Here is a 57671-nt window from a genome sequence, read left to right on the forward strand (position 1 = left end):
ATGTCCGACCGCTCCGACCCGACGCACGCGATCTGGCAGAAGGTGCTGTCCGCCCTCACCGCGGACGACCGCATCACGCCGCAGCTGCACGGCTTCATCAGCCTGGTCGAGCCGAAGGGCGTGATGACCGGCACCCTCTACCTCGAGGTGCCCAACGACCTGACCCGCGGGATGCTCGAGCAGCGCATCCGCGTCCCCCTCCTCAACGCCATCGGCTCGCTCGACGAGGCGGCCGGCGTGAGCAACTTCGCCATCGTGGTCAACCCCGAGATCGCGCAGGACGCCTTCGCCCAGCACCCCGAGCCGGCCGCCGAGCAGCCCTACATCGAGACGCCGACCATCACCGCGCCCACGGACAACCCCGGGCTGCCCGCGTCGCCGTCCCGCGGCGACTCCCGCCTCAACCCGAAGTACGGCTTCGACACCTTCGTCATCGGCGGATCCAACCGCTTCGCCCACGCAGCAGCGGTCGCGGTCGCCGAGGCGCCCGCCAAGGCCTACAACCCCCTCTTCATCTACGGGGACTCCGGGTTGGGCAAGACCCACCTGCTCCACGCGATCGGGCACTACGCCATCAGCCTCTACCCGGGCATCCGCGTGCGGTACGTGAGCTCCGAGGAGTTCACGAACGACTTCATCAACTCGATCGCGAACAACCGCTCATCGCTGTTCCAGTCGCGCTACCGCGACAACGACATCCTCCTGATCGACGACATCCAGTTCCTCCAGGGCAAGGACTCCACCCAGGAGGCCTTCTTCCACACCTTCAACACGCTGCACGACCACAACAAGCAGGTGGTCATCACGAGCGACCTGCCCCCGAAGCACCTCACGGGCTTCGAGGACCGGATGCGCTCGCGCTTCGAGTGGGGCCTGATCACCGACGTGCAGGCGCCGGACCTCGAGACCCGCATCGCGATCCTGCGGAAGAAGGCCCAGAGCGAGAAGCTGCAGGTGCCGGACGACATCCTCGAGTACATGGCCACGAAGGTCACCTCGAACATCCGCGAGCTCGAGGGCACGCTCATCCGCGTCACGGCCTTCGCGAGCCTCAACAAGACGCCGGTCGACCTCGCGCTCGTGCAGACGGTGCTCAAGGACCTCATCACGCTCGACGAGGACAACGTCATCGCGCCGGTCGACATCATCAACCACACCGCTGCCTACTTCAAGCTGACCGTCGACGACCTGTACGGCTCGTCGCGCTCGCAGGCGGTCGCCACGGCCCGGCAGATCGCCATGTACCTGTGCCGGGAGCTGACGAACCTCTCGCTGCCGAAGATCGGCCAGCTGTTCGGCAACCGCGACCACACCACGGTCATGTACGCGAACAAGAAGATCACCGAGCTCATGAAGGAGCGTCGGTCCATCTACAACCAGGTCACGGAGCTCACGAGCCGGATCAAGCAGAACCACCGCTACGGCAAGATGTGACGCCGTGCGCTCGCGCCCCGGGGCTGTGAGCGGAGCACGACGGGGGAGAAGGGGTCGGACCAGGGGTCCGGCCCCTTCTGCTGTCTCCGGTGCCCCAAGTCGGTGCGATGGGCGTCCACCGTGCCGCCGAGGAAGCCTCGACGAGGACGATCCCGACGCTCGGACGCGCTGGCCGGACGCCCGAGGGTCTCCGATGCGGGTCAGAGAGGTCGTTCCCCACAGTGTGCACAGAGTGTGGATAACTGTGGAGAACCGCCGGACGCGATGTGGGTTCGCGGAGGTCGCCTGTGGAACGGGCTCCGTCGCCAGGAGGTCGTTCCGCCGAGTCCCCAGGCCGCTCCACACGCGTCCCACAACTTCCAGACGTGTAGTTCCCCCTCGATGACCGGGACTCCGGGAGTTGTCCACAGATTCCACAGCGGTTAAGACTATTGATCCTTAAACCCTTCATTGGATGTCGCCCAAGAACCTCAGGGTGTGGAGGGATCGACGGTCGTGGAGGCCCCCGTCGGCACGGCTAGCATTGACCGACAAATCTTCCGCTCATCGAGGGGTCCACAACGTGAAGTTCCAAGTCAACAGGGACGTCTTCAGCGAGGCGGTGTCCTTCGCCGTCAAGCTGCTGCCCCAGCGCACGACCCTCCCGATCCTCAGCGGTGTGCTCATCGAGGCGACCGAGGACGGGCTGATGCTGTCGTCGTTCGACTACGAGGTCTCGGCGCGCACGCAGATCCAGGCGGACATCGAGGAGGCCGGTCGCGTGCTCGTCTCCGGTCGCCTGCTGGCCGACATCGCCAACCGGCTGCCGAACGCGCCGGTGCGCTTCACGACCGAGGACTCGAAGATCTCCGTCTCGTGCGGATCCGCCCACTTCACGCTGCTGAGCATGCCCGTCGAGGAGTACCCGACCCTGCCGCAGATCTCCGAGCAGTCCGGCCTCCTGCCGGCCGAGCATTTCGCGGCGGCCGTGTCGCAGGTCGCCGTCGCCGCCTCGCGCGACGACGTGACCCCCGTCATCACCGGCGTGCAGCTCGAGGTGGGGGAGACCAGCCTCGGCCTCATCGCGACCGACCGCTACCGCGTCGCGGTGCGGGAGATCGACTGGGACGGCGGCGACTCCACGACGGACGGCGCCAGCCGGACCGCCCTCGTGCCCGCGCGCACGCTGCAGGAGATCGGCAAGACGTTCGGCCACAGCGGCACGATCTCGGTGGCCATCACCGATACCGACGACCGCCAGCTCATCGCCTTCAGCGCCGACCGGAAGACGGTCACGTCGCTGCTCATCCGCGGCAACTTCCCGCCCGTCAAGCGCCTCTTCCCCGAGACGGTCGACAACTACGCGGTCATCAACACCGCCGACCTCATCGAGGCCACGCGGCGCGTGCAGCTCGTCCTCGAGCGCGAGGCGGCCCTGCGCTTCACCTTCACCATCGACGGCCTCACCCTGGAGGCCATCGGCTCCGAGCACGCGCAGGCATCGGAGAGCATCGACGCCCTCCTCACCGGCGTGGACACCGTGGTCTCGCTCAAGCCGCAGTTCCTGCTGGACGGCCTCGGCGCCGTCCACTCCGAGTTCGTCCGCCTGTCGTTCACGAAGACGGACAACCCCAACAAGCCCGGTCCCGTGCTGATCACCAGTCAGTCGTCGAAGGACCAGGCTGGAGCAGACAACTACCGGTACCTGCTGCAGCCGAACCTGCTGCTGCGCTAGACCGCGATCAAGGAGAGAACATGCACATCGGACTCGTCGGACTCGGCAAGATGGGCGCTCGCATGCGCGCGCGCCTCGAGAAGAACGGCATCGAGGTGACCGGCTACGACACCAACCCGGATGTCTCCGACGTGGCCACGCTCGAGGACCTGGCGGCGGCGCTGCCCACCCCGCGCCTGGTCTGGGTCATGGTGCCCGCGGGCAAGGTGACGCAGAACGTCGTGGGCGACCTCGCTCGCATCCTCGAGCCGGGCGACCTCGTCATCGACGGCGGCAACTCCAAGTTCACCGACGACTTCGCCCACGCGGGCCTGCTCAAGGACAAGGGCATCGATTTCGTCGACGCCGGCGTCTCGGGCGGCGTCTGGGGCCTCGAGAACGGCTACGGCCTCATGGTCGGCGGCCCCGCCGAGCAGGTCCAGCGCGCGATGCCCGTCTTCGACGCGCTGCGTCCCGAGGGTCCTCGCGAGGAGGGCTTCGTCCACGTCGGCGACTCCGGCGCCGGGCACTACGCGAAGATGGTCCACAACGGCATCGAGTACGCGATGATGCAGTCGTTCGCGGAGGGCTACGAGCTCCTCGCTGCTCGCACGGACATCATCAAGGACGTCACCGGCACGTTCGAGGCGTGGCAGCGCGGCACGGTCGTGCGCTCCTGGCTGCTCGAGCTGCTGGTCAAGGCGCTCAAGGAGGACCCGGGCTTCGCCGACATCGAGGGCTTCGTGCAGGACTCGGGCGAGGGCCGCTGGACGATCGAGGAGGCGCTCGACAACGCCGTCCCGATGCCCGCCATCAGCGCGTCGATCTTCGCGCGCTTCTCCTCCCGCCAGGAGGACTCGCCGGCCATGAAGGCCGTCGCGGCGCTGCGCAACCAGTTCGGCGGCCACTCGGTGCAGAAGAAGTCCTGACCACCGGATGATCGTCCGTCACCTCTCCCTGGGTGACTTCCGCAACTACACCCGCGCGGACGTCGAGCTCCTGCCCGGGGCGACCCTCTTCGTGGGGAGCAACGGGCAGGGCAAGACGAACCTGGTGGAGGCGCTGGGCTTCCTGAGCACGCTCGGGTCGCACCGCGTCTCCACCGACCAGGCGCTGATCCGCCAGGGGGCGGAGTCCGCCGTGATCCGGGCGCTGCTGCAGCACGCGGGTCGCGAGCTCCGGGTCGAGGTGCAGATCAACCGCTCGGCGGCGAACCGCGCGCAGGTCAACAGCACGCCGACGAAGCCGCGCGAGCTCCCGCGGTACTTCTCGAGCGTGCTGTTCGCGCCGGAGGACCTCGCGCTCGTGCGCGGCGATCCGTCCGGTCGGCGCCGGCTGCTCGACCAGCTGCTCGTGCTCCGCACCCCGCGCCTGGCGGGCGTCCTCTCGGACTACGAGCGGGCGCTCAAACAGCGCAACACCCTGCTGAAGTCCGCTCGCGCGCGGGGGATGAAGGCCGACTTGCTCGGGACCCTCGACATCTGGGATGAGCGGCTGGTGTCCATCGGCTCGCAGATCATCGCGGCGCGCGGAGCACTCGTGGAAGCCTTGCAGCCGGAGCTGGCGCGCGCCTACCTGGCGGTGGCGGGATCCGACCACGGCCCGTCGGCGCGACCGGAGCTCAGCATCCTCGCCGACGACCCGGGGGAGGACGACGGGGCAGACGAGTCCGGCGCTCGCGACGGCGCGCGGTTCACGCGGACCGAGGACGTGGTCCCGGTGTTCGCCGCCGCCATCGCGCGGATGCGCCCCCGCGAGCTGGAGCGCGGCCTCACCCTGGTGGGCCCCCACCGCGACGACGTGCTGTTCCGCCTCAACGGGTTACCCGCGAAGGGCTACGCCAGCCACGGGGAGTCGTGGTCGTTCGCCCTCGCCATCAAGCTCGCCTCGGCGGAGCTGCTGCGACGCGACTCGCAGACGGGGGACCCGGTCCTCATCCTCGACGACGTGTTCGCCGAGCTCGACCAGGCCCGGCGCGGCCGCCTCGCGGAGGCCGTCACCGGGTTCGAGCAGGTGCTCATCACCGCCGCCGTGTTCGAGGACGTGCCCGCGCACCTGGCGGCGAACGCGGTGCACATCCGGGCAGGCGAGATCGTGGAGGCGCCGAACCCGGTGACGTCAGCCGACGAGGACGGGGGAGGGGCGTGATCCCCCGTGCTCCCGACGGCGGCCCGATGCCGGAGTCCGAGGCGGTCGCCGTCTACCGACGATTCCGCCGGGTGTTCGGCGACGCGTCGGTGCGCTCGCCCTCCGCACGGAAGCGCCGCGAGCAGAAGGCCGGCAGCTCGCCCTTCCAGCCCGGGCGGGATCCGGACTCCCTCGGGAACGTCATGGATTCGCTCACATCGCGGATGGGGTGGACCTCGTCCCTCTCGCAGGCCGAGCTCATGGCCGCGTGGACCACCATCGCCGGCGAGGAGACCGCCGTGCACTCCTCTCCCGTCGGCATCGAGGACGGCCTGCTCACCGTCGAGTGCGAGTCCACGGCGTGGGCGACGCAGCTCCGGTTGATGCGCGTGGAGATCACGACGCGCATCGCCGAGCGCTTCCCCGACGCGGGCATCCGGTCGATCCGCTTCCAGGGGCCCAACGCCCCGTCCTGGAAAAAGGGTCCCAGGTCGATCCCAGGGCGGGGTCCGCGCGATACCTACGGCTAGGGAGGCGAATCACCTCACCCCCGGCGCGAAAACGCGTCAGCGGGCCGGATAGGCGGTGCGGAGCCTACTCCTGCGATAGAATGAGGGGTCGCCCGCAGCCAAGGGACGACGGTCGGCGGATCACCTCGTGATCGGCGCGCGACCGCCGTCGGGCAGGGGCGCGTCGACGCGGCAGGAGCCACCACCCCATGACATCGGATGCCTCTCAGGACCTCCCCGACGACTCCACCCCTGACGAGGTGGAGGTCGAGGAGACGCACAACGACTCCGACCACATCACGCGCCAGCAGGTGAGCAACGACTACGGCGCCAACGAGATCCAGGTGCTCGAGGGCCTGGAGGCCGTGCGCAAGCGGCCCGGCATGTACATCGGGTCCACCGGACCCCGCGGCCTGCACCACCTGGTGAGCGAGATCGTCGACAACTCGGTCGACGAGGCCCTCGCCGGCTACGCCAGCGACATCCAGGTCACCATGCGCCGTGACGGCGGCATCCGCGTCGTCGACGACGGCCGCGGGATCCCGGTCGACATCCACCCCGTCGAGGGCATCTCCACCGTCGAGCTCGTGCTCACGAAGCTGCACGCCGGCGGCAAGTTCGGCGGCGGCGGGTACGCGGTGTCGGGCGGACTGCACGGCGTCGGCAGCTCCGTGGTCAACGCGCTGTCGGAGCGCCTCGACGTCGAGGTGCGTCGCCAGGGCGCCGTCTGGCGCCAGAGCTTCACCATCGGCGTGCCGGACGCGCCGCTGGAGAAGGGCGAGGGATCCACCGAGACCGGCACCACCATCACCTTCTGGCCGAGCCGCGAGATCTTCGAGACCGTCGAGTTCGACTACGACACGCTCCGCGCGCGCTTCCAGCAGATGGCGTTCCTCAACAAGGGCCTCGCGCTCACGCTCCACGACGAGCGCTCGGGCGACCCCGCGGAGCACCGCACCGAGAAGTTCCTCTACGAGCGGGGCCTCGTCGACTACGTCGAGCACCTCGTGAAGGCGAAGAAGACCGAGGTCGTCAACGCCGACGTCATCGCCTTCGAGTCCGAGGACACGGTCAAGAAGATCAGCCTCGAGGTCGCGATGCAGTGGACCACCTCCTACACGGAGAGCGTCCACACCTACGCGAACACCATCAACACGCACGAGGGCGGCACGCACGAGGAGGGGTTCCGCGCGGCGCTCACCACGCTGGTGAACCGCTACGCGCGGGAGAACAAGCTGCTCCGCGAGAAGGACGAGAACCTCACGGGCGACGACGTCCGCGAGGGCCTCACCGCCGTCATCTCCGTGAAGCTCGGCGAGCCGCAGTTCGAGGGCCAGACGAAGACGAAGCTCGGCAACACGGAGGCGAAGGCCTACGTCCAGCGCATCGTCGGCCAGCAGCTCGGCGACTGGCTCGAGAAGAACCCGTCGCAGGCGAAGGACATCATCCGCAAGGGCATGCAGGCGTCCCAGGCGCGGCTCGCCGCGCGCAAGGCGCGCGAGCAGACCCGACGCAAGGGCCTGCTCGAGTCGGGCGGCATGCCCGGCAAGCTCAAGGACTGCCAGAGCAAGGACCCGGCGCTCTCCGAGGTCTTCCTGGTCGAGGGCGACTCGGCCGGCGGATCCGCGGTGCAGGGCCGGAACCCCACGACGCAGGCGATCCTGCCGCTGCGGGGCAAGATCCTCAACGTGGAGAAGGCCCGCCTCGACCGCGCGCTGCAGAACAACGAGGTGCAGTCCATGATCACCGCGTTCGGCGCGGGCATCGGCGAGGACTTCAACGCCGAGAAGGTCAGGTACCACAAGATCGTGCTGATGGCCGACGCGGACGTCGACGGCCAGCACATCACGACCCTGCTGCTCACCCTGCTGTTCCGCTACATGCGGCCGCTCATCGAGCTCGGCTACGTGTACCTCGCGCAGCCGCCGCTGTACCGGCTCAAGTGGTCGAACGCCGACCACCAGTACGTCTACACGGACGCCGAGCGCGACGCGCTGCTGGCGCACGGGCAGGCGAACGGCAAGCGGATCCCGAAGGACAACGGCATCCAGCGCTACAAGGGCCTCGGCGAGATGGACTACAAGGAGCTGTGGGAGACCACCATGGATCCCGCCACGCGCACGCTCATGCAGGTCACCCTCGACGACGCGGCCGGGGCGGACGAGGTCTTCTCGACGCTGATGGGCGAGGACGTCGAGTCGCGACGCAGCTTCATCCAGCGCAACGCCAAGGACGTCCGGTTCCTCGACATCTGATCGGCCGCGCGGCGGCCCGGCCCGATCCCGGCCGCCGCCCCGCATCGACTCCACGCTCCATCGACATCTGAACGGGACCTCCATGGCCGACGACAACACTCCGGACGACGAGCAGGGCACGGGGGCGACCCCGGACGACGAGCAGGCATCGTCCACCGACGACGCGCTCCCCCAGGAGGGCGTGACGCCGGCGTCCTCCGCCGCCGCGGCTTCCGACTCCCTGCCGGGCGCCATCATCGACCCCGACGCCACGGTCGTGGTCACGCACGACCGCATCGAGCAGGTCGACCTCCAGCTCGAGATGCAGCGCTCGTTCCTCGACTACGCCATGAGCGTCATCGTGCAGCGCGCACTCCCCGAGGTGCGGGACGGCTTGAAGCCCGTCCACCGCCGCGTGATCTACGCCATGTACGACGGCGGGTACCGCCCCGACCGCTCGTTCTTCAAGTCGGCCCGCGTGGTCGGCGAGGTCATGGGCCAGTTCCACCCGCACGGCGACTCCTCCATCTACGACGCGCTGGTGCGCCTCGTGCAGCCGTGGAGCCTGCGCTACCCGCTCGCGCTCGGCCAGGGCAACTTCGGCTCCGCCGGCAACGACGGCGCGGCCGCCCCCCGGTACACCGAGACCAAGATGGCCCCGCTCGCCATGGAGATGGTCCGGGACATCACCGAGGACACCGTCGACTTCCAGGACAACTACGACGGTCGCACGCTCGAGCCGAAGATCCTGCCGTCGCGCTTCCCGAACCTGCTGGTCAACGGATCCGTCGGCATCGCGGTCGGCATGGCCACCAACATCCCGCCGCACAACCTCCGCGAGGTCGCCGCCGGCGCCCAGTGGCTGCTCGCGCACCCGGACGCGAACCGGGAGGAGCTGCTCGAGGCGCTCCTCGAGCGGATCAAGGGCCCCGACTTCCCCACGGGCGCGCAGGTGCTCGGCACCAAGGGCATCATCGACGCGTACCGGACGGGCCGCGGGTCCATCACGATGCGCGCCGTGGTCGCGGTCGAGGAGATCCAGGGGCGCGTGTGCCTCGTGGTCACCGAGCTGCCGTACCAGGTCAACCCCGACAACCTGGCCATCAAGATCGCCGAGCTCGTGAAGGACGGCAAGCTCGGCGGCGTCGCCGACATCCGCGACGAGACCTCGGGCCGCACCGGCCAGCGCCTCGTCATCGTGCTGAAGCGCGACGCGGTCGCGAAGGTCGTGCTGAACAACCTCTACAAGCACACGCAGCTGCAGGAGAACTTCGGCGCGAACATGCTCGCGATCGTCGACGGGATCCCGCGCACGCTCGCGCTCGACGGCTTCATCTCCGCGTGGGTCGACCACCAGATCGACGTCATCGTGCGCCGCACGCAGTACCGGCTCAACGAGGCCGAGGCGCGCGCCCACATCCTGCGCGGCTACCTCAAGGCGCTCGACGCCCTCGACGAGGTCATCGCCCTCATCCGCCGGTCTGAGACGGTCGAGGTCGCGCGCAGCGGGCTGATGAAGCTGCTCGACATCGACGAGCTCCAGGCCAACGCCATCCTCGAGATGCAGCTGCGCCGCCTCGCGGCGCTCGAGCGCCAGAAGATCCAGGACCAGGCGGCCGAGCTCGAGGAGCGCATCGCCGAGTACAAGCACATCCTGGCGACGCCGTCCGTGCAGCGCGAGATCATCAGCACCGAGCTGCAGGAGATCACCGACAAGTACGGCGACGACCGGCGCACGGAGATCATGCTCGGCTTCGACGGCGACATGAGCATGGAGGACCTCATCCCCGAGGAGGAGATGGTGGTCACGGTCACGCGCGGCGGGTACATCAAGCGCACGCGCATCGACAACTACCGCAGCCAGCACCGCGGCGGCAAGGGCGTCCGCGGCGCGCAGCTCCGGGCCGACGACGTGGTCGAGCACTTCTTCGTCACCACGACGCACCACTGGCTCCTCTTCCTCACGGACAAGGGCCGCGTCTACCGCGCCAAGGCGTACGAGCTGCAGGAGGCCGGCCGCGACGCCAAGGGCCAGCACGTCGCCAACCTGCTCGCCATGCAGCCCGACGAGGAGATCCAGCAGGTCCTCGACATCCGCGACTACCAGGTGGCGCAGTACCTCGTGCTCGCGACCCGCGACGGTCTGATGAAGAAGACGGCCCTCACGGAGTACGACACGAACCGCACGGGCGGCATCATCGCGATCAACCTCCGCGACGGCGATGCGCTCGTGTCGGCGCTGCTCGTGGACGAGGACGACGACCTGCTGCTCGTGTCGCGCAAGGGCATGTCGCTGCGGTTCTCCGCCGACAACTCCGCCCTCCGGCCCATGGGTCGCTCGACCTCGGGCGTGAAGGGCATGACGTTCCGCGGGGACGACACGCTGCTCAGCGCCTCCGTCGTCGGCGAGCAGGGCTTCGTCTTCGTGGTCACCGAGGGCGGCTTCGCCAAGCGCACCGCGGCGGACCAGTACCGCGTGCAGAACCGCGGCGGCATGGGCATCAAGGTGGCCAAGCTGCAGGATGCCCGCGGCGACCTCGCCGGCGCGCTGATCGTGGGCGAGGACGACGAGATCCTCGTCGTGCTCGCCAGCGGCAAGGTGGTACGCTCTGCGGTGGCCGAGGTCCCGGCGAAGGGCAGAGACACCATGGGTGTCGTGTTCGCCCGTTTCGCGGACGACGACAGGATCATCTCACTGGCCAAGAACTCCGAACGCAACCTGGTGGTCCCCGAAGCTGCGCCCGACGCGTCCGACGGTACCGCTGCTGGGAAGGGAACACCCGATGAGTAGTGTCGCCGAGAAGCTCGCGAAGAAGTCGTCGCGAGCGACAACCACCAAGCAGGTGCGTCTCAAGCTCGTGTACGTCGACTTCTGGTCGGCGCTCAAGCTCGCCTTCCTCTTCTCCGTCGTGCTCGGCGTCATCACGGTCGTGGCCACGTTCCTCATCTACGTCGTGCTGCAGACCACGAACGTGTTCGGCACGGTGGACCAGCTGTTCCAGGAGGTCTCCGGATCCGCGGACTTCTCCCTGCAGGACGTGTTCGGTCTCGGCCAGGTGCTCGGCTTCGCCATCGTGGTGGCCGTGCTCAACATCGTCGTCGGCACCGTCCTCGGTGCCGTCGCCGCGCTGCTGTACAACCTCAGCGTGCGCATCACGGGCGGTGTCCTCGTCGGCTTCACCAACGCGTAGCCGATTGGGAGAAACGGGCAGGCGTACGGTAACGTAGTCCTGCCCGATGGGGATATAGCTCAGTTGGTTAGAGCGCTTCACTGATAATGAAGAGGTCCCAGGTTCAAATCCTGGTATCCCCACCAACACCCCCGGATCCGCGTGATCCGGGGGCCTGGCGGGAATCGAGTCGGCCGATCGCACCGCGTCGCGGGTCTCGCCGTTCGGGGTCATAGCTCAATTGGTAGAGCGCCTGCTTTGCAAGCAGGAGGTCCGGGGTTCGATTCCCCGTGACTCCACATCTCGCCGGGTCCTCTCCGAGCCGGCGCTCCTCGCCGCTGCATCCAGCCTCTCCTCCCTGCGCCGTCACAACCGGCGGACGTCGTCGATGCAGGATGGCGGACAGCCGTCATGGTGCCCGGCGACGACGAAGGCCCGGACACCTCTCGGTGTCCGGGCCTTCCTGCGATCGCGGTCGATCGAGGTGCGGTGATCAGCTCGCGGGCTGGTCCTTCGCGGTCCCGTCGACGGCCTCGGGCTCGTCATCGGCGATCCAGAGGTCGTCGTCGGCGCGGAACGTCTGGTACAGCGCGTAGCCGACGCCGCCGACGACCACGACGCCGAGGGCGATGAGGGCGACTCCGCCGAAGCCGAGCCCCTTCTTCGCCGGCGCGGCCTGGGGGACGTAGCGCCCCACGTAGGAGCGGCCGTTGTCGACGTAGTGCTTGCCGAACTCCTGCGCCTTCGAGGAGACCTGGCCGGCCTTCTTGACGGCGTCCTTGACCTGCTTGCTGTTGCGGATGCCCTCGGTCGCGGCGACGGCGGAACCCGCGGCGCCGGCGACGGCCGGGAGGACCGTGTGGGTGAGGCCCTTGTAGGCGGAGTCCGCGGCGGTGCGCACGCGCTCCGCGCCCGCCTCGTAGCCGGGACGGATGTGGTCGTCGACGCCGCGCTTGACGGCGGGGACGACGTGCTGGTCGGAGAGCTTGCGGGCGGTGTGCGCGGCCTCGGCCACGACGACGTTGGCCCGGTCGAGGACCTCGCGCTGCTCCTTGAGGACGGCGGCCGCGTGGGTGCGGAGCTTCGCCAACTCCTTCTTGTTCTTGCGTGACAGACCCAAGGGGGACCTCCATCGGTGTGATATCGCCAGGATCTTCAGTCTGGCACGGGTGCCACTGCGGGCAAACACGACGAACCCTGTGCGTCCGCCGAGTCCCAGCTCCGCCGTGAGACCATTGCTCCATGTCTGCGCACACTCACGTCGCCACCATGACGACCAACCACGGCACCATCGTCCTCAACCTCTTCGGGTCGCACGCGCCCCAGACCGTCGAGAACTTCGTCGGCCTCGCCACCGGCGAGAAGGAGTGGACCCACCCCCAGACCGGCAAGAAGTCGAACGACCCGCTGTACGACGGCGTCGTCTTCCACCGCATCATCAAGGACTTCATGCTCCAGGGCGGCGACCCGCTCGGCCAGGGCACCGGCGGCCCCGGCTTCCAGTTCGACGACGAGATCAGCCGCGACCTCGACTTCTCGAAGCCCTACATCCTGGCCATGGCGAACGCCGGCACCCAGGGCGGCCGCGGCACGAACGGCTCGCAGTTCTTCATCACCACGGCGCCCACCACCTGGCTCCAGGGCAAGCACACGATCTTCGGCGAGGTGGCCGACGACGCGTCCAAGAAGGTCGTCGACGCGCTCAACGCCGTCCCGACCGACGGCCGCGACCGTCCCCGCGAGGACGTCGTGATCGAGAGCGTCACCGTCGAGAAGGTCTGATGACCGATTCACCCCGTACGGCGGCCGACCGCTGCTACCGGCACCCCGACCGGCAGAGCTTCGTGCTGTGCCAGCGATGCGGGCGGACCATCTGCCCCGAGTGCCAGACGCCGGCCGCCGTCGGGGTGATCTGCCCGGAGGACATGAAGGAGCAGCGCCGCACCGCTCCTCGCACCCGGGCCCCGTTCGTCACGCGGATGACGCGGAGCTCCGCGCCCGTCGTGACCTACGCGATCATGGCCGTCTGCGCCGTGGTCTGGATCCTGCAGGTCTTGCCCCTTGTAGGGGACCTCGTCACCACGTCGCTGTGGTTCGCGCCGGTCTACGGCAGCCTCGCGTCGGGTGACTACGAGCCGTGGCGGATGCTCACGAGCGCCTTCACGCACTCGCCGTCGAGCATCCTCCACATCGTGCTCAACATGCTCTCCGTCTTCGTCTTCGGCCGCGTCCTCGAGCCCATGCTCGGACGCGCCCGCTTCCTCGCCCTCTTCCTGGTCTCCGCGCTCGGCGGCTCGCTCGGCGTGGAGCTCATCGGCGCCGCCATGGGCGAGCCGCTGCAGGCCGTCGTGGGCGCCTCCGGCGCGATCTTCGGGCTGATGGGCGGCTACTTCGTGCTCGCGCGGAAGCTCGGCGGGAACGTCGGACCGCTGCTCGGCGTCATCGTGCTCAACCTCCTCCTCGGCTTCGTCATCCAGGGCGTCTCCTGGCAGGCGCACGTCGGCGGTCTGGTGACGGGCGCCGTCGTCGCCCTCGTGCTCCTGCGCACGCGCGCCGAACGGCAGCGCGGCGCGCAGATCGGCGCGCTCGTCGGGCTCGCGGTCGGGATCCTCGCCGTGGCGGCGTTCGTCCCCGTCACCCTCTAGGCCCTCGGGGCTCCCAGCGCGATCGTCCCGTCCGGGACGTCGTCGTCGTGCCCGCTCGCCCGTCCTGCTGCGGCTCCCCCGTGGGGCGCGGGGTTATCCACAGGCCCCTCCACAGTGGGGATAGTTACACGCGTGTGATTACGGCGGCGACCGTCGCCCGGAGGATCCGGCCCATGTCGCGTGAGTGACGACCGGACGCCCGTGCTGATGCCCATCGGCGTGTAACCCACGCAGCGCCTGCCGGAAGACGATCGCGGCGTCTGTGTTCTCCACATGTGGGGATGCTTCTCCACAGGCCGTCTGTGGACAACGGCTCGCGCGGGGGAGTGGTCGGGGATGCAGAAGAGCCCGCCACCGGTGACGGTGACGGGCTCTCGTGGTCGACACTGGGGTCAGCGCCACCTGGTGGTCATGAGGAAGCCGACCAGGATGAGGCCGAAGCCGATGAGGATGTTGCCGACGCCGAGGTCGGGGATGGGGAACGCGTTGAGGCTGACGTAGTACACGATGAGCCAGGCGAGGCCCACGAGCATGAAGCCGAACATGATGGGCTTGAACCACACGGGGTTCGGGGCGTCCTCGTCGCGCACGCGTTCCTGGCGGGAGGGTCTCGTCGTCTTGTCGCGGGCCATGCGGTGATTCTAGCGGGAGCCTCCTCCACCGGTCCCGGGAGACTGCCCGCATCCACGGGCCCTCGCGCGGGGTGGAGCGTGCATTCGCGCCACCTACAATCGGCACATGACCCCACAGGATCCCGCCCCCTCACGCCGCGCCCTGCGGCGCCGCGGCAGGCGCGACGGACTCCTGCTCGGCGCGGTCGGGGTGCTGGGCGAGCTGCTCCTCACGGCGGGCGTCCTCATCATGCTGTTCCTGGGCTGGCAGCTCTGGTTCAACGACATCGTTGTCAGCAGCGGCCAGCGCGACCAGGCGCTGGAGAACAGCCGCAGCTGGGCCACGGCGGCACCCCAGGTCGAGGCCTCGCCCGACCCGGCGGCCTCGCCGGCGGCTCCGGCGGCGGCGGGCGAGCCCGTCGTCACCGCCGCCCCCGCCTCGAACGCCACCGACTTCGGCAACATCTACATCCCGCGGTTCGGCCCCGACTACGTGGTGCCCGTCGCCACGGGTGTCGGCTTGGGCGACGTGCTCAACCTGGGCAAGATCGGCCACTACCGGGAGACGCAGATGCCCGGCGAGGTGGGGAACTTCGCGGTCGCGGCGCACCGCACGACGTACGGGAAGCCGTTCAACCAGATCACCGATCTGCGCGTCGGGGACGCCATCGTCGTCGAGACGCAGGACGGCTGGTACACGTACCGCTTCCGTACACTCGAGTACGTGAAGCCCACCGGAGTCGACGTGCTCAACGAGGTGCCGCAGGCGCCCGATGCGCAGGCCGGGGATCGGATCCTCACGATGACGAGCTGCAACCCGCTGTTCTCGGCCGCCGAGCGCGTGGTCGCCTACAGCGTCTTCGAGTCGTGGCAGCCGCGGTCGGACGCGTCCACTCCCGCCGCCCTCGCGGGCACGTCGTTCGCGAAGGCGGGCTGACCGTGTACGCGGCGCTCTGGCGCATCCTGCCCGGACCGGCATGGATCCGCCTGCTCATCGTCCTCGTCCTCGTCGCGGTGATCCTCTACTCCCTCGTCACCTGGGTCTTCCCCTGGGTCGACTCCATCGTCAACACCCAGGAAGTCACGGTGCACCAGTGACCCGCGTCCTCGTCATCGACAACTACGACAGCTTCGTCTACACGCTCAACGGGTATCTCCAGCAGCTCGGCGCAGAGACGACCGTGATGCGCAACGACGACCACGCGGATGCCGACATGGCCGGAGTGATCTCGGAGTACGACGCCGTCCTCGTGTCCCCCGGGCCGGGCAAGCCCTCGGAGGCCGGGGTCTCCATACCCACCGTCACGGCGGCGCTCTCGTCCGGCACGCCGCTGCTCGGCGTCTGCCTGGGGCATCAGGCGATCGCCGAGGCCTTCGGCGCCACGGTGACGAACGCCGAGGAGCTGATGCACGGCAAGACGTCGCTGGTCACCCACGACGACGGGGAGTTCTACCTCGGCGTCCCGCAGCCCTTCACGGCCACGCGCTACCACTCGCTCGCCGTCGTGGACGGTACCGTCCCCTCGGACCTCGTGGTCACGTCGCGGACAGAGGGCGGGGTCATCATGGGGCTGCGCCACGAGGCCGCCCCGATCGTCGGCGTGCAGTTCCACCCGGAGTCGGTGCTCACCGAGGGTGGCTACCGCATGCTGGGCAACTGGCTCGAGGGTGCGGGGCTCACGGGGGCTCGCGAGACGTCCTCACGGCTGTCGCCGCTCGTCCGCGTCGCCTGAGTCGGTACGCCCGAGCCTTCCGGCCGGTGACGCGGGCGACCGCGGGTCGCATCGTCGGCCTCGAGCACGAGCGAGCCCGACGTCGAGGGCAGGGCTGCGGATCACGATCCGTCACACGCCGGCGCATCTGGACGCCGCGTCCGGCCTCGCCGTCCCCGGGCGCTCAACGCGTCCTGGGCGGAAGCCGGACCGGGCGCACCGAGATGCCGAGGCCTGCGCTGGATGCGGTGCAGCGGCCCATGACGTCGGCGCGGGCCGCGGGCACGAGCCCTCGTCGCGGAGGGAGCGGAGATGCCCCGAGGGATCAGCCGGCGGTGGGAGACGGCGCGGGGGTCGGGGCGGTGGGCGTGCTGCGCACGGCGCCCGTGCAGTAGGTCAGCGCGACGGTGGAGCGCTGCGCGACGTCGCCCGGGGGCACGGACTGCTGGCTCACCGGGGATCCGTCGGCGCGCGTGCAGGACGGATCGCGACGCGTGGTGACGACGAGCTCGGACGACTCGAGGAGGGTCTGCGCATCGGCCAGCGGCTGGCCGAGCACGTCGGGGAGGGTGACCTTGCCGTTGCTGAGGACGAGCTTCACCGCGGATCCCTCGTCGACGGACGTGGCGGCGGCGGGCTCGGACTGCATGACGACGCCGTCCGGCACCGTCGGGGACGACTGGCGGACGACCTCGCCCACCGCGAGACCCGCGGCCTCCAGGCTCGCCGTGGCGGTGCCCTCGTCCATGTTGGCGATGTTGGGGACCTGCACCTCCGGCGGACCCGAGGAGACGAATACGTCGATCTCGGTCTTCGAGGCGACGTTCTCGCCGGCGTCCGGATCGGTGCGGAGCACGAGGCCCTCCTCGACGGCGGTGCTCGGCTCCATGCGCTCGAGGGGGACGAGGTCCGCCTCCTCGAGGGCCGCCGCGGCGCTCTCGTACGTGCTGCCGGCGACCTCGGGGACCGTGGGGCTGATGTCCGGCGGGCCGATGCTGCTGAGGTTCGTGACCCAGATGACCACGGCGATGAGGATGACGACGACGACGGTGACGCCCGCCCAGATCCAGGGGACCGGCGGGCGGCTCTGCGTGCGGACGGTGCGGTCGTCGTCGACGCCGAGCTGGCGGAGCGCCTGCTGGGAGGAGGACGGGCCGGCCGGGGCGCCGAAGAGCGTGGCGCCGACGTCGTTCGTCGGCGCCTCGCGCACGGCGAGGGTGCCGGCGGCGGCGCTGTCGAGGTCGCCGCGGAAGTCGCCCGCGGTCTGGAAGCGGGCGTAGCGGTCCTTCGCCATGGCGTGGAGGACGACCTGGTCGAGCTGCGGGGACACGTGCTCCTGCACAGAGCTCGGCGCGACCGGGGTCTCGCTGACGTGCTGGTAAGCGACGGCGACGGCGGTGTCGGCGCGGAACGGCGCCTGGCCGGTGAGCATCTCGAAGAGCACGACGCCGGCGGAGTAGAGGTCGGTGCGGGCGTCCACCGACTCGCCCTTGGCCTGCTCGGGGGAGAAGTAGCGGGCGGTGCCGAGGATGGCCGTGGTCTGCGCGATGGTGGCCGAGGTGTCGGAGACCGCGCGCGCGATGCCGAAGTCCATGACCTTCACCTGGCCGGTGGGCGTGACCATGATGTTGCCGGGCTTGATGTCGCGGTGCACGACGCCGGCGCGGTGCGAGTACTCGAGCGCGGTGAGCACGCCGCGCATGATGCGGACCGCCTCGTCGGGATCGAGCGGGCCGTCGACGATGACGTCCTTCAGCAGGCGGCCCTCGACGCGCTCCATGACGATGAACGGCACCGTGTGGGTCGCGCCGTCCTGGTCGGTGACGACGTCCTCGCCGGCGTCGAAGACGCGGACGATGGTGGGGTGCGACATGCGCGCGGCGGCCTGGGCCTCCTGGCGGAAGCGGCTGCGGAAGGCCGGATCCTCGGCGAGGCCGCGGCGGAGAACCTTGACGGCGACCCGGCGGCCGAGGCGGGAGTCGACGCCCTCGAACACGTCCGCCATGCCCCCGCGACCCAGCAGCGCCCCGACCTCGTAGCGGCCGCCCAGCACACGCGCGTCGGTCACGGACAGCCTCTCGTCGGGATCGGGATTCGGACGGGGACGAGCTTACCGGGGCGGCGCTGTGGATCCGGGCGGCCGTCCGACCGCGCCCGCGAGGCGGGTGACGAGCCGCCGCCACCCGCGTCCGGGAGCGTCGTCAGGGCGTGCGGTGCGTGCTGGAGACGAGCGAGCGCTCGTCCGCGCGACCGGGTGCGGGGGACGGCGCCATGCCGGTCGTGCCGCCCTCGCCGCCGCCGCCCGTGCCGCCGCCGTTCCCGCCGCCCGTGCCTCCTCCGGTGCCGCCGCCCGTGCCTCCTCCGGTGCCGGATCCACCGGGCGCGGCCTCGACCGTGACGGTCACCGTGCTGCTGTACGGCGACTCGTTGGTGCCGCAGATGGCGAGGTACTTCACCGTGAACTTGCCGGGGCTCGAGCCCGCGGTGATCTCACCCGAGGTCGTCTGCGCGTTGGTGGGGTTGGTGCTGCCGCCCCACGTGCCCGTCGCGCCGCTGGAGACCGAGTCCGTCTGGATCTGGTACCCGTTGAGGGTCTGCCCGGCCGGGCACGAGTAGGCGGGCCAGGAGATGTCCACGGCCTGGCCGGCGCGCACGGAGGACGGGGTGACCGTGGGCGTGCCGGGAGCGGCGGTGGGGAGCGTGGGCGCGCCGAACGCGGTGATCTGGATGGTGGCGCCCTTGGCGACGCTGCCGGTGGGCGTGATCGCGGTGACGCGGCCCTCCTCCTCGCCGGACGGCGCGGCGCCGCCGGTGACCACGGTGACCTTGAGGCCGAGCGCGGTGAGCTCGGACGAGACGGTCTTCTGGTCGCGGCCGAGGTAGTCGTCGCGGTTGACCTCGACGGTGCTGGCCGTGGGGGTCGGGGTGGGCGTCGGCGTCGGCGTGGAGGTGGGCGTGGGGGACGCGGTGGTCTCGGTCGGAGCCGGAGCCGGGTCCGCATCGTCCCGCCTCTGGGTGGCGGCGAGCACACCGGCGACGATGGCCGCGATGACGAGGACGGCGACGACGACGAAGATCCAGATGGCGCGCTTGCGGGCGCGCGGCTGCTCGGGCTCCTCGTCGTCCTCGTCGTCGTCGAAGACGAGGGGGACGGGCGCGCCCGCGCGGGGTGCGGAGGCCAGGACCGTCGTGGCCCCCGTGTCCGCGGCGCGACGGCCGGAGGGCATGAGCTGCGTGGCCTGGGTGGCGGCCGGGTCGGCCAGCGCCGCGGCGCCCGCGACGGCCGCGACGGCGATGGTCGCGGTGGCGACGTCGCCGCGACGGAGCGCCTGCGCGGCGCGCGCGAGGTGCGCGGCGCTCTGCGGGCGGTCGGCCGGCTTCTTGGCGATGCACGACATGACGAGGTTGCGCACCGGCTCGGCGACCGTGACCGGGAGCTCGGGCGGCTGCTCGTTGATCTGAGCCATCGCGATGGCGACCTGCGACTCGCCCGTGAAGGGGCGGCGGCCGGCCAGGCACTCGTACGCGACGATGCCCATCGAGTAGACGTCGGTGGAGGGCGACGCGGGGTGGCCGCTGGCCTGCTCGGGCGACAGGTACTGGACCGTGCCCATGACCTGGCCGGTGGCGGTGAGCGGCACCTGGTCGGCGATCCGGGCGATGCCGAAGTCGGTGATCTTCACCCGGCCGTCGGGCGTGATGAGCAGGTTGCCCGGCTTGATGTCGCGGTGGACGAGACCCGCCTGGTGCGCGGCGTGGAGCGCCAGCGCGGTCTGGGCGATGATGTCGAGCACCTTGTCGGTGGAGAGCACGCGCTCCCGCTCGAGGATGGTGGAGAGCGCCTCGCCCGGCACCAGCTCCATCACGAGGAAGGCGCTGCCGTCCTCCTCGCCGTAGTCGAAGACGTTGGCGATGCCCTCGTGGTTGACGAGCGCGGCGTGCCGAGCCTCGGCGCGGAAGCGCTCGAGGAACCCGGGGTCGCCGAGGTACTCGTCCTTGAGGATCTTGATGGCGACCTTGCGTCCGATGACGAGGTCGGTCGCCTCCCACACCTCGCCCATGCCGCCGATGGCGATGCGATCGCCCAGCTGGTAACGCCCTCCGAAGGTCAGTCCGCTCGTGGGTCTCATCTGTCCAGCACCGCCTCAATCACTTTCTTCGCCACGGGGGCGGCGAGGGTGTTCCCCGAGCCCGATCGTCCTCGTCCGCCGCCGTCCTCGACCAGGACCGCGACCGCCACCTCCGGTGATGACGCCGGCGCGAAGCCGGTGAACCAGAGCGTGTACGGGTCGTCGGCGCCGTTCTGGGCGGTGCCGGTCTTCCCCGCCACGTCGACGCCACTGATTCTCGCATTCGAGGCGACGCCGGTCTGGACGTCGTCGATCATCATCCGGGTCATGGTGTCGGCGGTCTCCTTCGAGATCGGGTCGGCGAAGCGGGTGGGGGTGAAGCCGGAGAGCTCGCTGAGGTCGGGGTTGAGGACGCTGTCGACGACGCTGGGCTTCATCACCTCGCCTCCGTTCGCGATCCCGGCCGTGACCATGGCGGTCTGCAGCGGCGTGGCGCGGACGTCCAGCTGACCGAAGGCGGACTGCGCGGTCTGCGCGTCGTCGAGGTCGGGGGAGAAGACGCTCTTCGCGCTGGCCATGGGGACGTCGATGGACTTGCCGTAGCCGAACGCCTCCGCCATCTCTGCGATCCGCTCGGAGCCCAGCGCGATGCCGAGCTGCGCGAACGGGATGTTGCAGCTGAGACGGAGGGCCGTCGCGATGCTGACCTCGGGCTCGGAGCCGCACGCGCCCTCGCCCGCGTTCGTGATGACGGTGCCCGTGCCCGGGAGCGTGAAGGTCGCCGGGTTGGGGAGGAGGGAGTCGGGCGTGTACTGGCCGGACTCGATGGCCGCGGCGGCGGTGATGAGCTTGAAGGTGGATCCGGGCGGGTTGAGGCTGTCGACCGCCCGGTCGATGAGCGGGTCCGACGGGTCGGCGAGGAGCGAGGCGTAGCTCTGCTTCACGGCGGCGCGGTCGTGCGAGGCGAGCACGTTGGGGTCGTAGCCAGGCTTGGACACCATGGCGAGGATCCGGCCCGTCTTCGGCTGGATCGCCACGACGGAGCCCTGCAGCGACCCGAGCGCGTCGTACGCGGCCTGCTGCACCTCCGGGTCGATCGTGAGCTCGACCGACGCGCCCTTCGGGTCCTGTCCGGTGAAGGTGCGGGTGAGGCTGTCGAAGAACTGCGTGCCGCTCGTGCCGCTCAGCACGTCGTTCATGGAGGACTCGAGACCCGTGGATCCCTGGCCGAGCGTGTAGTAGCCGGTGACCGCGCTGTAGAGGTCGGGCTGGGCGTACGTGCGGAGGAACTTGTAGCGGTCGTCCACCGGCACGGAGGAGGCGATGGGCGTGCCGTCGACGAGGATCGAGCCGCGCTCCGCGGAGTAGCTGGCGATGATGGTGCGGCTGTTGCGCGGATCCGCCTGGAGCGTGGGCGCCGCGACCACCTGGATGATCGACGCCGCGACGAACAGGGCCACGAACATGGCCAGGACGAACACGGAGACGCGCTTCAGCTCGCGGTTCACGACTCGACCACCAATCGGGGCTGGTTCCGGACGGTGTCGGACAGGCGCAGCAGCAGGGCGGCGATGATCCAGTTCGCGAGGAGCGAGGATCCGCCGGCCGCCATGAACGGCGTCGTGAGGCCCGTGAGCGGGATGACGCGCGTGACGCCGCCGATGACGATGAACACCTGCAGGGCGATGACGAACGAGAGGCCGATGCCGAGCAGCTTGCCGAAGTCGTCCTGGCCCGCGAAGCCGATGCGGAAGCCGCGGGAGACGAGCAGGAGGTAGAGGGCGAGGATCGCGAAGACGCCCGTGAGGCCGAGCTCCTCGCCGAGGCTCGCGAGGATGAAGTCGCTGTTGGCGAGCGGCGTGAGGTTGGGCATGCCGCTGCCGAGCCCCTGCCCGAACAGGCCGCCCGACGCCATGCCGAACAGGCCCGTGACGAGCTGGTAGCTGCCGCCCTGCGCGTCGTACACGGCCGGGTCGAAGGGGCTCAGCCAGGCGTCGACGCGGCCGCCGACGTAGCCGAGCGTGCTCGCGCCGTACGCGCCGCCGAGGAACAGGACGGCGCCGAGGACCACCCAGCCGATGCGGCCGGTGCTCACGTAGGTCATGACGATGAAGAGGCCGAAGTAGAGCAGCGACGTGCCGAGGTCGCGCTGGAACACGAGGACGCTCATCGACACGGCCCAGACCAGGAGGATCGGGCCGAGGTCGCGGACCCGCGGGAAGCGCATCCCGAGGACCTTGACGCCCACCATCGAGAGGCTGTCGCGCGCGGTGACGAGGTAGCCGGCGAAGAAGACGGCGAGGCAGATCTTCGCGATCTCGCCGGGCTGGAACGAGAAGCTGCCGATGTGGATCCAGACGCGGGCGCCGTTGATGTTCTGGCCGATGAACGGGAGCATCGGCAGGAGCAGCAGCACGAGGCCCGTGAACATGGCGATGTAGCGGTAGCGCTGCAGGACGCGGTGGTTCTTCAGCAGCACGATGACCGCGAGGGCGCACACGATGGCGAGGCCCGACCACACGATCTGCCGCACCGCAACGCTGTCCCAGCCGGAGTACCCGCCCGCGAGGTCGAGCCGGTAGATGGCCGCGAGCCCCAGGCCGTTGAGGACCGTGGCGATGGGGAGGATGAACGGATCCGCGTCGGGCGCGAGCCAGCGGAGGGCCACGTGCATGCCGAGGACCAGCACGGCGAGGCCCGTGGCGGGCAGGAAGAAGCTCTGGTCGAAGGCGCCGAGCGCGCCGAGCTGCACGAGGTAGAGCGCGCCGCCGTTGATGACGGACGCCAGCACGACCAGCGCGAGCTCGAGGTTCCGCAGGCGCCGGGGCACGCGGATGCGCGGCACCTTGGGCGCGCGCTCGCGGCCGCGCGCGGGGGCGGCCGTCACGCCGGCGCTAGCCACGCGCGGTCTCCTGCAGCCGGTTGACGATGTCCTGCGCGCCCGCGAGCGAGTCGGCGTTGATGGTCTGCTCGACCTGCTGGCGGTAGAAGGGCTGCAGGTCGTCGACGCGCACCTCGGTGCGCGCGTAGACGTGGGAGAGCTCGATCGGGCCGATGGTCTGCTGCACCCCGTTGTAGACGGCGACGGTGCCCTCGGACTCGCCCACGTAGTACCGCGACTGGGTCCAGCGGTAGCCGAGGACGCACGCGAGCACGAGGCCCGCGACGATCAGCGTGACCCCGACCAGCCACGTGATGCGGCGGCGGAGGGCGCGACGCCGGTCCTCGGCGATCAGCGCCTCCAGGTACTCGTCCGACTCGGGCTCGAACTGCGCGTCGCGCGCGGCCGTGGTGGCGCGCAGCGGGTGCAGGAGGAGCGACGGGATGCGGACCGCGCGCTTCGCGGGCTCGTCGCCGAACGCGAGGGGCTGCGCGGCGGATCCGACGAGCACCGGCTCGGGCTCGGGGCGGGAGGCGGCGGTGGCGTCGTCCTCGTCGAGCACGTCGACGACCACGACCGTGACGTTGTCGGGGGCGCCGTGGTCGAGCGACTCCTTGACGAGCGCGTCGGCGATGGCCTCCGGGGTGCCGGCGGTGGCGAGGATCTCGGTGATCCGCTCCTCGGCCACGTAGCTGCTGAGCCCGTCCGAGCAGAGCAGCCAGCGGTCGCCCGTGTGCGTGTCGAGGACCTGGGTGTCGACCTCGGGGGCCGCGTCGACGTCGCCGAGGACGCGCATCAGCACGGAGCGGCGCGGGTGGACGAGCGCCTCCTCCGGCGTGATGCGGCCGCTGTCGACGAGGCGCTGCACGAAGGTGTGGTCGTTGGACACCTGGCTGAGCTCGCCGCGGCGGAAGAGGTAGATGCGCGAGTCGCCGATGTGGGCGATGGCGACGTGGCGGTCGACGCGGGCGAGGGCGCTGACCGTGGTGCCCATCCCGGTGAGCTCGGAGTGCTCGAACACGGTCTCGGCGAGGAGCTGGTTGGCGGCGACGAGGCCGGCCTGGAGCGCGAACTCGGCGTCGTGCGCGGAGGAGTACGCCTTGTCGGTCTCGATGATGCGCTTCGTGGCGACCGCGGAGGCGACGTCGCCTCCCGCGTGCCCGCCCATGCCGTCGGCGACGACGAAGAGGTGCCGCCCCGCGTAGCCCGAGTCCTGGTTGTTCGACCGGACCTTGCCCACGTGGGAGACGGCAGCGGCCTGCGTCACTGTCGCCATGCCGCTACCGCCGGAGCTCGAAGCTGGTCGCGCCGATGCGGATCGGCGTGTCGAGCGGCACCTGCGTCGGCACGCTCACGCGCTTGCCGTCGAGGAAGGTGCCGTTGGTCGAGTCGAGGTCCTGGATCATCCACTCGTCGTTCCAGAGGAGCAGGCGCGCGTGGTGGGTGGACGTGTAGTCGTCGCGGATGACGAGGCCCGACTCGCTCGAGCGGCCGATGGTGAGCGGCTCGGTGCCGAGCGGGATCTCCGTGCCGGCCTTCGCGCCCGAGGTGATGACGAGGTGGCGGGCCGTGGCCGTGGTGGCCTTCGCGCGGGAGGGCACGGCGCCCGAGTTCGCGCCCGACGGCATGGTCGAGATGGGCGGCGGCTGCACGGCCGGGGCGGCGGCCCGGGGAGCGGCGGCGGAGCCGGCGTACGGGGAGGACGGGAACGGGGCTCCCCCGGCCGAGCCCGACTCCTCGCGGAGCTTGCGGACGCGTTGCCCGAACAGGTCGGACCGCAGCGCGTAGACGATGCCGAAGACGAACAGCCACAGCACCGCGAGGAACGCGAGCCGGAGGACGAGGAGGGTCAGCTCGGTCACGACGCTCCCCAGAACCCGTCATCGCGGCGCTGGCGCTGGGGCTCGCGGCCGCCGCGCTCCTCGGTGGCCTGCGGGACGACGCGGAAGGTGATGGCGGTGCGGCCGATGCGGATGACGGACTCCGGCGGGAGCGGGGCCTTCGAGACGGGCGCGCCGTTCAGCTCCGAGCCGTTGGTGGAGCCGAGGTCGCGGACCTGGGCCCGGGTGCCGTCCCACGCGATCTCGACGTGGCGGCGGGAGGTGCCGGGGTCGTCGACCGTGATGTCCGCGTCGCTGCCGCGGCCGATGACCGTGCGGCCGACCGCGAGCGGGTGGCGGGTGCCGGCGACGTCGACGACGGGGATCCACGTGACGCTGCCCTCGACCGTGCGGCTGTCGATCTCGAGCACGCCCTCCGACAGCTGGTCGTCGCGGCGGAAGGCCACCTGCACGACGCCCGCGAACTGGTAGCCCTGCGTGGACGCGTGGCGCTCGACCGCCTGGCGCAGCTCGTCGGTGAGCGTGGAGCCGATGGACTCGAGGCGCTCGTGGTCGGGGCGGGAGACGCGGAGGGAGAAGGAGTTGGGCACCAGGATGAGGTCGCGGTCGACGATGGCGGCGTGCGTGTCGAGCTCGCGTCGCAGCTGCGCGACGATCTCCACGGGCTGCAGGCCGGACTTGAAGGTCTTCACGAAGGCGCCGTTGACGGCGCGCTCGAGGCCCTTCTCGAAGTTGTCCAGGATTCCCACGTGTGATCCGTCCTCGCGCGGTCCCTCCGCGGATGAATAGGGAGATCGTAGCCAACTCGGGAGGCGTCGCCCTGGACACCGGCTCCGGGGGGTGGGAGGACGGCGCCCGGCGCACGTCCCGCGGCGGGGGTGCGCGGCCCGCGCGGCGCGGGATCGGCTCCGCGACGTGATAATGTCGTCCGGTTGGCGCGAGTGGCGGAATTGGTAGACGCGCACGGTTCAGGTCCGTGTGTCCGTGAGGACGTGGGGGTTCAAGTCCCCCCTCGCGCACCAGCTGAGCAGGAGGCCCCCGGGAGACCGGGGGCCTTCTCGCGTCAGGGGCCTCCTCGCGTCAGGGGCCTCCTCGCGTCAGGGGCCTCCTCGCGTCAGACATCATCTGGCGTCAGGGGCTCGAGGAAGCCAGCGCCTCGGCGAAGCGCCGCGTCGACGCCCGGCTCCCCTCCACCGAGAGGTGCATGGCGTCCTGGTACAGCAGCGCGCCGTCCCGGTCCATGGAGCACGTGGACGCGTCGCAGAAGGACGCGCGCAGGTCGAGCACGCTGATGCCCGGCGCCTCCGCGACCTGCTCGAGCGTCGCCCTGCTCGGCGCCTGCACGGCCTCGACCTCCGCCCGCGGGATCGACAGCACGCACGACCTCGTGGCCAGCGCGAGCACGGAGCAGCTCTCCGGGACGCCCGTGTGGCCGCTGAGGACGGGATGCGGCACGGACTGGACGAGCACCACGTCGTGGCCCGCGTCCCGCAGCGCCGCCGTCGTCCTCGCGAGGCCGACGGTCAGGGCGGCGGACCTCGCCGCCACGTCCGTGCTCACGCCCTCGGGCGTCGACCCGATCGCGGCCTCGCCGCCCGACCAGTACGCCTCGGTGCTCGCGACGACGACGGTGCCGGGCGGGGCATCCGCCAGCCAGGCGAGCGTGTCCTCGTAGTACTGCCGGCAGGCGCGGTCCGACGCGTCGGACGTCGTGCCGGCCCGCCGGTGCACGTCGACGAACGGGCACGCGGCGGCGGTGCGCATGGTCGTGGACCGGCCGAGGGAGAGGGACGCGGCGACGACCGGCTCGCTGAACTGGCTGGCGTTCGAGTCGCCCACGAGGTAGACGGGCCGTCCCGGCGCCTCCGCGTTCCACGTGCAGTCCGCGTAGTCGGGGTTCGTCGCGGGCCCGGCCGGCATCGTCGCGAAGGACATGCACGTGTCCCAGCCCGTGTGCTGCGCGGCGACGGCCCGCGCCTCCGCGATCCCCCAGCCGTGGTCGGAGGCGACGCCCACGGCCCCCACGACGACGACCGCGGGGACGAGGAGCACGGCCGCCAGCCGCAGGGTGCTCCGCCTCGTGCGGACGCGCGGCCGTCGGAGGGGCTGCTCGATCCAGCGGTACGAGAGGACCGCGGGGACGAGGGCCGCGACGGCCGCGAGGGCCTTCGCCGGCGTGCTGTCCGGGATGAGCTCGGACGTGAGGACGACGGCCGGCCAGTGCCAGAGGTACCACGAGTAGGAGATGTCGCCGAGGCGGACCGACGGCGTCGAGCGGAGGAGCGCGGCGACGGGACCCGAGGCGTCCGCGCCGGCGAGCAGCAGCAGGGCCGTGCCCGCGACGGGGAGCAGGGTCGCGGGGCCGGGGCCCGGGACGGACGCGTCGATCACGACGAGCGAGAGCACGAGGATCCCCGCCCCCAGCGCGTGGACCGCGGTGGCGACCCCGGGGGACCGTCGCATGAGGGCGGCGGGGACCAGGGCGACGAGCGCGCCCGCCCCGAACTCCCACGCGCGGGTCACGGGGCTGTAGTAGCTCGTGGGGAACTGCGGGCCGGGGAGGTCGACCCCGGCGGCGGTGGCCACGGCGACGAGGGCCGAGGCGACCGTGATCCCCAGCAGCACCGCGGCCGGGAGCGCGCGGGCGCTCGACCGCCGCGCGAGGAGGAGGACCGCGAGCAGGAGGACGGGGAAGACGAGGTAGAACTGCTCCTCCACGGACAGGGACCAGATGTGCAGCAGCGGGTTCGACGCGGCGGCGGGCTCGAAGTACCCGCCCGTGGTGCGGTGGATGACGAGGTTCGCGACCCCCGCGAGCCCGCCCAGGGCCGTGCGGGTCGTCGTCTCGCCGACGAGCGGGGACTGGATCAGGGCCGACGCCACGAGCGTGACGAGGAGGACGGTCACGAGGGCGGGCGCGAGCCGTCGGAAGCGCCTGCCGAAGAAGCGGCGCAGCTCGATGCCGCCCGTCGCCGCGAACTCGCGCAGGAGCACCTGCGTGATGACGCAGCCGGAGATCACGAAGAAGACGTCCACGCCGAGGAAGCCGCCGGGCAGCGGCAGGCCCGCGTGGAACAGGACGACGGCGAGGACGGCCACGGCTCGGAGGCCCTGGATGTCGGCGCGGCGCGGGGACGAGCCCGTCGGCGCGTCGGCGCCCGCCCCGACCCGCCCCGCCGTCATCGGCCGCATCGCCTCCCCCGTCCACGACTACGCCGAGTATGCCGCGTGCGGAGGGGGGCCGCGGACCGCGCGAGGCGGAGCGGACGCGGGCCGCTAGAGGATCGGCACGCCGCCCGTGACGGCGACGCGCGCGCCCGAGACGTAGCTCGCCTCGTCGCTCGCGAGCATCACGAACACGGGCGCGACCTCGGCGGGCTGGCCCGCGCGGCCGAGCGGCACCTGCTCGCCGAACGACGCGACGTCCTCGGCCGGCATGGTGGACGGGATCAGCGGCGTCCAGATCGGGCCGGGCGCGACGCTGTTGGCGCGGATGCCCTTCTCGGCGAGCATCTGCGACAGCGCGCCGACCATGTTCGCGATGCCCGCCTTCGTGGCGCTGTACGCCAGCAGCGACGGCGGCGGGTTGTCGGAGTTCACCGAGGTGGTGCCGATGATCGAGGAGCCCGGCGCCATGTGCGGCACGGCCGCCTTCGCGAGGTGGAAGAACGCGCTGAGGTTGGTGGCGATGGTGCGGTCCCACTCCTCGTCGGGGGTGTCGACGATGGACTCGCGCGACATCTGGAAGGCGGCGTTGCTGACGAGCACGTCCACGCGGCCGAACGCGTCGACCGCCTGCGCGATGACGTCGCGGCAGTGGGCGGGGTCGGCGAGGTCGCCGCGGACGACGACCGCCTTCCGGCCGGCCTCCTCGACGAGACGGCGGGTGTCCTCCGCGTCGGCGTCCTCCTGCTCGGAGAGGTGGTGGATCAGCACGTCGGCGCCCTCGCGCGCGTAGGCGAGCGCGACGGCCTTGCCGATGCCGCTGTCGGCGCCGGTGATGACGGCGGCCTTGCCCTCGAGGCGGCCGGATCCGCGGTAGCTCCCCTCGCCGTGGTCGGCCTGGGGGGTCAGGTCGCCCTCGGTGCCGGGGACCTCCTGCTGCTGCTCGGGCTGGGACATGGCTGCTCCTCTTCTCCTGGGTGTCGTGTCGTCCCATCCCACTCCCGGGGCGCGGTGCCGCCCCGGGGGTTGACACGGCCGGGCGGCCCGCTGCCACAGACCGGGGGCGGGATCAACCCCCGGGGCGGATGCACGGGACGCGCGTTGGATGGCGCCATGACCGAGAGCGACCCGACCGCATCCGCCGCCCCCTCCGCCGACGGCGACCGCGCGTCGTCACCGGCCGGCGCCCCGCTCGCCCCCCTGTGGCGACGGGGGAAGCGGCCCCGTCTGCTCCCGCTCGAGGACCAGGTGGTGGTGATCACGGGCGCGTCGAGCGGGATCGGGCGCGTCACCGCGCGCATGGCCGCGGCCCGCGGGGCGGCCGTCGTGCTCGTGGCCCGTGACGGAGCGGCGCTCGCCGAGGTCGTGGAAGGGATCGTCGCGGACGGCGGGAAGGCGACCGCGGTCGTCGCCGACGTGGGCGTGGCGGCGGACGTGGAGCGGGTCGCCGCCACGGCGCTCGCCGAGCACCACCGCTTCGACACGTGGATCAACGACGCCGGCATCTCGATCCTCGGCCTCGCCGACCGCGTGCCCCTCGAGGACATGCGCCGGCTCATGGACACCGACTTCTGGGGCGTCGTGCACGGATCGCTCGCGGCCGTCGCGCACATGCGCTCGCGCAAGGGCTACGGCGGGGCGATCGTGACCGTCGGCAGCGTGTTCGGCGACCGGGCGACGCCGCTGCAGTCCACCTACTCGAGCGCGAAGCACGCCGTGCACGGCTGGACCGAGGGGCTCCGCATGGACCTCGAGGCGCAGGGGCTCCCCATCTCCGTCACGCTCCTGCACCCGGGCCGCATCGACACCCCCTACGACGAGCATGCGTCCAGCGAGGCCGAGCGGCAGCCCGCGCACCGGGGGATGGTCTACCCGCCCGAGGCCGTCGCCGAGGCGGCGCTGTGGGCGGCCGAGCACCCGACGCGCGACCTCTTCATCGGGGCGCAGGCGCGGATCGGCGCGGCCGCGGGGGCGCTCGCACCGCGGATCACCGACCTCGTGATGGAGCGGTACATGCTCTGGTCGCAGCGGTCCCGACGCCCGGCCCTCCCGCGGGACGCGACCGCGCTGCACCACGCGTCGCCGCACCACGCCGAGCGCGGCACCCCCGAGGGCTGGGTGCGCCGCCGCTCCTACTACCTCACGGTGCAGCAGCACCGGCGTGCGCTCGCCGGGGGTGCCGCGATCGTCGCGGCGGCCGTCGCGGCGGCGCGCTTCCTGCCCGCGCGACCCGCGCCGGGCGGCATCGCACGCATCACGGACCGGAGGGGCTGACCGGGATCCGTCGCCGACCGCCGCACGGACGCCCGGCGGACCGGGCGCCAGCCGATCGGCGGCGGGGCTCAGCCGATGGGCGGACGGATCGGATCCCCAGGCCGATGCCCCGCCGCGGGCGCCTCCGCAGACTGGATCCGTGCCCCACCCGACGCTCGCCCCCGCCGCCCGCCCGCTCCGCGACGCCTCCGCCGACCGCCCCCCGACGGCACCCGCGGCGTCGGCCGCGTCCGGCGCGGCCGCGACCGCCGCGCGAGCTCCCGCCGCTCCGCCGAGCGTCGCCCGCTCCATCGGCCGCGCGCTCGCCCGGCACCCGCTGGCCGTCGCCGCGGTGCCGGCCGGCAGCGGGTGGATGGCGGTCCTCGCAGGGATGGGCGAGCTCGCGCACCCGGCGGCGACGGCCATCGCGGTGGCCGTGGCGGTCACGGTGCTCGCGTGGTCGGAGAGCCGCATCGGCGTCCTCCGCACCCTCGTCGTCGCCTGCCTCGGCTCGCTCGCCCCCGTCGCGGTCGCCGCCCTGCTGCTCGGCGTCGGCCTCGCGCTCGGCGACTTCTACTCGCAGATGGACGCGGCCGACCGGCTCTGGGCGCCCTCGGTCGTGATCGTCGCGGTCGCCGCCGCCGCCAGCCGCGGCCTCGCGCCCGCCCACCGCGACGGCCTCCGCGCGGCCGTGCTCGCCGCGGTGCTCGCGGGCCTGCTCGCCGGCGGCCACGGCGTCGACCTCACCCGCGGCGTCGCCCTCGTCATCGGGCTCGGGCTGGGGCGGCTCCTCGTGCCGCTCTCCGCGCGCCCCGCCTGGCAGGACGCCCAGGCCTCCAGCGCCCGCGTCGTCGCCGCCACCGTGCTCGGCACGGTCACGCTCAGCTGGTGGATCGCCGCCGTCTCGGGCGACGCGGTCGGCGTGCTCAGCATGATGGGCACGCTGCTGGATCCCGGCGCCACGGTCGGCGTGCTCGGCGCGCTCATCGTCGCGGTCGCGCTGCTGCTCCGCGGCCGCCGGCTCGGGTTCGTGATCGGCGTCGCCGCCCTCCTCCTCATCACCGGCCTGCTCGCCTGGTACTACACGGTCATCCCGCTCACCGAGGACTGGTTCACCTGGAGCGCCACGACCTGGACCGAGGTCGAGTGGCCCGTGCTGATGCTCAGCACCTGGCTCGTCCCCGCGGTCGCGCTCGTCGTGATCCTCGCCCGCCGCCGCTCCTTCACGAAGCGGGCCGTCGCCGAGGAGCGCTCGGCCGGCCGCGAGCGGGTGCTGGCGCAGCTGATGCGCTCGGACGCCGGATCGCTCGGCTTCATGGGCACCTGGTCGGGCAGCAGCCACTGGTTCGCGTCGGACGAGGGCGACGCCTCCGCGTGCGGCGCCGTCGCGTACCGGTCCGCGCACGGCGTGGCCCTCACGGTCTCCGACCCGATCGCGTCCGCGGCCGACGCGTCCGCGACGATCCGCGGCTTCGCCCGGCACTGCTCCGCGCGCGGCCTGGTGCCCGCCTTCTACAGCATCCACTCGCGCGACCTGCCGGTCTTCGCGGAGCTCGGCTGGAGCGTCACGCCCGTCGCGGAGGAGGCGGTCATCGACCTCGCCGGGTTCTCGACCTCCGGCAAGCGCCGACAGGACCTCCGCACCGCCGCCAACCGGGCGTCGCGCGACGGCGTCGACGCGGTGTGGTCCACGTACCGCGGCCTGCCCGAGCCGCTCCGCCGCGCGGTCGACGCGCTGAGCGGCGACTGGGCCGACGCCAAGGCGCTGCCCGAGATGGGCTTCACGCTCGGCGGCCTGCGCGAGCTCGACGACCCCGAGGTCCGGATGCTGCTCGCCGTCGACGCCGCCGGCGGCGTGCACGGCGTCACCAGCTGGCTGCCCGCCTACCGCGACGGCCGCCTCGTGGGACGCACCCTCGACGTGATGCGCCGCGGCGCCGACCCCATGCCCGGCGTGATGGAGTTCCTCATCGCGACCGCCGCCCGCGCCTTCCAGGAGGAGGGGCTCGAGTCGCTCAGCCTGTCGGGCACGCCGCTCGCCGGCATCGGCTCGACCGCCGCGCACGGACCCGTCGACCGCGTCATCGCGCGCCTGCTGGCCGCGACCGGCCGCGTGCTCGAGCCCTCGTACGGCTTCACCTCGCTGCTGCGCTTCAAGGCCAAGTTCGACCCGCGGTACGAGACGCTGTGGCTCGCCTGCCCGAGCCCGGCCGACCTCGCGCCCATCGGCCGCGCGCTGACGACGGCGTACGTGCCCACGCTCCGCCTGCGGCAGCTCGTGGGCGCGCTCCGGGCGGCCGGCGCCCAGCGCGCGGGGGCCCGCCGGGAGGCGCGCGCGGCCCGTCGCGCCGCCGGACGCGCGGCCCGGCGCGCTAGCCTCAGCCCGGCGGACGACAGCAGGGCGCAGACGGGCGCCGGCGTCGGATCCCGCGGCGAGGGGCGTCCGGCGTGAGCACCGCATCCGACCCGCGCCGCCCGCTCGCGGCCGACGCCGTGGTGAGCGTCGTCGTGATCGACGACGAGTCGCTCGTGCGCTCGGGGATCGCGATGGTGCTCGAGGCGTCGCCGCGGATCGCCGTGAAGGCGGCCGTCTCCAGCGACACGGCCGTCGCGACCGTGCGGGAGCTCGCGCCCGACGTGGTGCTCCTCGACATCCGGATGCCCGCGCCCGACGGCCTCACGATCCTCGCCGCGCTGATGGCCGAGCCGCAGCCGCCCGCGGTGGCGATGCTGACGACGTTCGACACCGACGACCAGGTGCTCGAGGCGCTGCACCGCGGCGCGTCCGGCTTCCTGCTCAAGGACACGGATCCCGAGCAGCTCGCCCGGCACGTGCTCACGCTCGCGTCGGGCGGCATCGTGCTCGCGCCGGGCCTGCGGCCGGGACGCCTCTTCCGCTCCGTGGAGGACGACGCCCAGCGCGACCTCGTGGCCGCCCTCACCGACCGCGAGGTCACCGTGCTGCGGGCCCTCGCGCGCGGGCTGTCGAACGCCGAGATCGGCGCGGAGTGCGGGCTCACGCTCGGCACGGTGAAGGAGACGGTGAGCTCCATCGTCCAGGCGCTCGGCGTCGGCTCGCGCGTGGAGGCGGCCGTCGTCGCGGACCGCGCCGGGCTCGTGCCGCGGCGGTGAGCGGGCGGTGCGCGTGATCCGGCGCGCGGGCGGTCCCACGGGTCCCGCCGAGCGCACCGGCCGCGGGGTCGCCGCCGCGCGGATCCGCGCGGCCCTCGTCGACCTGCTCCTCGCGGGCATCGCCGTCACCGCGTCGTACCCGTTCATCGCCGCGGCCGACACGTCGTGGGACGCGACCGCGGGCGTCGTCGGGTGCCTCGGCCTGCTGCTCCGGAGGCGCTGGCCCTGGCTGGCGCTCGCCGCCGCGATCCCCGCGTTCTACGTCGGCATCGCGTACGTGCCCCTGATGGTCGCCCTGTTCGACCTGGGCCTGTCGCGCGCGGCGCGCTGGCGCGTCGCGGGGGGCAGCGCCGCGGCCGCCGTCGCGTACCTGGCGCCCGTCTGGCCGCCGGGGGACCTGCCGTCGTTCGTCGAGCCGCTCGTGGAGGCGACCCTCTACACGGTCGGGCCGGCGCTGCTCGGCGCGTTCCTCCGCGAGCGGCGGACGGCGGCGGCGCAGCTCCTCGAGCTGCGGGAGGCGCAGAGCCTCGGGCAGCGGCAGGCGGCCCAGGTGGCGCTGGCGCGGGAGCGTGCGGTGCTCGCGCGCGAGATGCACGACGTGGTCTCGCACCAGGTCAGCCTCATCGCGGTGCAGGCCGGGGCGATGCAGGTGGGTGCGGCCGACGAGCGCTCGCGGGAGGCCGCGCGCACGATCCGCGGCCTCAGCACGGTCACGCTCGAGGAGCTGCGGGGCATGGTCGAGCTGCTGCGCGCGGCGGGCGGCGACCGGCGCGAGCTGGCGCCGCAGCCGACGCTCCGGGACGTGCCGGCGCTCGTGCCGGCCAGCGGGATCCGCGTCGCGTGCGACCTCCGCCTCCCCGACGACCTCCCCGCCGCCGCGCAGCGGGCCGTCTACCGCACGGTGCAGGAGGGCCTCACGAACGCGCGCAAGCACGCGACGGGGGCGGACGTGCGCATCGACGGGCGGCTCGAGGCCGGGCACGTGGTGCTCGAGGTCGACGCGGGCGCGCCCACGATGCCGCTGCTCGAGCTGCCGAGCGGCCGCCACGGGCTCACCGGCCTGCGCGAGCGCGCCCAGCTGCTCGGCGGGACGCTCACGGCGGAGCAGCGCGGCGACGGATCCCACCTGCTGCGGATGCGCTTCCCGCTCTGAGGGCGGCGGGCCGCCGTGCGGATGCGGGGTCCGCGACGCGTCAGCCCTGGCGCGCCTTGTTCCGCGGGGTCAGCTTGTTGATGACGAAGACGCGGCCGCGGCGGCGCACGACCTGCGCACCGGGCAGCTTCTTGAGGGCCTTGATCGAGTTGCGCACCTTCATGGCGATCCTTTCTTGAGAACAGTTCTCGATAGCGTAGCGCCTCTCGGGAGCCGCGGCGGCGCGCCCGGACGCCGGCGAGGGTGACGGTCCGCCGAGAGGCGGGGCGGCCGACCTGGGCAGCGCCCGGCGCGCGGCGTTCAGTGGGGAGGTGAAGCAGAACCGCACCGAGGGCACGACCCGCTCGACCCGCACCGCCACCCGCCGCCCCGCCGAGGACCGCGCGCCCGCTCCGGGCCCAGCCGCCGAGGATCCGGCCGTCGTCCCCGAGCCCGCGCCGGGACCCGAGCCCGAGGACGCGCTGCGCGTCGCCCGCGAGGCCTTCGGCTGGGACGAGCTGCACGACGGCCAGGTGCGCACGATCGGTTCGCTCGTCCGCGGCCGCGACGCGCTCGTCGTGATGCCCACGGGCTACGGCAAGTCCGCCATCTACCAGGTCGCGACCGTGCTGATGGAGGGCCTGACCGTCGTCGTCTCGCCCCTCATCGCGCTGCAGGCCGACCAGGTGCAGAACCTCGAGGACGCGGCCGCGGCGCCGCCCGCGCGCGTGATCAACAGCACGATCCGCGGGAAGGCCCTCGAGGAGGCGTGGGCGACGATCGAGGAGCCCGGCGCCCGGATCGTCTTCCTCACGCCCGAGCAGCTGGCCCGCGACGAGGTCGTCGAGCGGCTCGTGGCGCGCGGGGTGTCGCTCGTGGTGATCGACGAGGCGCACTGCGTCGCGTCGTGGGGCCACGACTTCCGGCCCGACTACCTGGGGCTCGGCGGCGTGGTCGACGCGCTCGGGCACCCGCCGACCGTCGCGATGACGGCGACGGGATCCACGCCCATCCGCACCGAGATCGAGCAGCGGCTCGGGCTGCGCGACCCGTTCGTGCTGTCCAGCGGCTTCGACCGGCCGAACATCCGGCTCGAGGTGCGCCGGCACACCGAGGACGCGGAGAAGCGGCGCGCGATCGTCGCCCACGTCGCGGAGCAGACGCAGCCGGGCCTCGTCTACGTCGCGACGCGCAAGGACGCCGAGGTGTACGCCGAGGAGATCCGGGCCGCGGGCCTGCGGGTCGACGCGTACCACGCGGGGCTCCCGGCCGCCGAGCGCGAGCGCGTGCAGCAGGGGTTCCACGAGGACGCCGTGGACGTGGTGGTCGCGACGAGCGCGTTCGGCATGGGGATCGACAAGCCGACCGTGCGGTACGTCATCCACGCGGCGCCGCCCGAGTCGGTCGACGCGTACTACCAGGAGGTGGGTCGCGCGGGCCGCGACGGGGAGCCGGCCGTGGGGATCCTGCACTACCGGCAGGAGGACCTCGGCCTCCGCCGCTTCTTCGCGGCGCGCACGCCGAGGCCCGCGAGCCTGCGCGACGTGTACGCGGCCGTCGCGGTGGCCGGCGTCGACGGACCCGTGCGGCCCGCCGCCGTCGCCGAGCGGGCCGGCATGTCGGCGCGGACCGTCGGCGGGGTGCTCAACCTGCTCGTGGACGCGGGCGTGCTCGGATCCGATCGCGACGGCGCGTTCGTGACGGAGGAGCTGGATCCGCGCGAGGCCGCCGCCCGCGCCAAGGAGGTGGCCGCGGAGCGCGAGCGCATCGAGGTCTCGCGCCTGGAGATGATGCGCGGCTACGCCGAGGCGCCGCACTGCCGCCGCCAGTACCTGCTCGGCTACTTCGGCGAGGACTCCCCGGAGCGCTGCGGCAACTGCGACGTGTGCGACCGGCTCGACGAGGACGACGCGCACGAGGAGGCGATGGGGACGGCGGACGCGGCTCCCGACGCCGCCGACGCGGGCGCCTCCGACGAGGCGTTCCCCGCGCAGTCGCAGGTCACCCACGCGGAGTGGGGGCCCGGCACCGTGATGAGCACGGAGGACGACCGGATCACCGTCTTCTTCGAGAAGGAGGGGTACCGCGTGCTGTCGCGGAAGCTGGTGGAGGAGGGGGAGCTGCTGCGGCCGAGCTGAGGCGCGTGCGCGTCGCGCGCGGACCCGCGCGTGCGCGTCGTCGCCCGCGCCGGGCGCGGGCGATGTCAAGGCCCTCGGCGCCGGGGCGGCACGCTCCTACCGTGGCGGCATGAAGCACATCACCTACGCCGAGAAGTCCCTCCTCGTGGGCGACGCCACGGCCGACGCCCTGCTCGAGTACGCCGCCGCCCTCTCCTCCCGCGGACGCGGGGAGGCCATCACCGTGCACGCGATCAGCTCGGACGGGGACGAGGTGGACGCGACGTTCCTGCTCGGCGCCGGCGCCCCGTTCATGGCCGAGAGCACGACGAGCACCATCCCCGAGCCCGACAACGACGCGACGGTCGACGCCATCCGGGCGGATCTGCAGCGCATGCAGCACCCGGAGCCGGTGGGCGCCGACGACGACGACCACGGCGACCTGCACGCGTACGCCGACATCTGACCGCACGACGGGACGGCGGCGTCCTGATGCGGGCGCGGATTGTCAAGGCCCCGGGGGCTTCTCGCGCTCCGCCGCGACGCTCCCTACTCTTGCCCGCAGGACGGCCTACCCGGACCGTCCGATCCCACGACGCCGGCTCGTGACCGAAGCCCCCGTAGAGGCCACCGGACCGCGTCACCATGCACCGGACCCGAACGCGGTGCGGGATCCCGCCCGGGACGGCGCCTTCCCCCAGCGCCGTCCCGGGCACACCGCTCCGCGGGAGCGCGGCTGGGCCGACGGCATCCACCGCACCGGCATCCGCCGATCCCGCGGATCGAGGCGAGCCGAGACGCTCATTCGTCCGTAAGGTCGTGATCACGCCCTGATGGACACCGGTCGCGTGATCACGTCCACATCGAGCACGCGGACCACGGGGTGCGAGGCCCCGGACCCGGGTCATGCTCCACGGGCCGTCTCACGGGACCCCCCCCGTGAGTGACATCACGAAGGAGCCAGCGATGGGCCAGTTCACGTACAACACCTCGATCCGCACCGAGATCGACGACCGCGCCCTCGCTCACCTGCAGATCGTGATGATCAACAAGCTCCGTCGCCGGGAGGGCTTCGCGTTCTCGTGGAAGAACCCCGCGTCCGAGGGCGACGGGCGCCGCACCGCGTGGATCTCCCCGGAGATCCCGATCCTGTTCGCGTTCAGCGGCGGTCGCCCGCCCGCGATCAACGTCGCGTGGGTGGAGGCGCTGATGCAGGTGGCCAACACGTCCGCCGGACTGCACCTGATCGCGGAGCCGGAGCCCGGCGTGCACTGACGCCCGCGCGCGTCCATCGCGCTCCGCTCCGGCCGTCGCCCGCCCCCGCGGGCACGACGAGCCGCCCCGACTCCCGCGACGCATCCGTCGCCGCGGTGGCCTCTGCTCCACCACGCCTCGACAGGAAGCCGATCATGGCCATCACCAACCTCCCCTACGACGACGACCTCATCCTCGAGGGCGTCCGCGCCACCACCGCCATCAGCGAGGAGACCCGGGACGTGCAGGTCGACTTCACGACCGCGGGCACGTCCACGGAGGACGTCGCGCGCATCTCGGTCACGACCACCTGGACGGTCCCCGCGGCCGACGCCGTGCGGATCCTCGTCGCCGCCATCCCCGCGGGAACCGCGCACGAGGTCCCCGCCGGCGACCCCGCAGCGGACCTGCCGGCCCTCTGACGCGCAGGCCGCGCCGTCAGAGGAAGCTGACCAGGCCCACGTCGATGCCCGCCGAGCCGGGGAGCTGCTCCGCGTCGTCGTCCTCGGCGGCCTCGGAGACCGCGAACTCGACCGTCGTGCCCGGACCGATCAGCACCGACACGTCGCCGCGTCCGATGGCCGTGAAGTCCAGGAAGCACGGTGCGCCGCCGGCCGCCTCGAGGATCACGGACTTGAGGACGGCGACGTCCTGGTCGGCGTCGAGGCGGAACGTGCGCCCGTCGACGCGGAGACTCGTGTGCAGCATGGGACCCCCGGGATCGTCATGAGCGCCGGGGACGTCCCGGCGCAGCAGCGGACCGTCCACGGGGTCTGGGCAGAACGAGCTCGCTGCTCGGGACGATACTCCTGACGCCTCCCCGTCGCCCGGCGAGCTCCGGGACGCTCAGGGACACGTCGCCTCGCGCTCCGCCGCGACCTCGACCAGGGTGGGTCCATGCACCTCTCCTTCCTGCACGGCAGCCGCTGGATCGCCTACGGGACCGCGGCGGCCGTCGGCCTCGCGGGTCTCGCCGGCCTCGTGGTGGGGAACCCGCGGGGGTGGATCCCGATCGCAATCGCCGTGCTCGTCGCGCTCTTCCAGCGGCTCGTCTCCCGGGACGTGCGGCGGGCGCGCGACGCCGGCACGGATCCCCGCGACACCGTCGGCTGAGCACGCGGCCCGGCCGCACTGCCCAGCCGCACGGCCTAGCCGCACGCCCTAGCCGGGAAACGTCGATGCGCATGCATGCATCTCGGCGTGGCCTACGTTGTCAACAGCGGGATGAGCCCTTCGGGTGGGCCGTCCTCGCTTCGGGTCGGCGTCTCGGGGAGACGTCTCGACCGCCCGGTCCTCCGTGCACGGAGGCCGGGCCACTCTCGTCCGCCGTGGAGCGCGGCAGGCGCACGAGGCGGCCGGCCGCCCCAGCCGCCCCGGCCGCTGGCAGGCTCGGAGGATGACGCCTCCCGGATCCGCCCCGCACGACCCCGCGCACGACCCGGCCCACGGGCTCGACCTCGACGCGCTGCTCGCCGGCGTCGCGGACGAGGACGGCGGCCGGGTCGACGACAGCATCCCGCAGCTCGCGGACGCGGATCCACGGCTCGCGGGCATCGCGCTCGTCACGCCCGACGGCCGCACGCACGCCGCGGGGGACAGCACGGCCCCCTTCTCCATCCAGTCCGCGGTGAAGCCGTTCCTCTTCGCGCTGGCGCTCGCCGACACCGACGGCGACGCGCTCGACGCCGTCGGCATCGAGCCGACGGGCGAGTCCTTCGACGCGATCAAGCTCGAGAGCGGCACCGGCCGGCCGCCGAACCCGATGGTGAACGCGGGCGCGATCCTCACGGCGAGCCTCGTGCGCGGATCCACCCTCGAGGAGCGCATGGAGCGGATCCTCGCCGGGCTCAGCGCCTTCGCCGGCCGCGAGCTCGAGGTCGACGAGGACGTCGCCGAGTCGGAGCGGCTCCTCGGCGACCGCAACCACGCGCTCGCCCACCTCATGCGCTCGGAGGGGACGCTGCACGTCTCCGCGGACGACGCGGTGGCCGCGTACGCCCGGGCGTGCGCCGTGCTCGTGAGCGCGGAGGTCCTCGCGGCCATGGGCGCGACGCTCGCGTGCGGCGGGCGCGACCCGCTCACGGGGTCCCGCGTCGTGTCCGAGCGGATCGCCCGCGACGTCGTCTCGGTGATGGCCACGTGCGGCGTCTACGACGGCTCCGGCCGGTGGATGCGGCGGGTCGGCGTGCCCGCGAAGTCGAGCGTCTCCGGCGCGATCGTCCTCTCCGCGCCCGGCCGCCTCGGCGCCGCCGTCTTCAGCCCGCCGCTCGACGACCGGGGCACGAGCGTCCGCGGCGCGGTCCTCGCGCAGGGGATCGCGGACGGCCTGGGGCTGCACGCGTTCGGGTTCGCGGGCGGGCGCGGGTGAGGCGCGACGCGACCCCGCGCTAGCGGCGGGAGCGGGAGCGGCGGCGGGCCCGCTCCGCCGCGTGCGCCATCGCCTCCGCGTGCGCGGTCTTGGCGCGGCCGATCGCGTCGTCGTCGCCGCGGAGGATCGCGACGCCCTCGGCGACCTGCGCGCGGAGGCCGCGGATCGAGTCGCGGAGCGTGGGCGCGAACGCGTCGTGCTCCTCGTCCGGCTGCTCCTCGCCCTCCGGGTAGCGGCGCAGCTCGGCCGACGCGTCCTCGGTGGAGGAGCCGTCGCCCGGACGCCGCTCGAGGTGGGCGAGGCAGAGGCGGGCGACCTCGTCGGCGTGGTCGTGCATCACCGAGTGCGCGGCGCCGGGGATCTCCCACAGCCGCGCGCGCGGCAGCAGCCGGCCCATCTCCTCGACCCAGGCGCGCGGGGCGACGGCGTCGTGCTCGCCGCGGATCACGAGCGTGCTCGCGCGGATGTCGGGCAGGCGCGCCTCGATCGGGAACGACATCATCCGCGGCAGCACCCGGAGGAACCAGCGGACGCCGCAGACGAGGTAGGCGCGGATCGCGAGCACCTTGATCCGGCTCGGCTCCCGCAGCGACGACCGCAGGAACCGCAGCGCGGCGGTCGGGACGGAGCGCGCGGCCGGGTCGACGACCGGGCCGATGAGCACGAGCGTGGTGATCCCCGGGCGCCGGGCCGCGAGGTCCGCCACGACCTGCGTGCCCATCGAGTGGCCGACGAGCACGGGGTCGTCGAGGCCGAGCGCGTCGATGGCGGCGCCCACGAGGTCGGCGTACTCGCGGATCTCGAGCGACCGCCCGGGGTGGCGCACGCCCGCGAACCCCGGCAGGTCGAGCGCGTGCACCGTGCCGTGCGCGTCGAGACGCGGCGCGAGGCGCTCGAAGTAGTCGGAGGAGACGCCGATGCCGGGCACGAGCACGAAGGCGCGCCCGCCGGGGCTGCCGAGGGTGCTGATCCGGACGGTGAGGCCGCGGTGCACGATGCGGGTGACGCGGACGGTGGTGGCGGGGCGCGGATCGGCGCGGGTCCCGGGCCGGGAGGGCGTCGGCATGCGGTGCCTCCTCGGCGGACGGGCGGGTCGTCGGGCGCGATCCGCGAGGCGTCCACGCTAGGGCACCGTCGCTGCGGATCCGTCGGGTCGGCGGCCGCGCATCGTCCGCCGGACAGCCGGCTCGGCTGGCTCCCGTCCTACGACCCCGCGTCCCCGCCCCACGCGCACAGGCAGAACGGGTGCCCCGCCGGATCCGCGTACACGTCGAAGGCGCCCGGCGCGGTCCGGTCCTCCGCGGGCTGGAGCAGGCGGCCGCCGAGGGCGAGCACGCGCTCGCGGCCCTCGTCGAGGTCGTCGACGTAGAGGTCGAGGTGGATCTGCTGCTGCTGGCGCGGGCCCTCGCTCGGCCACACGGGCGGCTCGAGGCCGGGCGCGAGCTGGATCGCGACGCGCGCCTCGCCGTCGACGCGGATCGTGTGCCAGTCGTCGTCGTCCGCCTCCACCTCCCCGCCGAGGAGGGCGCCCCAGAAGGAGCTCTCGGCGGCCAGGTCGGGTGCGTCGAGCACCACCATCGTGCGGCGGATCCTCATGGGCTGCTCCTTCTCCCGTCGTCGGGCGGGGGTCGATCGGGTGGTGCCAGCCTGGCACCGGGTCGACGCCGCGACCAGGATCCGTCGGCCCTCCCTCTGGGATCCGACGCCCTACCACCGGTAGGTTTGACGGCACGGCGCCTCTCCGCGCCGGAACACCCAGCGGGCATCGTGGCTCAGCCGTCGCACGCGACGGCAGGAGCGTGCGGCGGCCGTCGGGCCACCAGTCCCCTCCTGAAAGGAGCGACCATGTCCGCCCCCTCCGTCCAGCTCTACACGGTCCGCGACGCCGTCTCCGCCGACCTGCAGGGCGCCGTCGCCCGCGTCGCCGAGATCGGCTACACGCAGGTCGAGCCGTACGCGTTCGTCGAGCGCGCCGACGAGTTCGCCGCCGCCTTCGCCGCGTCCGGCGTGACCGCGCCCTCCGGCCACGCGCCCGTCATCGACGGCGACGACGACCAGGCCGCCCGCACCTTCGACGCCGCCGCGAAGCTCGGGATCCGGACCGTCATCGACCCGTTCATCCCCTCGGAGCGCTGGCAGACCGCCGACGACGCGCACCGCATCGCCGACCGCGTCAACGAGCTGCAGGTCCAGGCCGCCGCGCGCGGGCTCGCCTTCGGCTACCACAACCACCAGTGGGAGTTCGCGAACAAGGTCGACGGGCGCCCGATCTACGAGCTCTTCGTCGAGCGCCTCGACGCCGACGTCGTCCTCGAGCTCGACACCTTCTGGTCGACCGTCGGCGGCATGGACACGCCCGCCCTCCTCGGCCAGCTCGGCGACCGCGTGCAGTTCCTGCACGTGAAGGACGGCAAGATCTCCGACGCCATCGCCAAGGTGCTGCCGAGCGCCGAGTCCGCGCTCGTCGTGCCGCCGGAGCTCGCACAGGCCTTCAAGATGCAGGAGCCCGCCGGCCAGGGCGACGTCGACGTCGCCGCCGTGCTCGCAGCGGCACCCCACGCGCTCCGCGTCGTCGAGTTCGACGACTACGCCGGCGACGTGTTCGACGGCATCGCGGCGTCCTTCGCCTGGCTGCAGGAGAACGACAAGTGACCGGCGGCACCGGCCGCGTCGGCGTCGGCGTCATCGGCGCGGGCGTCATCTCGGGCACCTACCTGGAGAACATGACGGCGATGCCGGACCTCGAGGTCCTGTTCGTCGCCGACATCGACCTCGACCGCGCGCGTTCGCGCGCCGAGGAGCACGGCGTGCCGCACCACGGCACGGTCGAGGAGCTCCTCGCCATGGACGAGATCGAGATCGTCGTCAACCTCACGCTGCCCGCCACGCACGCGGAGGTCGGTCGCCGCATCGTCGCCGCCGGCAAGCACGTGTGGAGCGAGAAGCCGTTGGCGCTCGACCACGCGTCCGGCCAGGACCTGCTCGAGGCGGCACGCGCCGCCGGCGTGCAGGTCGCGTGCGCGCCCGACACCGTGCTCGGCGCGGGGATCCAGTCGGCCATGCGCGCCATCGCCCGCGGCGACATCGGCGAGCCGCTCACGGCGACGACGCTCTTCCACGTGCCCGGCCCGGACGCCTGGCACCCGAACCCCGAGTTCCTGTTCGCGCGCGGCGCCGGACCCCTGTTCGACATGGGCCCGTACTACGTCACCACGCTCGTGCACGCGTTCGGCGCGGCCGAGACGGTGAGCGCGGTCTCGTCGACCTCGCGCACCACGCGCACCATCGGCAGCGGACCCCGGGCCGGCACCGACTTCCCGGTGGAGGTGCCCACGCACCACGCCGCGCTCATCTCGTTCGCGGGCGGGCAGTCGGCGCAGTCGACCTTCAGCTTCCAGAACGCGCTGCCGCGCATGGGCTTCGTCGAGATCTCGGGGAGCGAGGGCACCATCGTGCTCCCCGACCCGAACACCTTCGAGGGCGACAGCCAGCTGTGGCGCTTCGGGCAGCAGGAGCCCGAGACGCTGACGGCTGCGGGATCCACGTACGGCCGGGGTTCCGGCGTGCTGGACCTCGCGCGCAGCATCCGCGGCGGCGACCCGGTGCGCGCGTCCGGCGAGGTCGCGGCCCACGTGCTCGACGTGCTGCTCGCGATCTCCGACGCGGCCGAGAGCCGCGAGGTCGTCAAGGTCGCGTCGACGGTCGCCAAGCCGACGCCGCTGGCCGAGGACTGGGACCCGGCGGCCGCGACGCTGTAGCGCCGCGACCGCACGACGCCCGGCCCCGCACCCCCTTCGGATGCGGGGCCGGCGCGCGTCCGCCGTCCGCACGGGGAGGAGACTGGATCCATGCAGCTGCACCGCGTCACCGCCGGCTCCGGCGCGCGCCACGTCGGCCTGGTGCACGGGCTCGGCGCGGACGGCGCGACCTGGGCGCCCGTCGTCGACCGGCTGGTGGCGACGGGCCGCTTCACCGTCACGACGGTCGACCTGCGCGGGCACGGCGAGAGCGACCGGGCCGGCTCGTACGGCGTCGAGGAGAGCGCCGACGACCTCGCGGAGTCGCTGCCGCGCGGGCTCGACGCGGTCGTCGGGCACTCGCTCGGGGGATCCGTGCTGGTGCGCGCCGTCGCCCGTCTCGAGCCGGTGCGCGCCGTCTACCTCGACCCCGGGTTCCGGCTCGCGCTGCCGACCACGGGGATCCGCGGCCGCCTGTTCTGGGCGGCGCCGCTCGTGGGGCTCGCCGCGGCGCAGCTCCCGCGGGCCCGGGCCGCCGCCCGCGTGCGCGCCGCGTACCCGGCCGCGGTCCGCGCCTCCCTCGACGCCGCCGCGGCGCGCTTCGACCGCGGCATGGCCGTCCCGGTCTTCCGCGACGTCGCCTTCCACCCGATCGCGGTGAGCGCGCCCGCCGTGCCGTCGACGATCGTGCTCTCCGACGAGTCGCCCGCCGTGCTGCCCGACGCGTACGCGGCCGAGCTCGAGGCCGCGGGGTGGGACGTGCGGCGGCTGCCGGGGATCCACCACGACATGCAGCTCGAGGACCCGGACCGGGTGCTCGCCGCGATCGAGGACGTGCTGTGAGCGACGCCGCCCGCGACGACGCGGCGGACCGGCCCGCGCGCCCCGACCGCCCGGCCGACGCCGAGATCGCCGCCCGCCTCGCCGCCGCGCTCCGCGCACCCGAGCCGTCGGCCCGGCTGCAGGCCGCGCTCACCGCGGGCACCCGGCCGGATCCCGCGCTCGTCGACGGCCTCATCCACCGCTGCCGCGTCGAGCCCGACCTCAACGTGCGCGAGATGCTCACGTGGGCGCTCGTCCGGCACGACCCGGAGGCCACGATCCCGCCGCTCGTCGCCGAGCTGACGTCGCCCATCCCGCAGGCGCGCAGCCAGGCGCTGCACACGCTCTCCAAGATCGGCGACCGGCGCGCGCTTCCGGCCATCGGGCGCGCGCTGCTGCGGGATCCGGACGAGCACGTCGCGCGCACCGCGTGGCGGACGGCGTCGGGCCTGATCGACGCCGACCGCGATCCCGCGGGCGCCCGGCTGCTCCTGCGCGAGCTCGCCTCGCAGCTGGGGCGCGGATCCGCCGAGATGCAGCACAGCCTCACGCGCGCGTTCGTCGCGGTCGGCCAGGCGTCGGTGCAGGTGGTCGAGCGGTCGCGGCAGGCGGCGGACGCGCGGGTGCGGATCCACGCGCTCGCCACCCTCGCGATGCTCCGCGACCCCGAGCTGCGCTTCGACGACGCGCTCGCCGAGGCGCGCCGCACCTCCTTCGGCGCGCACCTCGCGGCGGATCCGTGCGACGGCGGCCCTTCCCGGCGCTGACGCGCATCCCTATCGTGGGCCGCGACGGCCCGTGACCCGCGCGGGCCGCGAGCCCGCGTCCGCGCGGCGGACGGGAGGCGCCCCATGGCCGAGATCGTGCTGTTCCACCACGTGCAGGGCCGGACGCCCGGGGTCCTCGCCCTCGCCGACGCGCTGCGGGACGGCGGCCACGTCGTGCACGCGCCCGACCTGTTCGACGGCGCGCTGCCCGCGACCGTGGAGGCGGGCCTCGCCCTGATGGCCGGCCTCGCCGACGACGTCGTCGCCGAGCGCACCGAGCGGGCCCTCGACGGGCTGCCCGCGGAGCTGGTGTACGCCGGGATCTCGTGGGGCGGATCCATCGCGCAGCGCCTGGCGCAGACCCGGCCGGGCGCCCGCGGCGCCCTCCTGTACGAGTCGTTCGTGTCGCTCTCGGCCCCGTGGGCGTTCGGGCCGTGGCCCCACGGCGTGCCGGTGCAGGTGCACGGCATGGCGGGGGATCCGTTCTTCGCGGGCGAGGGCGACCTCGAGGGCGCGCGCGAGCTGGTGGACCTCGTGGGTCCGGAGCTCGCCGAGGTGTTCGTCTACGACGGGGACGCGCACCTGTTCACCGACGCGTCCCTGCCGTCGTCGGATCCCGTCGCCACCGCGCTCGTGGTGGAGCGGTCACGGGAGCTGCTGGCGCGGATCGGCTGAGGCGGCACAGCACCACGGCACGACGGCGCGCTCGCCGGCCTCAGGCCGTGACGGCGAGCAGCCGCTCGGCCTCGCGGCGCGCCTCGGCGATCTCCGCCGTCCCGAGCCCGCACGCGCGCAGGCACGTGGCCGCGATGGCGTCGCGGTCGGCGTCGTCGGGCTCGCCGCGGCGGCGGAGCTGGATCACGAGCTCGGCCAGCTGGATCAGCACGGCCCCCAGCGCCTCCGGCCCGACCGTCCGGCGCACGTCGGCGCTCGCCGCGGCCGTGCCGATGCGGCCGTACGCCTCCTGCAGCTCGCGCCGCTGGGTGCGGAAGTCCTCGTAGCGCTCGCCCTGCACCTCGGGCAGCAGGTAGAGCGTGCCGATGTTGTGCGGGGTGTCGGCGAGCGTGCGGAAGTCGACCATCACGAGCGCGTGCAGGGCGGCGGCCGCGGAGGCGCGCTCGGGCACGAGGTCCTCGATGCCGCGCACGACGTCGAGGCTGGGGCGCACGGAGCGCGTGAGGAGCTCCACGAGCAGGTCGTCCTTGCCGGCGAAGTGGTAGTAGAGGGAGGCCTGGCGGATCCCGACCCGCTCGGCGATCGCGCGCGTCGACGTGCCGCTCAGGCCGTGCTCGGCGAAGAGCGCGGCGGCGGCGTCGAGGATCTGCTCGCGCGGGCTCAGCGTCGACCCGGCGTCGGGCACGACCCGGGGGCGCCCGACGCGGCCGGGCTTGTCGTCCTTCGGCATCCGGCCATCCTCGCAGGCGACGGCCCGCGTCACGCGGTCCTCCGGTAGGCCCGCCACCCGCCGTGCCCGGTGATCTCCGTCGCGCCCTCCACCGCGAAGCCCTCCACCAGGAAGCCGCGGACCTCGGATCCGTCGTCGAGCGTCACCCGGCCGATGGCCATGGGCGCGGGGAGCGCGGCCGTGAAGGTGGCGAACCCCGCGGCCGGCAGGCGCCAGAGCTCGCCGGCGATGCTCCCGGCCGGCCCGCCCCCGACGGCGCCCGTCGGCGCGCGCACGAGCCCCGGCTTCGGCGGCACGGTGTCGAGCGCGAACAGCCGGTACTCGGGCGCGGTCGCCGCGTCGCGGAGGAAGGATCCGCCCGCCGCGACGAGCTGCCCGTTCAGCGGCTCGCCGCGGAGGTGCGCGCCCACCACGAGCAGGTCGATCGTCGGGGCGAGGAACGCGGACGCGAGCGCGGCCAGGCGGCGGTCGGTGAAGGCGGGGCCCGTGAGCATCACGCCGAACGGCAGCCCGGCGACGGCGCCCGCGGGGAACGCGAGCGACGCCATGTCGAGCAGGTTGGCGCAGTTCGTGTAGCGGCCGAGCCGGCTGTTGGCGCCGACGGGATCCGCGGCCACCTCCGCGAGCGTCGGGTGCCCGGTGGTCGTGGGCGTCAGCAGCGCGACCGCGTCGCCGAGCACGCGCCGGCTCGCCGCGGCGAGGTGGTCGAGGCGCTCGCGGTCGGCGAGGAGGTCGGCGGCGCTCGGCCGGGCGCCCGCGAGCACGATGCCCGCGACCGTGGGATCGAGGTCGTCGCCCACGAGGTCCGGGTGCGCCTCGATGTGCGCGCCCACCGCGGCGTACCGCTCGGCCACGAACGCGCCGTCGTACAGCAGGGTCGCGGCCTCGAGCAGCGGCGCGATGTCCACCTCCACGACCTCGCAGCCGAGCGCGCGGAACCGGTCGGCGGCGGCGGCGAACGCCGCGTCCCAGCCCGCGTCGAGCCCGGCGAGCTGCGCGGGCAGCGGCACCGCGATGCGCGGGCGGGTCGGCAGGGCCGCGAGGGCGAGGTCGTCGCGGGCGAGCGGATCCTCGCCGTCCGGCCCCGACATGGTCTCCACCGCCGCGCGCGCGAGCTCCAGCGACCGGCCGAACGCGGTCACGCAGTCGAGCGACCGGCACGCGGGCACGACGCCCGTGGCCGGCACGAGGCCGCGCGTCGGCTTCACGCCGACGATCCCGCTGAGCGCCGCGGGCACGCGCCCGGACCCCGCGGTGTCGGTGCCGAGCGCGAGGTCGACGATGCCGAGGGCCACCGCGGTGGCGGATCCGCTCGACGAGCCGCCGGAGATGCGCGTCGGATCCCACGCGTTCCGCACCGCGCCGAACGGCGAGCGGGTGCCGACGAGCCCGGTCGCGAACTGGTCGAGGGCCGCCTTGCCGATCACGATCGCGCCGGCCGCGCGCAGCCGCGCCACCGCGGGCGCGTCGCGCTCCGGCCGGTACGCGAAGGAGCGCGCGCCGGCGGTGGTGTCGAGCCCGGCGACGTCGATGTTGTCCTTCACGGCCACGAGCACGCCGGCGAACGGCAGCGTCGGATCCAGCGCCTCGGCCTCCGCGAGCACCTCGGCCTCGGGCCGCAGCGCGATCCACACCTCCGGCCGGTCGACCTCGGCGATGCGGGCGTAGGCGTCGCGCACGCGGGTGACGGGCGAGAGGGCGGGGACGGGGATCACGATGCGGCTCCGATCACGGCGAGGACCTGCCCGGGCGCGACCTGCTCGCCGGGCCGGATGTGGACGTCGAGCACGCGGCCGGCCGCGGTCGCGCCGACGACGGACTCCATCTTCATGGCCTCCACCGCGAGCACGGGGTCGCCGACGGCGACGAGGTCGCCCGGGCGCACGTCGACGCGCCAGACGGTGGAGGTGAAGGGCGCCGTGACGGCGGTCGCGCCCGGCGGGATCGGCACGGTCGCGGCCTCGACGACGGGCGGCTCGTCGCGCACGTCGAACTCGCCCGACAGGCGCCAGCGCGCCTTCTCCTCCTCGAACGCGCGCGTCTGCGTGTCGCGGAAGTCGCGGATCGACGCGTCGTTCGCGGCCAGGAACGCGTGGTGGTCGGCGATGGAGAACTCGCCGTCCTCGGTCTCGTAGCGCCCGCGGCCGGCGTCCGTCTCGGCGCGCAGCTCCAGCAGCTCCTCCGCGCCCACCGGGTACCACTCGATGCGGTCGAAGAAGCGCAGCGCCCACGGGTCCTCCTGGAAGAGGCCGCCGCGGCGGAACCGGTTCCAGATCTGCACGGTGCGTCCCACGAACTGGTATCCGCCCGGCCCCTCCATCCCGTAGATGCAGAGGTACGCGCCGCCGATCCCGACGGAGTTCTCCGCCGTCCAGGTGCGCGCGGGGTTGTACTTCGTGGTCACCAGGCGGTGGCGCGGATCCAGCGGCGTGGCCACGGGCGCCCCGAGGTACACGTCGCCGAGGCCGAGCACGAGGTAGCTGGCGTCGAAGACCGTGCGGAACACGTCGTCGACCGACTCGAAGCCGTTGACGCGGCGGATGAACTCGATGTTCCACGGCGTCCAGGGCGCGTCGTCGCGCACGCCCGCCATGTAGCGCTCGATGGCGAGGCGCGTGGCCGGGTCGTCCCAGGAGAGCGGCAGCCGCACCTTCCGCGACGGCACGACGAGCTGCCCGGTGGGCGGGATCTCGTCCTCCAGCTCCTGCAGCAGCCGCGTGACGGCCGTGGCCTTGAGCACGCGCGCGTCGGTGCGGACCTGGAGCGAGCGGATCCCCGGGGTCACCTCGAGCACGCCCGGCGGCAGGTGCTCCTGCAGCCGGGTCATGAGCGCGTGCACGCGCATCCGCAGGGCGATGTCGAGGGTCATGTCGCCGTACTCGACGAGCACGTTGTCGTCGCCGTCGCGGCGGTAGGCGACGCCGGGGCGCGCGTCGGTGGGCTCGAGCCGGCCGATCACGCCGTCGTCGCCGTCGCCGCCCGACCGGATCACCTGGAGCGAGGAGCGCGCGTCGACCAGGGACGCCGCGGACGCCTCCGTGACGGGCACGAACCGCACGGTGTCGCCGGGTCGCAGCTGGCCGAGCTTCCACAGCTCGCCGCTCGCCACGACCGCCGGGCAGACGAAGCCGCCGAGGGACGGGCCGTCGGGGCCGAGGATGATCGGGGTGTCGCCCGTGAAGTCGATCGCGCCCACGGCGTAGGGGGTGTCGTGGATGTTCGACGGGTGCAGCCCCGCCTCGCCGCCGTCCTCGCGCGCCCAGCCGGGCCGCGGGCCGATGAGCCGGATCCCGGTGCGCGCCGAGTTGTGGTGCACGCCGTAGTCGGTGGCGTACAGCACGTCGATGTCGGCGCGCGTGAAGAAGTCGGGCGCCGCGTGCGGGCCCTCGGTGACGCCGATCTCCCACGCGGAGGTGAGCGCGGGTCGGCGGTGCGCGGGCGTCGGGCCGCCGATGAGCCCGAGGCGCGCGCCCGCGGGGAACGCGGGGTGGTCGGCGTCGGAGTCGGGGGATCCGGGCCGCAGCACGTCTCCCGCGAGCAGCGCCCGGCCCGCGTGCCCGCCGAAGCGGCCGAGCGTGAAGGTGGACGCCGACCCGAGGTACGCGGGCACGTCGATCCCGCCGCGCACGGCGAGGAACAGGCGCAGCCCCGGCCCGTCGGCGCGGCCGATCGCGAGGGTCTGCCCGGCGGCGACCTCGATCGGCTCCCACATCGCGGCGGGCTCGCCGTCGACCGTGACGGGCGCGGGCGCGCCCGTCACGGCGACCACGGACGCGGTCGAGAAGCGCAGCACGGGTCCGTCGGCCGTGATCTCGAGGCCGGGCGCGCCCTCCGGGTTGCCCACCGCGAGGTTCGCCTCCGCGAGCGACACCGGGTCGAACGGGCCGCTCGGCGGCACGCCCACCTGCCAGTACCCGAGCCGGCCGGGCAGGTCCTGCACGGTGGTCATGGTGCCGGGGGCGATCACGTCGATGCGCGGCGCCGGGTCGTCCGTCTCGTCGAGCGTCGACGTGGAGTGCGTGGCCGTGCGGAGCTCGAGGTCGTCGGTGAGCGCCCGCAGCAGGCCGATGTTCGTGACGATGCCGTCGATCCGCGAGCCGTCGAGCGCCTCGCCGAGGAGGTCGAGCGCGTCGTCGCGGGTCTCGCCCGTGGCGATGACCTTGGCGAGCAGCGGGTCGTAGGAGGCGGAGACCTCGAGGCCGGTCTCGATCCAGCCGTCGACGCGGATCCCGGGACCCGTCGGGAGCACGGCCTGCGTCACGAGCCCGCTCGACGGGAGCGACCCCTTCGCCGGGTCCTCCGCGTAGACGCGGGCCTCGACGGCGTGGCCCTCGGGGATCCACTCGCGCGTGAAGAGGTCGTCGGGGAGGCCCGCGGCGCCGTCGCGCGCGAGCCGCAGCATGAGCTCCACGAGGTCGACGCCGTGCACCTCCTCGGTGACGGGGTGCTCGACCTGGAGGCGCGTGTTCACCTCGAGGAACGCGGCCTCCTCGCGCACCGGGTCGTAGACGAACTCGACCGTGCCGGCGCTGCGGTAGGAGACCGACTCCGCGAGCGCGCGCGCCGAGGCGTGCAGCTGGGCGCGCACGCGGTCGGGCAGCGCGGGCGCGGGCGCCTCCTCGATGACCTTCTGGTTGCGGCGCTGGAGGGAGCAGTCGCGGTCGCCGATCACGGCCACGCGGCCGGTGCCGTCGCCCACGAGCTGCACCTCCACGTGCCGGGCCGGGCGCACGAGGCGCTCGAGGAAGATGCCGGTGGATCCGAACGCCGACTCCGCGAGCCGCGTCACCCGCCCGTACGCCTCCCGCACCTCGTCGGCGGTCGCGCACGCCTGCATGCCGATGCCGCCCCCGCCGCCCGTGGCCTTGAGCATCACGGGCAGGCCGACGCGCGCGGCCTCGCGGACGGCCTCGTCGGCGTCCGCGAGGAGCCCGGTGCCGGCGAGCAGGGGCACGCCCGCGGCCTCGGCCAGCTCGCGCGCGGTGTGCTTCGCGCCGAACGCGAGGATCTGGTCGGCCGTCGGGCCCGCGAACCGGATCCCCGCCTCCTCGCACGCGGACGCGAACTCGAGGTTCTCGCTGAGGAACCCGTAGCCGGGGTGGATGACGCCGGCGCCCGTCGCGCGGGCCGCCTCGATGATCGCGTCGATGCGCAGGTACGACTCGCGCGGCGCCGCCGGCCCGAGGCGCACGGCCTCGTCGGCTTCGCGCACGTGGGGAGCGGCCCGGTCGGCGTCGGAGAAGACCGCGACCGTGCGCATCCCCATGGCCTTCGCCGTGCGGATCACGCGGCACGCGATCTCGCCGCGGTTGGCGACGAGGACGGTGTCGAGGTCGAGCGCGCGGCTCACGGCGCGACCACGATCATCCGCAGCGGCGTGCAGCTGAAGTCGTTGCAGGGGTTGTTCATCTGCGGGCAGTTGGAGACGATCACCAGCACGTCCCGCTCCGCGCGCAGCGCCACCCGCTTCCCGGGCGCGCTGAGGCCGTCGACGATCCCGAGGGATCCGTCCTCCTCCACCGGCACGTTCATGAACCAGTTGATGTTGGACACGACGTCGCGGGCCCCGAGCCCGTGCCGCGCGCCCTCCGTGAGGAAGTTCTCGCGGCAGCCGTGCTGGTGCGCGGTGTGGTGGCCGTAGCGGAGCGTGTTCGACTCCTTCGAGCAGGCGCCGCCGAGGGTGTCCTGGCGGTCGATCTCGTTGCCCACCACGGTCATCAGCGGTCGGCCCTCGCTCGACATGAGCACGGTCCCGGTGCGGATGTACGCGTTCCCCTGCGCCACGAGGGTGTCGGGCACGCTGTAGCGCTCGTCCGGGTCCTCCGCGTCGTAGACGAGGCAGTCGGCCGACTGGTTGCCGCCCACGTCGACGATCGTGAGCACCTCGCCGGCGCGCACGACGGCCGACCACGGGGCGAGCGGGGCCACGCGGTCGTCGCGCACGACGGTGCCGTCGACGAGCGGGGAGCCCCAGTCGAGCACGGCGTCGGGCGCGTGGACGGCGCCGGTCGGGACGGTGGATGCCGGGACGTGCGTCATCGGGTTCCTCTCGCTTCGCAGTGGTCGATCGCGTTCAGGTAGGCGCGGGTCATCTCGGGGCTCGCGTGGAAGCGCGCGTCGTCCGGGCCGGTGGGGGAGCCGCGCCAGGCGTGCACGCGCAGCGGGCCCACCACGTGGTCGGGCCGGGGATCCAGCGGGTGCGGCACGTTCGCCAGGAGCACCAGGAGCGGCATCTCGGCCACGAGGGTCACGTGCGTGCCGGGCCCGGCGGATCCGGTGGGCCGCAGCGCGCCGTCCTCCTCCACGCGCACGCCCTGGAAGAGGGAGACGCCGGGCGGCAGGTCGCGCCGGGTGAGGCCGTGCTTCGCGGCGGCCTTCACGAGCAGCGACCGGCCGCTGGGCGTGGGGCCCTCGGGTGCGGATCCGCCGTAGCGCCGGTCGTTGAGCGCGTCGGTCGAGGTGCCGCAGAGCGCGTCGTGGTGGCCGGACGTGTCCTCGACGATGCTCGCGAGGATCCGCCCGTCGCCGCTCAGCAGCGGGGAGCCCTCGCCGAGGTACGCCTGCCACGGGATCTTCACGGTGTCCGCCGCGTTCAGCCGCTCCCACGGCGCGAGCGCGTCGTAGAGCACGAGGTGCGCCGAGGCGTCGCCCGTGGGGTCGTCGAGGCGGAGGCGGGATCCGCGCGCCAGCACCCGGTGCGCGTACCCGCCGGGCGCGACGGTCTCGGCCCAGGTGAGCTCCTCCGCGGCCACGCCGTCGGGCCGGTGCGGCGACGAGGACGCGGGCACGTACGGCATCCACTCGCTGCGGCGGTCGGCCTGCGCGCGGGCGTCCGCGCGGGACGCGGTGACGCTGTCGGTCAGGTGCAGGTCCCTCATCGGATGCCCGCCCCCGCCTGCTCGACCACGGGGATCGTCGCGGTCGTCGGCACCTCGGTCAGCTGGAGCGGCCCGTCGGAGCGGTGCCGCCACGCGTGGTAGCCCCAGCCCACGGCGAGGGTCGCGCCGATGAACAGCAGCGCGCTGTACTGCAGCCACCACGACTCGCCCGTGAGGTCGTAGATCTCGGGGCGGGGCCAGATGAGGTTCACGGCCATGGCCGCCTGGAAGAGCACGGCGACGGCGTTGACGGGGATCCCCCAGCGGCCGAGCGTGAACAGCGGCTTGCCGTCCTCGTCGACGCCGCCGGCCGGGAAGCGCCCGCGGATCCGGGCCACCAGCAGCGGGCCGGTCACGCCGAGGTAGGCGAGGTACAGCATCGCGATGCAGAGGCTCGACAGCGCCGTGAAGATGGCGGACTGGCCGGCGTTGACGACGAGCGCGAGGACCGCGCCGACCCCGACCACGACCGACGTGAGCACGGGCGTGCCCGTGCGCGGCGACACCCTCGCGAGCTGGCGGTGGAACGGCAGCGCCTTCTCGCGGGCCATCGAGTAGATCATTCGGGTGCCCGACGTCTGCACGGCGAGCGTGCACGCGAACACCGCCACCGCGACCGCGCAGAGGAGGAGGCGGCCGCCCACCTCGCCGGCGACCGAGGTGATGACCCAGGCGAGGCCCTGCGTGGCGAGCTTCCCGTCGGTGAGGCTGGGCGCCGCGACGAGCGCGCCGACGATGAGGAGCGCCCCGCCGAGCCCGGAGACCGTGAGCGCGCGGATGATCGTCTTCGGCGTGGTCTTGCGGGGGCTGTGCGTCTCCTCGGCGAGCTCGCCCGCGGAGTCGAAGCCGACCATCACGTAGGCGGCCATGAGGGAGGAGGCGAGGAAGGCCCACACGTACGGCTCGGTGCTGACCGACCCGGCCGTCGAGAAGACGACCTCCGGTCCGCGCTTCGGCAGCAGGAACAGCACGGCGACCAGCGCGACCACGCCCACCATCTCGATGGCGACGCCCGCGGTCGTGACGCGGGCCATCAGCCGCACGCTGAGGATGTTCACGACCGTGGTGACGGCCAGCATGATGATGCCGAGCAGCACGGCGTTCGCGGATCCGGTGGGCGAGGCGACCGAGGGGTCGGCATCCGGCCCGCCCACGATCTGGAACCCGGCCCAGATGGACGGCAGCACGGCCTGCACCGCGATGGCCGCGACGGCGACCGTGAGGATCTGGCCGACGATCATCGTCCAGCCGGTGAACCAGCCGAAGGTCGTGCCCGCCAGCCTGCTCGACCACTGGAAGATCGCGCCCGAGATGGGCCACGATGCCGCGAGCTGCGCGAAGTTCAGCGCCACCAGGAGCTGGCCCGCGAAGACGATGGGCCACGCCCAGAAGAAGGCCGCGCCGCCCAGCCCGAAGCCGAGGCCGAAGAGCTGGAACACGGTGGTGAGGATCGACACGAAGGAGAACCCGGCCGCGAACGAGGAGAACGGCCCGACGCCGCGATGCAGCTCCTGGGCGTAGCCGGGCGGGACGACGGGGGCGGGTGCCGTGGCGGGTGCCGCGGCCGACGAGGGGGTGTGCGGGGTGCTCAATCTTCTGGCCTCTCACGAGGGCGCGGTGCTGCGGATGCGCCGGAGATCCGGTTGCCCGGTCGGAGTATCTATCGAGCGATAGGTATTTCCGTCCAGTGTGGTTCTGCCCGGTATCGCGGCCGTTTCCCTCGTGTTACCGGCGTGTATCTTCTCCGGCGCGACGGATCCGGGCGCCCTCGGCGGACGTCCGCGCGCACGGAGGGGCCGGCAGCGCGCGGCTGCCGGCCCCTCCGTCTCAGGCCCCGAGCGCGGGCGTCACCGAGCCGCCACCGGCGTCGGCGCGGGCGTGGGCGCGAGCAGTCCCAGGAACGCGAGGTCGTCCGCCACCTTGGCGATGAGCGCGTGGTCGAGCGACGGGATCTCCGACCTGCCGAGCGGGCGGACCTCGCGGACGGCCGCGGCGAACGCGTCGGCGGGGATCGCCGAGCCGGCGTGCGGCTCCTCGGGTGCCGCGAACGCGTGCATCAGCGGCAGGACGGACCGGGCGCGGTCCGCGTCCGGCAGCGATCCGAGCGCTGCGCGGAACCGGCCGACCCACTCCGCGTGGTCCTCCACGCGCTCGATGTCATGGCCGTCCTCGCGGAGCCAGTCGACGAAGGTGTCGAGCGAGACGCCGTCGTCGTGGGGGTTCACGACGTTGAAGGTGCGGTGCCCCTCGGTGAGCGCGGCGCCGATCCCGTCGATCGCGGCCGCCGTGAAGTCGGCGGGCAGGCCGTCGTAGTGCGACCGCTGCCGCTCGCCGTCGGGGCTGCGCCGCACGAACGACGCCGGGGCGAGCCCGGTGGTGAGCACGCTCCAGATCAGCCGGGTGAAGACGTCCGGGAGGTTCACCTGACCGCGCCAGCGCGGGTGCGCCAGGATCATGTCGGAGCGGAACACGGCCACGGGGACGCCGTGGTGCTCGTGCGCCTCGCGGAGCAGCACCTCGCTCGCCCACTTGCTCGCGCCGTACCCGTTCGCGTACTCGTCGCCGACGGCCCACTCGGGGATCGTGGCGCGGATGTCGGCGTCCTCGTCGAGCGGGCCGGGCGCGGACGGCTCGGCGTCGGCGGCGGCGCTCGGCCGTGCGCCGCCCGCGACGGCGACGCTCGAGACGAAGGTGACCGGGACGCTGCCGGCGGCGATGGCCAGGCGGATCACCTCGGCGGTGCCGACGACGTTCGGGCCGAAGAGCGCCGGGTACGGGAGCACGTGGTTGACGAGCGCCGCGGCGTGCGCGACGAGGTCGACCCGGGCGGCCAGGTCGATCCACCGCTCCTCGTCGAGGCCGAGGCGGTGCTCGCTGACGTCGCCGGCCACGACCTCGAGCGATCCCGACAGCTCGGCGAGGCGCCGCGCGAACGCGGGGTCGGCGGCGAACGCGGCCTCGAGGCGGCGCCGGGCGTCGGCGTCGTCGGCGCCGCGCACGACGCACACCAGCGTGCCGCCCTCCGGGGCGAGGCGCTCGAGCCAGTCGACGGCGAGGAACCGGCCGAGGTAGCCGTTCGCGCCGGTGAGCAGCACGGTCCGGGCTCCCGGCCGGGCGGCCGACGCGCGGGGGACCGGCGTCGGGACGCCGCCGAGCATCCGCTCGAGCCGGAGGTCGCCCACGCGGAGGGTGGACGCGCCGGCGCCGTGCACGCGGGTCACGGTCGGCCGGTCGTCGGTGGCGGAGCGGTCCACGAACGCGGCCACGGCGGCGAGGTGGTTCGTCGGGTCGGTGATGACGCCGACGGGCACCTCGGTGCCGAACACGTCCTCGAGGATCCCGGAGAACGTCAGCGCGGACAGCGAGTCCCCGCCGAGGTCCGAGAACCGGGCCGCGGCCGCGGCCGCGGTCGCCGGCGGCACCTCGGCCCCGAGGAGCAGGAGGGCGGCGCGCACCACCGTGTCGACGGTCGGCTCGTCGGCGTCGCGATCGCGGAGGGCGGCCGCCAGGGTGCCGCTCTGCTGCGCCTCGAGCGCGTCGTAGAGGGCGCCGAGGCGCTCGCCGTAGCGCTGGGTGAGGCGCAGGCGCAGGAGCTTGCCGGCGTCGGAGAGCATGCCGCCGTCGACCGTGAACGGCTGCGGCTCGACGATGACGCCGCGGGGCACCTCGTAGGGGGCGAGGCCGTGCTCGCGCGCGGTGCGCTGGAGGGCGGCG

Annotated in this window: 50 protein-coding genes and 3 tRNA genes (1 of these 53 running past the window's edge); 31 read left to right on the plus strand and 22 right to left on the minus strand. The window is 73.2% G+C overall.

Annotated elements, in window-relative coordinates; genetic code table 11:
* From dnaA to H9X71_RS00050, 10 genes are all read left to right on the plus strand, one after another.
* The gene (gene dnaA, locus H9X71_RS00005; protein WP_053773242.1) at positions 1–1434 is read left to right on the plus strand and encodes a chromosomal replication initiator protein DnaA; all 1434 of its coding nucleotides are present in this window, start codon (positions 1–3) and stop codon (positions 1432–1434) included.
* Between the two features lie 562 nt (positions 1435–1996).
* Positions 1997–3148, plus strand: coding sequence for a DNA polymerase III subunit beta (gene dnaN, locus H9X71_RS00010; protein WP_191147749.1), 1152 nt, complete (start codon positions 1997–1999; stop codon positions 3146–3148).
* Positions 3149–3168: 20 nt separating this feature from the next.
* Positions 3169–4056 (plus strand): phosphogluconate dehydrogenase (NAD(+)-dependent, decarboxylating), encoded by an 888-nt coding sequence (gnd, locus tag H9X71_RS00015; protein WP_191147750.1) that lies wholly within the window; start codon positions 3169–3171, stop codon positions 4054–4056.
* Between the two features lie 7 nt (positions 4057–4063).
* Positions 4064–5275 carry a DNA replication/repair protein RecF gene (recF, locus tag H9X71_RS00020; protein ID WP_191147751.1) on the plus strand — a complete coding sequence of 404 codons (1212 nt, stop codon included), beginning with the start codon at positions 4064–4066 and terminating at the stop codon, positions 5273–5275.
* Positions 5272–5784: a DciA family protein gene (locus tag H9X71_RS00025; RefSeq protein ID WP_012297501.1), complete on the plus strand. Its 513-nt coding sequence runs from the start codon at positions 5272–5274 to the stop codon at positions 5782–5784. Before recF ends, H9X71_RS00025 begins: the two co-directional genes overlap by 4 nt.
* Before the next feature lie 188 nt (positions 5785–5972).
* Positions 5973–8018, plus strand: coding sequence for a DNA topoisomerase (ATP-hydrolyzing) subunit B (gyrB, locus tag H9X71_RS00030; RefSeq protein ID WP_244961667.1), 2046 nt, complete (start codon positions 5973–5975; stop codon positions 8016–8018).
* 82 nt (positions 8019–8100) lie between these two features.
* A complete protein-coding gene (gene gyrA, locus H9X71_RS00035; protein ID WP_191147752.1) occupies positions 8101–10788 on the plus strand; it encodes a DNA gyrase subunit A in 2688 nt (895 codons plus the stop codon).
* The gene (locus H9X71_RS00040) at positions 10781–11188 is read left to right on the plus strand and encodes a DUF3566 domain-containing protein (protein ID WP_094127053.1); all 408 of its coding nucleotides are present in this window, start codon (positions 10781–10783) and stop codon (positions 11186–11188) included. Before gyrA ends, H9X71_RS00040 begins: the two co-directional genes overlap by 8 nt.
* 48 nt (positions 11189–11236) lie before the next feature.
* Positions 11237–11313 (plus strand) — tRNA-Ile (locus H9X71_RS00045).
* An 80-nt stretch (positions 11314–11393) separates the two neighbouring features.
* Positions 11394–11466: transfer RNA gene (locus tag H9X71_RS00050), tRNA-Ala, on the plus strand.
* A 194-nt stretch (positions 11467–11660) separates the two neighbouring features.
* Here the strand turns inward: H9X71_RS00050 and H9X71_RS00055 are convergent.
* The gene (locus H9X71_RS00055) at positions 11661–12287 is read right to left on the minus strand and encodes a hypothetical protein (protein ID WP_236006373.1); all 627 of its coding nucleotides are present in this window, start codon (positions 12285–12287) and stop codon (positions 11661–11663) included.
* Positions 12288–12409: 122 nt separating this feature from the next.
* On the opposite strand from H9X71_RS00055, the gene H9X71_RS00060 reads away from it, so the two are divergent.
* Together H9X71_RS00060 and H9X71_RS00065 are read left to right on the plus strand one after the other, a co-directional pair.
* Entirely contained in the window at positions 12410–12949 is a 540-nt protein-coding gene (locus H9X71_RS00060; RefSeq protein WP_191147753.1) for a peptidylprolyl isomerase, read from the plus strand.
* Positions 12949–13812 (plus strand): rhomboid family intramembrane serine protease, encoded by an 864-nt coding sequence (locus H9X71_RS00065; RefSeq protein ID WP_191147754.1) that lies wholly within the window; start codon positions 12949–12951, stop codon positions 13810–13812. The genes H9X71_RS00060 and H9X71_RS00065 overlap by 1 nt, the downstream gene beginning before the upstream one ends.
* A 392-nt stretch (positions 13813–14204) precedes the next feature.
* On the opposite strand, the gene H9X71_RS00070 is transcribed toward H9X71_RS00065, so the two are convergent.
* Positions 14205–14444, minus strand: coding sequence for a cell division protein CrgA (locus tag H9X71_RS00070; RefSeq protein ID WP_015488825.1), 240 nt, complete (start codon positions 14442–14444; stop codon positions 14205–14207).
* Between the two features lie 106 nt (positions 14445–14550).
* Between H9X71_RS00070 and H9X71_RS00075 the strand changes: the two genes are divergently transcribed.
* From H9X71_RS00075 to H9X71_RS00085, 3 genes are read left to right on the plus strand one after another with little or no spacing between them, the layout of a single operon-like run.
* Positions 14551–15360: a class E sortase gene (locus tag H9X71_RS00075; protein WP_191147755.1), complete on the plus strand. Its 810-nt coding sequence runs from the start codon at positions 14551–14553 to the stop codon at positions 15358–15360.
* A 2-nt stretch (positions 15361–15362) separates the two neighbouring features.
* Complete coding sequence (locus tag H9X71_RS00080) at positions 15363–15521, plus strand: hypothetical protein (protein ID WP_191147756.1); 159 nt, start codon at positions 15363–15365, stop codon at positions 15519–15521.
* Positions 15518–16156: an anthranilate synthase component II gene (locus tag H9X71_RS00085; protein ID WP_191147757.1), complete on the plus strand. Its 639-nt coding sequence runs from the start codon at positions 15518–15520 to the stop codon at positions 16154–16156. The genes H9X71_RS00080 and H9X71_RS00085 overlap by 4 nt, the downstream gene beginning before the upstream one ends.
* A gap of 304 nt (positions 16157–16460) precedes the next feature.
* On the opposite strand, the gene pknB is transcribed toward H9X71_RS00085, so the two are convergent.
* The 7 genes from pknB to H9X71_RS00120 form a co-directional block, all read right to left on the minus strand.
* Positions 16461–18203 (minus strand): Stk1 family PASTA domain-containing Ser/Thr kinase, encoded by a 1743-nt coding sequence (gene pknB, locus H9X71_RS00090; RefSeq protein ID WP_191147758.1) that lies wholly within the window; start codon positions 18201–18203, stop codon positions 16461–16463.
* A 133-nt stretch (positions 18204–18336) separates the two neighbouring features.
* A complete protein-coding gene (locus H9X71_RS00095; RefSeq protein ID WP_191147759.1) occupies positions 18337–20265 on the minus strand; it encodes a serine/threonine-protein kinase in 1929 nt (642 codons plus the stop codon).
* Positions 20262–21713 carry a peptidoglycan D,D-transpeptidase FtsI family protein gene (locus H9X71_RS00100; RefSeq protein WP_191147760.1) on the minus strand — a complete coding sequence of 484 codons (1452 nt, stop codon included), beginning with the start codon at positions 21711–21713 and terminating at the stop codon, positions 20262–20264. The genes H9X71_RS00095 and H9X71_RS00100 overlap by 4 nt, the downstream gene beginning before the upstream one ends.
* Positions 21710–23107, minus strand: coding sequence for an FtsW/RodA/SpoVE family cell cycle protein (locus H9X71_RS00105; RefSeq protein ID WP_191147761.1), 1398 nt, complete (start codon positions 23105–23107; stop codon positions 21710–21712). Before H9X71_RS00105 ends, H9X71_RS00100 begins: the two co-directional genes overlap by 4 nt.
* The gene (locus H9X71_RS00110; RefSeq protein WP_191147762.1) at positions 23100–24362 is read right to left on the minus strand and encodes a PP2C family protein-serine/threonine phosphatase; all 1263 of its coding nucleotides are present in this window, start codon (positions 24360–24362) and stop codon (positions 23100–23102) included. The genes H9X71_RS00105 and H9X71_RS00110 overlap by 8 nt, the downstream gene beginning before the upstream one ends.
* A 4-nt stretch (positions 24363–24366) precedes the next feature.
* The gene (locus H9X71_RS00115) at positions 24367–24948 is read right to left on the minus strand and encodes an FHA domain-containing protein FhaB/FipA (protein WP_191147763.1); all 582 of its coding nucleotides are present in this window, start codon (positions 24946–24948) and stop codon (positions 24367–24369) included.
* Positions 24945–25676: an FHA domain-containing protein gene (locus H9X71_RS00120; RefSeq protein ID WP_191147764.1), complete on the minus strand. Its 732-nt coding sequence runs from the start codon at positions 25674–25676 to the stop codon at positions 24945–24947. Before H9X71_RS00120 ends, H9X71_RS00115 begins: the two co-directional genes overlap by 4 nt.
* 186 nt (positions 25677–25862) lie before the next feature.
* Between H9X71_RS00120 and H9X71_RS00125 the strand changes: the two genes are divergently transcribed.
* A tRNA-Leu gene (locus tag H9X71_RS00125) sits at positions 25863–25949 on the plus strand.
* Between the two features lie 109 nt (positions 25950–26058).
* Here the strand turns inward: H9X71_RS00125 and H9X71_RS00130 are convergent.
* Both H9X71_RS00130 and H9X71_RS00135 read right to left on the minus strand, forming a co-directional pair.
* On the minus strand, positions 26059–28110 hold the full coding sequence (locus H9X71_RS00130) for an acyltransferase family protein (RefSeq protein WP_191147765.1): 2052 nt from the start codon (positions 28108–28110) through the stop codon (positions 26059–26061).
* Between the two features lie 93 nt (positions 28111–28203).
* On the minus strand, positions 28204–29049 hold the full coding sequence (locus H9X71_RS00135; RefSeq protein ID WP_191147766.1) for an SDR family oxidoreductase: 846 nt from the start codon (positions 29047–29049) through the stop codon (positions 28204–28206).
* A gap of 156 nt (positions 29050–29205) precedes the next feature.
* Between H9X71_RS00135 and H9X71_RS00140 the strand changes: the two genes are divergently transcribed.
* The 4 genes from H9X71_RS00140 (at position 29206) to H9X71_RS00155 (ending at position 34630) form a co-directional block, all read left to right on the plus strand.
* Positions 29206–30366 (plus strand): SDR family oxidoreductase, encoded by a 1161-nt coding sequence (locus H9X71_RS00140; protein ID WP_191147767.1) that lies wholly within the window; start codon positions 29206–29208, stop codon positions 30364–30366.
* Positions 30367–30505: 139 nt separating this feature from the next.
* The gene (locus tag H9X71_RS00145) at positions 30506–32797 is read left to right on the plus strand and encodes a bifunctional lysylphosphatidylglycerol flippase/synthetase MprF (RefSeq protein ID WP_191147768.1); all 2292 of its coding nucleotides are present in this window, start codon (positions 30506–30508) and stop codon (positions 32795–32797) included.
* Positions 32794–33477 (plus strand): response regulator, encoded by a 684-nt coding sequence (locus H9X71_RS00150; protein ID WP_244961668.1) that lies wholly within the window; start codon positions 32794–32796, stop codon positions 33475–33477. Before H9X71_RS00145 ends, H9X71_RS00150 begins: the two co-directional genes overlap by 4 nt.
* A 13-nt stretch (positions 33478–33490) precedes the next feature.
* On the plus strand, positions 33491–34630 hold the full coding sequence (locus H9X71_RS00155; RefSeq protein WP_244961669.1) for a sensor histidine kinase: 1140 nt from the start codon (positions 33491–33493) through the stop codon (positions 34628–34630).
* 40 nt (positions 34631–34670) lie between these two features.
* Here H9X71_RS00155 and ykgO read toward each other — a convergent pair whose 3' ends face one another.
* Positions 34671–34793 (minus strand): type B 50S ribosomal protein L36, encoded by a 123-nt coding sequence (gene ykgO / locus H9X71_RS00160; protein WP_043667673.1) that lies wholly within the window; start codon positions 34791–34793, stop codon positions 34671–34673.
* 148 nt (positions 34794–34941) lie between these two features.
* Between ykgO and H9X71_RS00165 the strand changes: the two genes are divergently transcribed.
* The 4 genes from H9X71_RS00165 to H9X71_RS00180 all read left to right on the plus strand — a co-directional run bounded on the left by H9X71_RS00165 (position 34942) and on the right by H9X71_RS00180 (position 38402).
* Entirely contained in the window at positions 34942–36747 is a 1806-nt protein-coding gene (locus tag H9X71_RS00165) for a RecQ family ATP-dependent DNA helicase (RefSeq protein WP_191147770.1), read from the plus strand.
* A gap of 109 nt (positions 36748–36856) precedes the next feature.
* On the plus strand, positions 36857–37192 hold the full coding sequence (locus tag H9X71_RS00170; RefSeq protein WP_191147771.1) for a hypothetical protein: 336 nt from the start codon (positions 36857–36859) through the stop codon (positions 37190–37192).
* 500 nt (positions 37193–37692) lie between these two features.
* Positions 37693–38001, plus strand: a complete 309-nt coding sequence (locus H9X71_RS00175) for a DUF7882 family protein (RefSeq protein WP_191147772.1) — start codon at positions 37693–37695, stop codon at positions 37999–38001.
* 134 nt (positions 38002–38135) lie between these two features.
* Positions 38136–38402, plus strand: coding sequence for a hypothetical protein (locus H9X71_RS00180; protein WP_191147773.1), 267 nt, complete (start codon positions 38136–38138; stop codon positions 38400–38402).
* A gap of 16 nt (positions 38403–38418) precedes the next feature.
* Here H9X71_RS00180 and H9X71_RS00185 read toward each other — a convergent pair whose 3' ends face one another.
* A complete protein-coding gene (locus H9X71_RS00185; RefSeq protein WP_191147774.1) occupies positions 38419–38688 on the minus strand; it encodes a hypothetical protein in 270 nt (89 codons plus the stop codon).
* A 189-nt stretch (positions 38689–38877) separates the two neighbouring features.
* Between H9X71_RS00185 and H9X71_RS00190 the strand changes: the two genes are divergently transcribed.
* Positions 38878–39093 carry a hypothetical protein gene (locus tag H9X71_RS00190; protein ID WP_191147775.1) on the plus strand — a complete coding sequence of 72 codons (216 nt, stop codon included), beginning with the start codon at positions 38878–38880 and terminating at the stop codon, positions 39091–39093.
* 283 nt (positions 39094–39376) lie between these two features.
* Positions 39377–40348, plus strand: a complete 972-nt coding sequence (gene glsA / locus H9X71_RS00195; RefSeq protein WP_191147776.1) for a glutaminase A — start codon at positions 39377–39379, stop codon at positions 40346–40348.
* Positions 40349–40367: 19 nt separating this feature from the next.
* On the opposite strand, the gene H9X71_RS00200 is transcribed toward glsA, so the two are convergent.
* Positions 40368–41414 carry an alpha/beta fold hydrolase gene (locus H9X71_RS00200; protein ID WP_191147777.1) on the minus strand — a complete coding sequence of 349 codons (1047 nt, stop codon included), beginning with the start codon at positions 41412–41414 and terminating at the stop codon, positions 40368–40370.
* A 137-nt stretch (positions 41415–41551) separates the two neighbouring features.
* Entirely contained in the window at positions 41552–41944 is a 393-nt protein-coding gene (locus tag H9X71_RS00205) for a VOC family protein (protein WP_191147778.1), read from the minus strand.
* A 249-nt stretch (positions 41945–42193) separates the two neighbouring features.
* Between H9X71_RS00205 and H9X71_RS00210 the strand changes: the two genes are divergently transcribed.
* The 5 genes from H9X71_RS00210 (at position 42194) to H9X71_RS00230 (ending at position 46349) form a co-directional block, all read left to right on the plus strand.
* Positions 42194–43000 carry a sugar phosphate isomerase/epimerase family protein gene (locus H9X71_RS00210; RefSeq protein WP_191147779.1) on the plus strand — a complete coding sequence of 269 codons (807 nt, stop codon included), beginning with the start codon at positions 42194–42196 and terminating at the stop codon, positions 42998–43000.
* Positions 42997–44106 (plus strand): Gfo/Idh/MocA family protein, encoded by a 1110-nt coding sequence (locus tag H9X71_RS00215; protein ID WP_191147780.1) that lies wholly within the window; start codon positions 42997–42999, stop codon positions 44104–44106. The genes H9X71_RS00210 and H9X71_RS00215 overlap by 4 nt, the downstream gene beginning before the upstream one ends.
* Positions 44107–44196: 90 nt before the next feature.
* Positions 44197–44928 carry an alpha/beta fold hydrolase gene (locus H9X71_RS00220; RefSeq protein WP_191147781.1) on the plus strand — a complete coding sequence of 244 codons (732 nt, stop codon included), beginning with the start codon at positions 44197–44199 and terminating at the stop codon, positions 44926–44928.
* Positions 44925–45674, plus strand: coding sequence for a HEAT repeat domain-containing protein (locus H9X71_RS00225; RefSeq protein ID WP_191147782.1), 750 nt, complete (start codon positions 44925–44927; stop codon positions 45672–45674). Before H9X71_RS00220 ends, H9X71_RS00225 begins: the two co-directional genes overlap by 4 nt.
* 84 nt (positions 45675–45758) lie before the next feature.
* Positions 45759–46349 carry a dienelactone hydrolase family protein gene (locus H9X71_RS00230; RefSeq protein ID WP_191147783.1) on the plus strand — a complete coding sequence of 197 codons (591 nt, stop codon included), beginning with the start codon at positions 45759–45761 and terminating at the stop codon, positions 46347–46349.
* Positions 46350–46389: 40 nt separating this feature from the next.
* On the opposite strand, the gene H9X71_RS00235 is transcribed toward H9X71_RS00230, so the two are convergent.
* From H9X71_RS00235 to H9X71_RS00265, 7 genes are all read right to left on the minus strand, one after another.
* Positions 46390–47079, minus strand: coding sequence for a TetR/AcrR family transcriptional regulator (locus H9X71_RS00235; RefSeq protein WP_191147784.1), 690 nt, complete (start codon positions 47077–47079; stop codon positions 46390–46392).
* A gap of 29 nt (positions 47080–47108) precedes the next feature.
* Positions 47109–48794: an allophanate hydrolase gene (locus H9X71_RS00240; protein ID WP_244961670.1), complete on the minus strand. Its 1686-nt coding sequence runs from the start codon at positions 48792–48794 to the stop codon at positions 47109–47111.
* Positions 48791–52429 (minus strand): urea carboxylase, encoded by a 3639-nt coding sequence (gene uca / locus H9X71_RS00245; protein WP_191147785.1) that lies wholly within the window; start codon positions 52427–52429, stop codon positions 48791–48793. Before uca ends, H9X71_RS00240 begins: the two co-directional genes overlap by 4 nt.
* Positions 52426–53118: an urea amidolyase associated protein UAAP2 gene (locus tag H9X71_RS00250; protein ID WP_191147786.1), complete on the minus strand. Its 693-nt coding sequence runs from the start codon at positions 53116–53118 to the stop codon at positions 52426–52428. Before H9X71_RS00250 ends, uca begins: the two co-directional genes overlap by 4 nt.
* Positions 53115–53957, minus strand: coding sequence for an urea amidolyase associated protein UAAP1 (locus H9X71_RS00255; protein WP_191147787.1), 843 nt, complete (start codon positions 53955–53957; stop codon positions 53115–53117). Before H9X71_RS00255 ends, H9X71_RS00250 begins: the two co-directional genes overlap by 4 nt.
* A complete protein-coding gene (locus tag H9X71_RS00260; RefSeq protein WP_191147788.1) occupies positions 53954–55549 on the minus strand; it encodes an APC family permease in 1596 nt (531 codons plus the stop codon). Before H9X71_RS00260 ends, H9X71_RS00255 begins: the two co-directional genes overlap by 4 nt.
* Positions 55550–55804: 255 nt before the next feature.
* Positions 55805–57671, minus strand: the 3' portion of a protein-coding gene (locus H9X71_RS00265; RefSeq protein ID WP_244961671.1) for a thioester reductase domain-containing protein. It continues 1544 nt past the right edge of the window; the window shows 1867 of its 3411 coding nt (coding positions 1545–3411); its start codon lies beyond the right edge, outside the window — the gene reads right to left on this strand; it ends in the stop codon at positions 55805–55807.

This window comes from Clavibacter zhangzhiyongii (assembly GCF_014775655.1).
In the GTDB taxonomy this organism is placed as follows: Bacteria; Actinomycetota; Actinomycetes; order Actinomycetales; family Microbacteriaceae; genus Clavibacter; species Clavibacter zhangzhiyongii.

Coding starts and splice junctions, on each gene's coding strand:
- H9X71_RS00255 (WP_191147787.1), bottom strand. CDS start 53,957: ATGAGGGACCTGCACCTGACCGACAGCGTCACCGCGTCCCGCGCGGAC.
- H9X71_RS00200 (WP_191147777.1), bottom strand. CDS start 41,414: ATGCCGACGCCCTCCCGGCCCGGGACCCGCGCCGATCCGCGCCCCGCC.
- H9X71_RS00095 (WP_191147759.1), bottom strand. CDS start 20,265: ATGAGACCCACGAGCGGACTGACCTTCGGAGGGCGTTACCAGCTGGGC.
- H9X71_RS00065 (WP_191147754.1), top strand. CDS start 12,949: ATGACCGATTCACCCCGTACGGCGGCCGACCGCTGCTACCGGCACCCC.
- H9X71_RS00220 (WP_191147781.1), top strand. CDS start 44,197: ATGCAGCTGCACCGCGTCACCGCCGGCTCCGGCGCGCGCCACGTCGGC.
- H9X71_RS00190 (WP_191147775.1), top strand. CDS start 38,878: ATGCACCTCTCCTTCCTGCACGGCAGCCGCTGGATCGCCTACGGGACC.
- H9X71_RS00210 (WP_191147779.1), top strand. CDS start 42,194: ATGTCCGCCCCCTCCGTCCAGCTCTACACGGTCCGCGACGCCGTCTCC.
- H9X71_RS00140 (WP_191147767.1), top strand. CDS start 29,206: ATGACCGAGAGCGACCCGACCGCATCCGCCGCCCCCTCCGCCGACGGC.
- gnd (WP_191147750.1), top strand. CDS start 3,169: ATGCACATCGGACTCGTCGGACTCGGCAAGATGGGCGCTCGCATGCGC.
- H9X71_RS00205 (WP_191147778.1), bottom strand. CDS start 41,944: ATGAGGATCCGCCGCACGATGGTGGTGCTCGACGCACCCGACCTGGCC.
- H9X71_RS00250 (WP_191147786.1), bottom strand. CDS start 53,118: ATGACGCACGTCCCGGCATCCACCGTCCCGACCGGCGCCGTCCACGCG.
- gyrB (WP_244961667.1), top strand. CDS start 5,973: ATGACATCGGATGCCTCTCAGGACCTCCCCGACGACTCCACCCCTGAC.
- H9X71_RS00130 (WP_191147765.1), bottom strand. CDS start 28,110: ATGACGGCGGGGCGGGTCGGGGCGGGCGCCGACGCGCCGACGGGCTCG.
- H9X71_RS00180 (WP_191147773.1), top strand. CDS start 38,136: ATGGCCATCACCAACCTCCCCTACGACGACGACCTCATCCTCGAGGGC.
- H9X71_RS00070 (WP_015488825.1), bottom strand. CDS start 14,444: ATGGCCCGCGACAAGACGACGAGACCCTCCCGCCAGGAACGCGTGCGC.
- H9X71_RS00170 (WP_191147771.1), top strand. CDS start 36,857: ATGAAGCACATCACCTACGCCGAGAAGTCCCTCCTCGTGGGCGACGCC.
- H9X71_RS00230 (WP_191147783.1), top strand. CDS start 45,759: ATGGCCGAGATCGTGCTGTTCCACCACGTGCAGGGCCGGACGCCCGGG.
- ykgO (WP_043667673.1), bottom strand. CDS start 34,793: ATGAAGGTGCGCAACTCGATCAAGGCCCTCAAGAAGCTGCCCGGTGCG.
- H9X71_RS00185 (WP_191147774.1), bottom strand. CDS start 38,688: ATGCTGCACACGAGTCTCCGCGTCGACGGGCGCACGTTCCGCCTCGAC.
- H9X71_RS00135 (WP_191147766.1), bottom strand. CDS start 29,049: ATGTCCCAGCCCGAGCAGCAGCAGGAGGTCCCCGGCACCGAGGGCGAC.
- dnaA (WP_053773242.1), top strand. CDS start 1: ATGTCCGACCGCTCCGACCCGACGCACGCGATCTGGCAGAAGGTGCTG.
- H9X71_RS00175 (WP_191147772.1), top strand. CDS start 37,693: ATGGGCCAGTTCACGTACAACACCTCGATCCGCACCGAGATCGACGAC.
- recF (WP_191147751.1), top strand. CDS start 4,064: ATGATCGTCCGTCACCTCTCCCTGGGTGACTTCCGCAACTACACCCGC.
- glsA (WP_191147776.1), top strand. CDS start 39,377: ATGACGCCTCCCGGATCCGCCCCGCACGACCCCGCGCACGACCCGGCC.
- H9X71_RS00040 (WP_094127053.1), top strand. CDS start 10,781: ATGAGTAGTGTCGCCGAGAAGCTCGCGAAGAAGTCGTCGCGAGCGACA.
- H9X71_RS00235 (WP_191147784.1), bottom strand. CDS start 47,079: ATGCCGAAGGACGACAAGCCCGGCCGCGTCGGGCGCCCCCGGGTCGTG.
- H9X71_RS00060 (WP_191147753.1), top strand. CDS start 12,410: ATGTCTGCGCACACTCACGTCGCCACCATGACGACCAACCACGGCACC.
- H9X71_RS00075 (WP_191147755.1), top strand. CDS start 14,551: ATGACCCCACAGGATCCCGCCCCCTCACGCCGCGCCCTGCGGCGCCGC.
- H9X71_RS00110 (WP_191147762.1), bottom strand. CDS start 24,362: ATGGCGACAGTGACGCAGGCCGCTGCCGTCTCCCACGTGGGCAAGGTC.
- gyrA (WP_191147752.1), top strand. CDS start 8,101: ATGGCCGACGACAACACTCCGGACGACGAGCAGGGCACGGGGGCGACC.